At 69.2% G+C, this 57,671-nt stretch carries 45 protein-coding genes and 3 tRNA genes (2 of these 48 cut by a window edge); 37 read left to right on the top strand and 11 right to left on the bottom strand.

Translation table 11 applies throughout. The features are described 5' to 3' along the window. The 16 genes from ACT3SQ_RS09400 to ACT3SQ_RS09325 all read left to right on the top strand — a co-directional run. Positions 1 to 4,394, top strand: partial view of an Ig-like domain-containing protein gene (locus ACT3SQ_RS09400; RefSeq protein WP_444502649.1) — the 3' portion only. Its footprint begins 1,870 nt before the window's first position; the window shows 4,394 of its 6,264 coding nt (coding positions 1,871-6,264); its start codon lies off the left edge, out of view; its stop codon occupies positions 4,392 to 4,394. Positions 4,395 to 4,445: 51 nt separating this feature from the next. Beyond that, complete coding sequence (locus ACT3SQ_RS09395) at positions 4,446 to 5,420, top strand: AAA family ATPase (RefSeq protein WP_441445617.1); 975 nt, start codon at positions 4,446 to 4,448, stop codon at positions 5,418 to 5,420. 102 nt (positions 5,421 to 5,522) lie between these two features. Continuing rightward, positions 5,523 to 6,989, top strand: a complete 1,467-nt coding sequence (locus ACT3SQ_RS09390) for a DUF58 domain-containing protein (protein WP_441445616.1) — start codon at positions 5,523 to 5,525, stop codon at positions 6,987 to 6,989. Next, positions 6,986 to 9,496, top strand: a complete 2,511-nt coding sequence (locus tag ACT3SQ_RS09385) for a transglutaminase domain-containing protein (protein ID WP_441445615.1) — start codon at positions 6,986 to 6,988, stop codon at positions 9,494 to 9,496. Before ACT3SQ_RS09390 ends, ACT3SQ_RS09385 begins: the two co-directional genes overlap by 4 nt. Further along, positions 9,496 to 11,571, top strand: coding sequence for an RDD family protein (locus tag ACT3SQ_RS09380; protein WP_441445614.1), 2,076 nt, complete (start codon positions 9,496 to 9,498; stop codon positions 11,569 to 11,571). Before ACT3SQ_RS09385 ends, ACT3SQ_RS09380 begins: the two co-directional genes overlap by 1 nt. Further along, positions 11,568 to 12,449: a PP2C family protein-serine/threonine phosphatase gene (locus ACT3SQ_RS09375; RefSeq protein WP_441445613.1), complete on the top strand. Its 882-nt coding sequence runs from the start codon at positions 11,568 to 11,570 to the stop codon at positions 12,447 to 12,449. The genes ACT3SQ_RS09380 and ACT3SQ_RS09375 overlap by 4 nt, the downstream gene beginning before the upstream one ends. Next, positions 12,449 to 15,394, top strand: a complete 2,946-nt coding sequence (locus ACT3SQ_RS09370) for an FHA domain-containing protein (protein WP_444601073.1) — start codon at positions 12,449 to 12,451, stop codon at positions 15,392 to 15,394. The genes ACT3SQ_RS09375 and ACT3SQ_RS09370 overlap by 1 nt, the downstream gene beginning before the upstream one ends. Continuing rightward, positions 15,391 to 17,034, top strand: a complete 1,644-nt coding sequence (locus ACT3SQ_RS09365) for a protein kinase domain-containing protein (protein ID WP_441445611.1) — start codon at positions 15,391 to 15,393, stop codon at positions 17,032 to 17,034. The genes ACT3SQ_RS09370 and ACT3SQ_RS09365 overlap by 4 nt, the downstream gene beginning before the upstream one ends. Before the next feature lie 60 nt (positions 17,035 to 17,094). Further along, positions 17,095 to 17,805 carry a hypothetical protein gene (locus tag ACT3SQ_RS09360; protein WP_441445610.1) on the top strand — a complete coding sequence of 237 codons (711 nt, stop codon included), beginning with the start codon at positions 17,095 to 17,097 and terminating at the stop codon, positions 17,803 to 17,805. A 97-nt stretch (positions 17,806 to 17,902) separates the two neighbouring features. Next, positions 17,903 to 22,369, top strand: a complete 4,467-nt coding sequence (locus tag ACT3SQ_RS09355) for an FtsK/SpoIIIE domain-containing protein (protein ID WP_441445609.1) — start codon at positions 17,903 to 17,905, stop codon at positions 22,367 to 22,369. Between the two features lie 205 nt (positions 22,370 to 22,574). Beyond that, positions 22,575 to 22,844, top strand: coding sequence for a WXG100 family type VII secretion target (locus ACT3SQ_RS09350; RefSeq protein ID WP_441445608.1), 270 nt, complete (start codon positions 22,575 to 22,577; stop codon positions 22,842 to 22,844). 118 nt (positions 22,845 to 22,962) lie between these two features. Then, positions 22,963 to 23,445 carry a hypothetical protein gene (locus ACT3SQ_RS09345; protein WP_441445607.1) on the top strand — a complete coding sequence of 161 codons (483 nt, stop codon included), beginning with the start codon at positions 22,963 to 22,965 and terminating at the stop codon, positions 23,443 to 23,445. A gap of 271 nt (positions 23,446 to 23,716) precedes the next feature. After that, on the top strand, positions 23,717 to 23,977 hold the full coding sequence (locus ACT3SQ_RS09340) for a hypothetical protein (RefSeq protein WP_441445606.1): 261 nt from the start codon (positions 23,717 to 23,719) through the stop codon (positions 23,975 to 23,977). 68 nt (positions 23,978 to 24,045) lie between these two features. Then, the gene (locus tag ACT3SQ_RS09335; RefSeq protein WP_441445605.1) at positions 24,046 to 24,315 is read left to right on the top strand and encodes a WXG100 family type VII secretion target; all 270 of its coding nucleotides are present in this window, start codon (positions 24,046 to 24,048) and stop codon (positions 24,313 to 24,315) included. A gap of 463 nt (positions 24,316 to 24,778) precedes the next feature. Then, entirely contained in the window at positions 24,779 to 25,039 is a 261-nt protein-coding gene (locus tag ACT3SQ_RS09330) for a hypothetical protein (protein ID WP_441445606.1), read from the top strand. Positions 25,040 to 25,107: 68 nt separating this feature from the next. Continuing rightward, positions 25,108 to 25,377 carry a WXG100 family type VII secretion target gene (locus tag ACT3SQ_RS09325; protein ID WP_441445605.1) on the top strand — a complete coding sequence of 90 codons (270 nt, stop codon included), beginning with the start codon at positions 25,108 to 25,110 and terminating at the stop codon, positions 25,375 to 25,377. A gap of 147 nt (positions 25,378 to 25,524) precedes the next feature. Here ACT3SQ_RS09325 and ACT3SQ_RS09320 read toward each other — a convergent pair whose 3' ends face one another. Beyond that, positions 25,525 to 26,013 (bottom strand): YajQ family cyclic di-GMP-binding protein, encoded by a 489-nt coding sequence (locus tag ACT3SQ_RS09320; protein ID WP_442332215.1) that lies wholly within the window; start codon positions 26,011 to 26,013, stop codon positions 25,525 to 25,527. Positions 26,014 to 26,210: 197 nt separating this feature from the next. Between ACT3SQ_RS09320 and ACT3SQ_RS09315 the strand changes: the two genes are divergently transcribed. The 10 genes from ACT3SQ_RS09315 to ACT3SQ_RS09270 all read left to right on the top strand — a co-directional run bounded on the left by ACT3SQ_RS09315 (position 26,211) and on the right by ACT3SQ_RS09270 (position 32,389). Continuing rightward, positions 26,211 to 26,292, top strand: a tRNA-Tyr gene (locus ACT3SQ_RS09315). Between the two features lie 85 nt (positions 26,293 to 26,377). Next, positions 26,378 to 26,450, top strand: a tRNA-Thr gene (locus tag ACT3SQ_RS09310). A gap of 53 nt (positions 26,451 to 26,503) precedes the next feature. Then, positions 26,504 to 26,580, top strand: a tRNA-Met gene (locus ACT3SQ_RS09305). 97 nt (positions 26,581 to 26,677) lie between these two features. Continuing rightward, on the top strand, positions 26,678 to 26,848 hold the full coding sequence (gene rpmG / locus ACT3SQ_RS09300; RefSeq protein ID WP_029360274.1) for a 50S ribosomal protein L33: 171 nt from the start codon (positions 26,678 to 26,680) through the stop codon (positions 26,846 to 26,848). Positions 26,849 to 27,066: 218 nt separating this feature from the next. Then, on the top strand, positions 27,067 to 27,516 hold the full coding sequence (locus ACT3SQ_RS09295) for an FAS1-like dehydratase domain-containing protein (protein ID WP_441445603.1): 450 nt from the start codon (positions 27,067 to 27,069) through the stop codon (positions 27,514 to 27,516). Between the two features lie 82 nt (positions 27,517 to 27,598). Further along, the gene (locus ACT3SQ_RS09290) at positions 27,599 to 28,081 is read left to right on the top strand and encodes a MaoC/PaaZ C-terminal domain-containing protein (protein ID WP_441445602.1); all 483 of its coding nucleotides are present in this window, start codon (positions 27,599 to 27,601) and stop codon (positions 28,079 to 28,081) included. Further along, positions 28,078 to 29,205 carry a UDP-N-acetylmuramate dehydrogenase gene (locus tag ACT3SQ_RS09285; RefSeq protein ID WP_441445601.1) on the top strand — a complete coding sequence of 376 codons (1,128 nt, stop codon included), beginning with the start codon at positions 28,078 to 28,080 and terminating at the stop codon, positions 29,203 to 29,205. Before ACT3SQ_RS09290 ends, ACT3SQ_RS09285 begins: the two co-directional genes overlap by 4 nt. Before the next feature lie 85 nt (positions 29,206 to 29,290). Beyond that, positions 29,291 to 30,559 carry a serine hydroxymethyltransferase gene (glyA, locus tag ACT3SQ_RS09280; protein ID WP_441445600.1) on the top strand — a complete coding sequence of 423 codons (1,269 nt, stop codon included), beginning with the start codon at positions 29,291 to 29,293 and terminating at the stop codon, positions 30,557 to 30,559. Positions 30,560 to 30,671: 112 nt separating this feature from the next. Continuing rightward, positions 30,672 to 31,571 (top strand): bifunctional methylenetetrahydrofolate dehydrogenase/methenyltetrahydrofolate cyclohydrolase, encoded by a 900-nt coding sequence (locus tag ACT3SQ_RS09275; protein WP_441445599.1) that lies wholly within the window; start codon positions 30,672 to 30,674, stop codon positions 31,569 to 31,571. Beyond that, on the top strand, positions 31,568 to 32,389 hold the full coding sequence (locus ACT3SQ_RS09270) for an exodeoxyribonuclease III (RefSeq protein WP_442332214.1): 822 nt from the start codon (positions 31,568 to 31,570) through the stop codon (positions 32,387 to 32,389). The genes ACT3SQ_RS09275 and ACT3SQ_RS09270 overlap by 4 nt, the downstream gene beginning before the upstream one ends. 118 nt (positions 32,390 to 32,507) lie before the next feature. Here the strand turns inward: ACT3SQ_RS09270 and ACT3SQ_RS09265 are convergent, their stop codons facing one another. From ACT3SQ_RS09265 to sdhC, 4 genes are all read right to left on the bottom strand, one after another. Next, on the bottom strand, positions 32,508 to 33,269 hold the full coding sequence (locus ACT3SQ_RS09265; RefSeq protein WP_444592108.1) for a succinate dehydrogenase iron-sulfur subunit: 762 nt from the start codon (positions 33,267 to 33,269) through the stop codon (positions 32,508 to 32,510). Further along, positions 33,269 to 35,044 (bottom strand): succinate dehydrogenase flavoprotein subunit, encoded by a 1,776-nt coding sequence (gene sdhA / locus ACT3SQ_RS09260; RefSeq protein WP_444601072.1) that lies wholly within the window; start codon positions 35,042 to 35,044, stop codon positions 33,269 to 33,271. Before sdhA ends, ACT3SQ_RS09265 begins: the two co-directional genes overlap by 1 nt. A gap of 76 nt (positions 35,045 to 35,120) precedes the next feature. Continuing rightward, entirely contained in the window at positions 35,121 to 35,579 is a 459-nt protein-coding gene (gene sdhD / locus ACT3SQ_RS09255; RefSeq protein WP_442332212.1) for a succinate dehydrogenase, hydrophobic membrane anchor protein, read from the bottom strand. A 2-nt stretch (positions 35,580 to 35,581) separates the two neighbouring features. Then, positions 35,582 to 35,959: a succinate dehydrogenase, cytochrome b556 subunit gene (gene sdhC, locus ACT3SQ_RS09250; RefSeq protein WP_441443343.1), complete on the bottom strand. Its 378-nt coding sequence runs from the start codon at positions 35,957 to 35,959 to the stop codon at positions 35,582 to 35,584. A gap of 274 nt (positions 35,960 to 36,233) precedes the next feature. On the opposite strand from sdhC, the gene ACT3SQ_RS09245 reads away from it, so the two are divergent. The 8 genes from ACT3SQ_RS09245 to ACT3SQ_RS09210 all read left to right on the top strand — a co-directional run bounded on the left by ACT3SQ_RS09245 (position 36,234) and on the right by ACT3SQ_RS09210 (position 46,796). Next, positions 36,234 to 37,421, top strand: a complete 1,188-nt coding sequence (locus tag ACT3SQ_RS09245; RefSeq protein ID WP_442332211.1) for a mannose-1-phosphate guanylyltransferase — start codon at positions 36,234 to 36,236, stop codon at positions 37,419 to 37,421. Positions 37,422 to 37,512: 91 nt separating this feature from the next. Next, complete coding sequence (locus ACT3SQ_RS09240) at positions 37,513 to 38,754, top strand: M20 family metallopeptidase (protein WP_441443341.1); 1,242 nt, start codon at positions 37,513 to 37,515, stop codon at positions 38,752 to 38,754. 341 nt (positions 38,755 to 39,095) lie between these two features. Beyond that, positions 39,096 to 40,214 (top strand): BMP family lipoprotein, encoded by a 1,119-nt coding sequence (locus ACT3SQ_RS09235; protein WP_441443340.1) that lies wholly within the window; start codon positions 39,096 to 39,098, stop codon positions 40,212 to 40,214. A gap of 104 nt (positions 40,215 to 40,318) precedes the next feature. Next, positions 40,319 to 41,890 carry an ABC transporter ATP-binding protein gene (locus ACT3SQ_RS09230; protein ID WP_442332218.1) on the top strand — a complete coding sequence of 524 codons (1,572 nt, stop codon included), beginning with the start codon at positions 40,319 to 40,321 and terminating at the stop codon, positions 41,888 to 41,890. A 52-nt stretch (positions 41,891 to 41,942) separates the two neighbouring features. Next, positions 41,943 to 43,574: an ABC transporter permease gene (locus ACT3SQ_RS09225; protein WP_442332210.1), complete on the top strand. Its 1,632-nt coding sequence runs from the start codon at positions 41,943 to 41,945 to the stop codon at positions 43,572 to 43,574. Continuing rightward, positions 43,571 to 44,908 (top strand): ABC transporter permease, encoded by a 1,338-nt coding sequence (locus tag ACT3SQ_RS09220; protein ID WP_444601071.1) that lies wholly within the window; start codon positions 43,571 to 43,573, stop codon positions 44,906 to 44,908. The genes ACT3SQ_RS09225 and ACT3SQ_RS09220 overlap by 4 nt, the downstream gene beginning before the upstream one ends. Positions 44,909 to 44,921: 13 nt before the next feature. After that, a complete protein-coding gene (locus tag ACT3SQ_RS09215) occupies positions 44,922 to 45,389 on the top strand; it encodes a cytidine deaminase (RefSeq protein ID WP_444502283.1) in 468 nt (155 codons plus the stop codon). Positions 45,390 to 45,470: 81 nt separating this feature from the next. Next, complete coding sequence (locus ACT3SQ_RS09210; protein ID WP_444598967.1) at positions 45,471 to 46,796, top strand: thymidine phosphorylase; 1,326 nt, start codon at positions 45,471 to 45,473, stop codon at positions 46,794 to 46,796. An 81-nt stretch (positions 46,797 to 46,877) separates the two neighbouring features. Here the strand turns inward: ACT3SQ_RS09210 and ACT3SQ_RS09205 are convergent, their stop codons facing one another. Further along, positions 46,878 to 47,939, bottom strand: a complete 1,062-nt coding sequence (locus ACT3SQ_RS09205; RefSeq protein WP_442332143.1) for an NUDIX domain-containing protein — start codon at positions 47,937 to 47,939, stop codon at positions 46,878 to 46,880. Between the two features lie 194 nt (positions 47,940 to 48,133). Between ACT3SQ_RS09205 and deoC the strand changes: the two genes are divergently transcribed. Beyond that, the gene (gene deoC / locus ACT3SQ_RS09200; protein WP_441443334.1) at positions 48,134 to 48,799 is read left to right on the top strand and encodes a deoxyribose-phosphate aldolase; all 666 of its coding nucleotides are present in this window, start codon (positions 48,134 to 48,136) and stop codon (positions 48,797 to 48,799) included. A 3-nt stretch (positions 48,800 to 48,802) separates the two neighbouring features. Further along, complete coding sequence (locus tag ACT3SQ_RS09195) at positions 48,803 to 49,969, top strand: DUF2330 domain-containing protein (RefSeq protein ID WP_441443333.1); 1,167 nt, start codon at positions 48,803 to 48,805, stop codon at positions 49,967 to 49,969. 139 nt (positions 49,970 to 50,108) lie between these two features. Here the strand turns inward: ACT3SQ_RS09195 and ACT3SQ_RS09190 are convergent, their stop codons facing one another. After that, positions 50,109 to 51,824 (bottom strand): phospho-sugar mutase, encoded by a 1,716-nt coding sequence (locus ACT3SQ_RS09190; RefSeq protein ID WP_441443332.1) that lies wholly within the window; start codon positions 51,822 to 51,824, stop codon positions 50,109 to 50,111. Next, complete coding sequence (locus ACT3SQ_RS09185; protein ID WP_441443331.1) at positions 51,821 to 52,684, bottom strand: purine-nucleoside phosphorylase; 864 nt, start codon at positions 52,682 to 52,684, stop codon at positions 51,821 to 51,823. Before ACT3SQ_RS09185 ends, ACT3SQ_RS09190 begins: the two co-directional genes overlap by 4 nt. A gap of 152 nt (positions 52,685 to 52,836) precedes the next feature. Between ACT3SQ_RS09185 and ACT3SQ_RS09180 the strand changes: the two genes are divergently transcribed. Next, positions 52,837 to 54,303, top strand: coding sequence for an NAD(P)H-quinone dehydrogenase (locus ACT3SQ_RS09180; protein ID WP_441443330.1), 1,467 nt, complete (start codon positions 52,837 to 52,839; stop codon positions 54,301 to 54,303). Between the two features lie 119 nt (positions 54,304 to 54,422). Here ACT3SQ_RS09180 and ACT3SQ_RS09175 read toward each other — a convergent pair whose 3' ends face one another. The 3 genes in view from ACT3SQ_RS09175 to ACT3SQ_RS09165 are tightly spaced (at most 54 nt apart) and all read right to left on the bottom strand, a layout consistent with a single transcriptional unit that may run on beyond the window. Continuing rightward, entirely contained in the window at positions 54,423 to 56,204 is a 1,782-nt protein-coding gene (locus tag ACT3SQ_RS09175) for an acetyl/propionyl/methylcrotonyl-CoA carboxylase subunit alpha (RefSeq protein ID WP_441443329.1), read from the bottom strand. 54 nt (positions 56,205 to 56,258) lie between these two features. Further along, on the bottom strand, positions 56,259 to 57,005 hold the full coding sequence (locus ACT3SQ_RS09170; protein ID WP_442332141.1) for a Maf family protein: 747 nt from the start codon (positions 57,003 to 57,005) through the stop codon (positions 56,259 to 56,261). After that, on the bottom strand, positions 57,002 to 57,671 hold the 3' portion of the coding sequence (locus tag ACT3SQ_RS09165) for a DUF885 domain-containing protein (protein ID WP_441443327.1). 1,010 nt of this gene lie beyond the right edge of the window; only the last 670 of its 1,680 coding nucleotides appear in the window; its start codon lies beyond the right edge, outside the window — the gene reads right to left on this strand; it ends in the stop codon at positions 57,002 to 57,004. The genes ACT3SQ_RS09170 and ACT3SQ_RS09165 overlap by 4 nt, the downstream gene beginning before the upstream one ends.

Here is a 57,671-nt window from a genome sequence, read left to right as displayed (position 1 = left end):
TGAGCGAAGTCGACGGGCTCGAGATCGACCCGGTCCTCGAGGCGGGGACCATCAACGTCCAGGCGAGCGTGCCGGGCGCCTACTACCTCGAGTACACGGTGGCGGCGAGCGGCGCGAGCACCGTCTCGCTGGGACTCGTGAGGGTCGATGTCATCGAGCCCGAGGCGGAGAATCTCGCCCCGGTCGCGGTCGATGACATGGGCACGGTGACCACTGGGACGGACACCCTGCTGGACCCGTTGGAGAATGACGTGGACCCCACCGGCGGGGTGCTGGTCGTCAACTCGATCGACGTGCCTGAGGGCAGTGGCCTGAAGGCCACCATCGTGAACCACCACCTGATCCGAGTCGAGGCGGCGCCGGGTGCGATGGTCTCGGCGGAGCCGGTCCCTGTGACCTACGAGGTGGCGAACTCGGCCGGCGTCACCACCGGCACCGCCCGGGTGATGGTCGCCAGCACCGATACCCAGTTCGCGAACCCCGTGGCCGTCCCGGACCGGGCCGTGGTCCGTGCCGGCGACATGGTCAACATCAACGTGACCGGCAACGACATCTCGCCGACCGGCGCTGATCTCCATCTCGCGCAGGAGATGGACACCTCTCGCGCCGATGAGCTGGGGCACACCGAACCCCACCAGGACCAGGTTCGCTTCCGGGCGAACGATGACGCCACCGGTGAGGCCGTGGTCCAGTACCAGGTGATCGACGAGACCGGCCGCACCGGCTCAGCGCTCGCCTACATCACGATCGTCCCGCGCGATGCCGACAACACCGCGCCGAAGCCGGACAACCTCACGGCGCGCACCGTCGCGGGTACGCCGGTGCGGATCCCCGTTCAGACCACCGGAATCGATCCCGAGGGCGACTCCGTGATGCTCACCGGCGTCACCAGCCCGATGCCCACGCTGGGAGAGATCGTCAGCGCGAACGGCGAGTGGATCGAATACCTTCCCCACGACGGCTCCGTCGGCACCGATCGCTTCCGCTACCAGGTGATGGACCGCCACGGCGCGATCGGCACCGCCGAGGTGCTGGTCGGGGTGGCCGCACCGAACGATCGCAACCAGGCACCCTATGCGGTCGACGACACCGTGGAGGTCCGGCCGGATCGCGAAGTCCAGATCCCGGTGCTCGCCAACGACACCGACCCTGAAGGCGACCTGTTGGCCGTAGTGCGCGGTGACGTCGAGGCGATGACCGAGATCCAGCAGCACGCTCCGCCTGAGGATGCCGACGACGGCTACCTCACCGTCACCACCCCTTCCGAGCCCGGCACCCACACCGTGCTCTACTCCGCGACGGATGGACAGCTGAAGAGTTCGGCGACCGCGACCATCAAGGTGGCGAGCAATGCGCCGCAGCTTTCGCCGGTGGCGCGGGATGACTTCGTCCCGGTCGAGGACGTCATGGACCCCGAGATGGACTTCGTGGACGTCGAGGTGCTCGCCAACGACTCCGATCCCGATGGCAGCACCAAGGACCTCACCGTCGAGCTCGACGAACCGACCGGCGGTGTCGAGCTGCTCGATGAGGAGGGCACCGTCCGGATCCTCCCGCAGGAAGAGCAGCAGCGCATCCGGTACACCATCACCGATGTCGACGAGCTCGCCTCTGCCGGATACATCTGGGTGCCCGGCACCGCGAAGCAGGCTCCCGTCTGGGTGGGGCAGCCCCTCCAGGTGCAGGTCGGCTCCGAGGTGAGCGTCGATCTCGCGGATCCGAGCAACGTCCGGGTGCGCCCCGGCGCCGAGCCAGCACGCATCACCGATCTGAGCCTGGTCTCCGCACAGCACAGCGACGGTGGAGAGCTCGTCTCGGGCGAATCCACTCTCGTGTACCGGCCGGCCGCGGACTTCTCGGGCAACGACACCATCACGGTCGAGGTCACCGACGGTGCGGTGGGCGACCCCACGGCTGCCGTCGCGACCCTCGCGATCCCGGTCCAGGTCGCTCCCGAGGAGACCAACCTTCCACCGACCCTGCAGGGCGCGGTGCTCGAGATCGAACAGGGAGGTGCGCAGTCGTCCATCGATCTGGCCGCTGGCGCTGAGGATCCCGAGAACGAGGAGCTGACCTACGCCCTGGGTGATCTCACGCCGACCCCCGAGATCACGGTAGGGCTCGAGGGCTCGACTCTGACCGCCTCCGCGACCACGAAGTCGCCCAAGGGCGAGATCCTGGAAGTGCCGGTCACCGTCACCGACGGGACCAACCCGCCGGTCTCAGCGACCGTGCAGATCACCGTCGGCGGCTCACAGCGACCGCTGATCTCGGCGACCCTCGACGAGGCCACCATCGATGCCGGGCGCTCGGAGTCGATCCCCGTGCTCGAGAACGACTCGAACCCCTTCCCCGGCGGTGAACGGGAGATCGTCAGTGCGGCACTGGTCTCCGGTGACGGCGAGGTCTCGCTCGATGGCGACGACGTCGTGATCACGCCGGATCCGGACTTCCATGGATTCCTCAATGCCAGCTATACGGTCATGGACGACACCGGTGACCCTGATCGACAGGTCAGTGGCGAGATCCGGGTCACCGTGCTGGGCAAGCCTGAGGCCCCCTCCGCGCCTCGCATCGGCGAGGTCGGGGACGGGTTCGTCGAGCTGAACTTCACCGCTGGCGCTGACAACGGCTCGCCGATCACCGGGTACAAGGTCTCCACGGCAAGCGGTCCCGCGGTGACCAAGGACTGCCCGTCCACCTCGTGCACCATCACCGGTCTGGCCAATGACACCGAGTACTCCTTCCAGGTCGTCGCGGTGAACGACGTCGGGGATTCCGACCCCTCGGCCGCCTCGCCCATCGCGCGGCCCGATGTCCGCCCCGAGAAGCCCGCCGCCCCCTCGGTCGAACGCGGCGACGAGCAGCTGACCCTGTCCTGGACCGCACCGGTCAACCGGGGCTCCGCGATCCAGAGATACAAGGTGCAGATCCACAACACCTCGACGAACGAGATCGCGCCTCGGGACATCGAGGCGGGGAGCACCCAGAGCGTCTTCACCGACCTGGACAACGGGGTGAAGTATCGCTTCCGCATCCAAGCCTTCAACCTGGCCGAAGAGCCTTCGGACTGGTCCGGCTGGTCGAAGCCCGAACACCCTGCTGGCAAGCCCGCCACCCCGAGCGGTACCCCGGTGGCTGAGCGCGTGAGCGATGCGCGGCAGCAGGGCGGCGGGGGCGGGATCACCGTCACCTGGCCGAAGATGACCAAGAAGGAGTCCAACGGCGAGCCGATCACGCAGTACATCGTCACCGCCTCCTCAGGGGAGAGCCAGACGGTGGACCACACCAAGACCTCCGCAACTTTCCTCCAGCTGGATGCGGACACTGCACATTCCTTCACCTACACCGGTGTGAACTCGGTGGGCAAGGGAGTGGGTGCGTCGAAGCCCTCGAACTCCGTCACCCCATGGTCGAAGCCCGCCGCCCCGACCGGGGTCAGAGCGACGATGCCCAGTGAGGGCACCGGCGCCGGACCCAACGGCCGGGCGACGGTTCACTGGCAGGCGGCGGACGGCAACGGCACCACCGTCACCAAATACGTGGTGCGCTGGAACGGTGGCTCGAAGACGGTCAACGCACCGGCCACCAGTGCGGACATCTCCGGACTCGGGACCAGCGGAACCACGTACAGGTTCAGCGTCGAGGCGCGCAACGGCTTCGAGGCCAACGGCGGTGTCAGCGATCCTTCCGGGGAGTCAAACGCGGTGCGGCCGTACACGACACCGGACAAACCGAGCGCAGCCACTATCTCGACCGCCAAGTGCACCGGCGCGAACAACTGCCCCGTGACGTACAAGGCCTCCGCCGGCGGCGATGACGGCGGGGCCGGGAACAAGACGCTCCAGGTCCGTATCGACGGTGGTGGCTGGCAGGACTCGGGCACCTCCTACTCCAAGACGATCCAGGCCAAGTCCGCCTCCTCGCATTCGATCGAGGCACGTGTGGTGACGAAGCCGAAGAACGCCGACGGCTCCACGGCCACCATGACCTCCGGCACCGTGAAGGACTCGAAGAAGGCCCAGACCTACACCCCGCCCCCCGCGCCGAAGATCAGCGGTGAGAACGGGTACGGCGATGCGACCGGGGAGGATGGGTGCAACAACGGATGGTGCTACTACCTCGACTTCACAGTGTCGGGTCTCGCCCCGAACACGACCTACGAGTACTGCATCAAGGCCGATGGCGTCATCGGTGGGAACTGCTGGTACCCAACCACGGACGGCGCCACCCCGACGATCGGGACCTTCACGACGAACTCTTCCGGTGCATGGGACCTCCGCGACAGCGGGCATAAGCCGTACTGGGGTCACCCGTACACCGACCTCTGGGTCTGGGTCAGGATCGACGGTCAGACCGCCGACTCCAATAAGGTCCAGATCCGCTCGAGCTGAGATCCCCGCCTCACGACATCCGCCCTCTTCCCGAAAGCAGAATTTCTCCTCATGAGCATGACCCCCGAACAGGCCCGCTGGTTCGCCGAGACGTTCGACAAACTCGTCCAGAGCATCGGCCAGGCCGTCCTCGGCAAGAACGAAGTGGTCCGACTGGTGCTCACCGCGATGATGGCCCCTGGGCATGTGCTGCTCGAGGACGCGCCGGGCACCGGGAAGACCTCGCTGGCCCGCTCGATCGCCGCGACCGTGCAGGGCACCAGCACCCGCATCCAGTTCACCCCTGACCTGCTGCCCTCCGACGTCACCGGTGTGACGATCTACGACCAGAACACCAAGGCCTTCGAGTTCCACAAAGGACCGGTGTTCGCGAACATCGTCCTCGCCGACGAGATCAACCGCGCCTCGCCGAAGACCCAGTCGGCGATGCTCGAGGTGATGGAGGAGGCCCGGGTCACAGTCGACGGTGTCACCCACGAGGTCGGCAACCCGTTCATGGTGATCGCCACCCAGAACCCCATCGAGCAGGCCGGCACCTACCGCCTCCCCGAGGCGCAGCTGGACCGGTTCCTGATGAAGACCTCCATCGGCTACCCCGACCACGCCTCCAGCGTGCAGATCCTGCAGGGCTCCGCGCTGCGCGACCGCAGCAGCCAGCTCAGCCCGCGCATCTCCCTCCAGGCCGTCAACGACATGACCCAGCTGGCCTCCACCGTGCATGTGGACCCGGCGGTCCTCGAGTACGTCTCCCGACTGATGGAGGAGACCCGCCTCGCGCCGGAGGTGCGCGTCGGCGTCTCCATCCGTGGCGCCCTGGCGCTGATGCGCGCGGTGAAGGTGTGGGCTGCGGTCAATGGCCGCCACTATGTGATCCCGGATGACGTCAAGCACCTGGTCGAGCACGTCTGGCTGCACCGCTTCGTGCTCGACCCCGAGGCAGAGTTCTCGGGCACCACCGCCAAGAGCGTCATGACCAAGATCCTCAGCGAGGTGGCGCCGCCGCAGGCGCGACAGCAGTCGGCATGAGTACCGATCGTCGACGAACTGCGAGGGACGAGCGGGAGGAGATGAGCGCATGAGTGCTGTTCGTCGACGAACTGCGAGGGACGAGCGGGAGGAGATGAACACATGAGTTCAGAGACCTCACTTCCCACCGACGCCGCAGACGCAAAAGCCGCCAAGGCCCAGGCGAAGAAGCGGCGCAGCGCCGTTAAGTCGGAGGCCAGGGCGAAGGCCCGCTCCACCCGGAAGCAGACGCGCGCCGCGAAGCGTACGCAGAATGCTCCCGGGTCGGTGTCCGAAGCTCCTGGGTCGGTGTCCGGCGGGCCGGGTGCCGCACAGCCGGGCCGATCAGCCGGGCAGCCAGGCTCAGAGGCCGAGCAGAGCACCGGGCTGGCCGGTCTCCGCGACCGCGCGGTGGAACTCTGGATTCGACGGATCCACCCCGTGCTCGATGTCATCTCCCCGATCGGGTGGGCCGTGTTCGGTGCCGCCGCGGCCTGCTGGTTCATCGGCCTGACCCTCCACATCACCGAGCTGAACGTGATCGCGTTCGCGCTCACCGTGCCGCTGGTGATCGCGGCGCTGTTCGTGCTGGGCCGTGCCTCGTACAAGGTCACCCTCGATCTGCAGACCCACCGCGTGGTGGTCGGTACCCGCGCCGTCGGCAGGGTGGAGGTCGCCAACCCGACCCAGCGGGTGATCCTGCCCTCGCGCATCGAGCTGGCGGTCGGCTCCGCCACCGCGCAGTTCATGGTGCCGAAACTCGACGCAGGTGCCGAGCACGAGGAGCTGTTCGCCGTGCCCACCAAGCGTCGCGCCGTCCTGGTCGTCGGCCCGGTGCGCTCGGTGCGCGATGACCCGCTCTCGCTGATGCGCCGCCAGGTCACCTGGGCGAAGGAGCAGGAGCTGTTCGTCCACCCGCGCACCGTGCGCCTCGACGAGGCGGCCAGCGGGTTCCTGCGCGACCTCGAGGGCACCCCCTCCTCGGACCTCTCCAGCTCCGACATCGCCTTCCATGCGCTGCGCGACTACGCTCCGGGCGATGACCGGCGGCACGTCCACTGGCGCACCACTGCCCGCACCGGGAAGCTCATGGTCCGTCAGTTCGAGGAAACCCGGCGCTCGCATGTGGTGGTCGCGCTGGACAATCTCGCCGAGCACTACGCGAGCGACGACGAGTTCGAACTGGCAGTCTCCGTAGCGGCCTCGATCTCGGGCCAGACCTTCCGGGAGGAGAAGGAGCTGACTCCCTTCACCTTCGACGAGCGTCAGAACACGGGGACCCTCCGGCAGATGATGGACGACTACACCGTCATCGAGCAGTTCAAGGAGCGGGCCTCGTTCCATGAGCTTGGCCAGAAGGCCGCCGATCTCGCCCCTAACGCCTCCGCGGTGATGATGGTCGTCGGCTCCCACACCACGGCGCGCGAGCTGAACTCCGCCGCCAACCAGCTTCCGATCGGAGTGATGGCAGTGGCGATCCGCTGCGTGGATGATGCCGACGTGAAACGCTCGGCGATCGGCAGCCTGGACGTGGTCACGCTGGGATCGCTGGACACCCTCGCGCGAGCCTTGCGGGCGGTGGGTCGATGAGCACGACCACCACCGCGCCCAGGCGGGCGCCGAGCTACTTCTCGAGCATCCCGCACCGCCGTCGGGCACTGGACCTCGCAGCCCTGGGCGCGCTGTTCATCCTCGCGATCCTCGGCTTCCACCACGTCTACGGCGGCATCCAGTACCTGCTCACCGGGATCATGGCGCTGGTGTTCGGCACCCTGATCGCGCTGATCGGAGCGCGGTGGCGCTGGGGACCGCTGCGGATCACCCCTCTCGTGCTGGTGACGTACTTCCTGTTCGGGCCGATGTTCGCCGCCCCGACCCGTGCGCTCTGGGGTGTCCTGCCCAGCCCCGGTGCTCTGTGGGAGCTGATCAAGGCTCCGGTGACCAGCTGGAAGTCGGTGCTGACGGTGGCACCTCCGGTGGGCGTCGCCCAGGGAGTGCTGGGTGTGGTGTGGATCAGCACTCTGCTGCTGTCGCTGCTGGCCATGTCGATCGTGATGAGGTCTCGGCTGTACGTGCTGGCCTGGCTGTTCCCCTTACTGCTGGTGGGCGTGACGATCATCTTCGGCACCGACCAGTCATTCGCGGCGGTCCTCCGAGGGGTGCTCTACGCGACCATCTCCATCGCCTGGCTGACCTGGCGGTTCGAGGCCGCGAGGCTTTCCAACGCCCAGTCCACGATCATCTCGGACACGGTGAGGCCGGGCTCGTGGAAGAACCCGGTGCTGCGGCGCCGTGTGATCGGCGGCGCACTGATCATGGCGCTCGCCGGCGGTGGCGCGGTCGCCGCGCACTCCCTGCTGGATCCGCCTCCGGGCACCATCCGCTATGCGGCGCGAGACAAGATCAGCCCGCCCTTCGACCCGCAGCAGTATGTCTCTCCGCTCACGGAGTTCCGCGGCTACCTCAAGCATCAGCGCAAGGAGGAGCTGTTCACGATCTCCGGTGTCAGCAGCGGTGAGCAGATCCGGCTGGCCACCATGGACTACTACGACCTGCAGGTCTACAACGTCGCCAGCAGCGAGGCCAAGGATGGCCCCTCCGGGGCGTTCTTGCGCACCGCGCCGGGGGTCGACCTCCGCGCCGGCACCGGGCAGGAGCGGGTGTCGTCGGTGACCATCGGCGCCTATTCCGGCGTGTGGCTGCCCACCGCCGGCGCGCAGACCAACCGCATCGACCTCGCAGAGATGACCTCCGAGCGGTCGAGCGTGACCTCCGAGAACCTCTTCCTCAACCAGCAGTCCCAGACGGCGGTGAACGCACGTGGGGTGAGGCCCGGTGACACCTATGAGCTCTCCTACGAGCCCTATGCGGAGCCCACGGCCGAGCAGCAGCGCACCGCCAAGTTCGCACAGATCGAACTGCCCGAGAACGCGCCGATGGATGTGCTGCGGCCGCTGGCCGAGGAAGCGGCGGGGTCGTCGGACTCCGACTTCGAACGGTTCCAGAACCTGACCAGGACGGTGAAGAAGGACGCCTTCTACTCGCATGGTCTCGATGAGGATGCGGCGTCCCTCTCCGGCCATGGCGCGAGCCGCCTGCTGGCGATGCTCGAGGAGGTCGGCTTCGATGAGAACACCCCGGATGCGCAGCCGGAGGGTCGCATCGGCGACGAGGAGCAGTTCGCGGCGCTGACCGCGGTGATGGCCCGCTCGATCGATATCCCCGCCCGCGTGGTGATGGGATTCGAGGTCCCTCCCGGCCAGGAGGGAACCGTCGCGATCACCGGCGACAACGTCACAGCCTGGGTCGAGGTCGCCTTCGAAGACATCGGATGGGTGCGCTTCGATCCCGCCCCGGACGAGGAGGACGACCCCACCGAACCTGAGCCCAAGGAGGTGGAGGAGCCTCTGCCCCAGGTGGCGCAGCCGCCGCCGCCTCCGGCTGAGCCGCCCAGCCCGCCGCCGGGCGCGATGAGCGACGACAGCGAGAAGGATGAAGAGCCGCCGGAGCCGACCACCTCGTGGGTCGTCTACCTCGGCCTGGGTCTGATCCCCGTGGCGCTGCTGCTGATCGCTGTGCTCGCCGTGATCATCGCCAAGACGGTGCGGCGAGGACGCCGCCGCACCCGGGGCCCGTTGCCGACGCGCATCGATGGGGGCTGGCAGGAGATCCTCGACCTGTTGACCGACCTCGGCCAGAAGCCGGACCCCCTGATGACCCGTGCCGAGACCGCGGCGCGGCTCCAGGCAGACATCCCGGCGATGGGAGCGCTGACTCTCGCCGGCCGTGCAGACCGCGCAGTCTTCGGACCTGACGATCTCCCCGAAGCTGCGGCCGAGGAGTACTGGAGTGATGTCATGACGGCGCGGCGTAGCATGTCCGCTGCGGTGCCGTGGCACAAGAGGCTGCGGGCAGCGCTCTCACTGCGCTCCTTCCGCCGGCGGTCCGCGGACCGCCGCACCGAGAACAAGCGCCTCCGAGTGAATGCTCGGGCCCGGGACAAAGCGCTGCGCCGCTCCGAAGCGATGCGCCGACGCCGGTCTTCGCTCCGCGAAGGCACCAGGAGGACGAGATCGTCGAAGAAGGGCAGAGCGTGATGAACCAGACGCGATACTGCAGCACCTGCGGGACTCTGCTGTCCGAGGGCGCGGTGATCTGCGGAGAGTGCGGTGCGCGCTATCAGGCCTCGCCCTATGAGCGCCGGGCGACCGATACTCCCGGGGCCTGGGCGCAGGCGCCACGGTCACGGGCGCGGGACCTCGGTGCGGACGCCGCCCAGGCTCCGGAGGAGGAGGGGATCGAGCTGGTCTCCAGGGAGTCTCTCCTGCCGAAGAACCCGGGTGCGACGGCACTGCGCACTCAGGAACAGTACGATCAGATGATGGTGACCCAGCCCGCGATGAATCAGACCGGACCGGGCCCCGCGCCCGGCATGCTGAACGGACCGGGGTCTCCGGCTCCGGCGCCGAGTGCACCCGGGGGAGAGCCGATGGAGCCGCCGCTGGACGGATGTGTCCCCGGCTCGCTGCTGCGACGATTCCTGGCCGCGCTGGTGGACTCGGTGATCGGCACCCTGGTGGCGGTGCCGCTCACCCTCGGCATGATCCTCATCCTGACCTCCGACACCATCGGCCTGCTCCCGCAGATCCTGGTCGGGGTGGGCGTGGCGCTTCCCGTCGCGTACACGGTGCTGATGATCTGGCTGGCCGGGTCGAAGGGATTCACCCTCGGCAAGCTGATCCTCGGACTGAGGATCACGAAGGACGGCGCAGGCGGGCCGATCGGCTTCGTGCGTGCACTGGGCCGCTGGGCGCTGTACGGGATCATCCCGCTGATCATGGCGCTGTCGATCTTCATCGACCCGAAGAAGCATCTGCGCGGCTTCCACGATCGGGTGATCGGCTCCGTCGTCGTGGACATCAAGGCAGGTCGCAACCCGCTGCAGCCTCGTCCCGACGATTTCGAGCGCGAGAGCGCGGCTCACTACCTCGGCGCCCCCTCGGTCGCGGTCTCCACGCACCCGAACCTGCTCTCCGAGCCGGGGACGGCGTGGAGCGGTCCCTCTGACTCGGCACCGGCTCAGCCCGTCACCGGCGGCTGGGACGGGAGCCAGCAGATGGCACCGAGCCCGTATGCGCCGCCCGCGTCGAGCAGCTCCGCACCGGAGGCACCGATGTCGACGGGTTGGGCCGCTCCGCCGCCCACGCGGGAACCTGTCGCGCAGCAGCCGGGCGGCGAAGGTGGCTGGGCACCGCCTCCGGTCGACCCTGTGCCGCAGCAGAGCTGGGACCAGAACGCTTCTGCACCGCGGCAGCAGAGCGCGGAGCAGGTCGCCCCGGCGCCGCAGCAGGCACCGTGGGACCAGCCGGCGCCGCAGCAGGCGCCGCGGGACCAGCCTGCCGTGCAGCAGGACTGGAGCCGGCAGGACGGGACTTCACAGCCCCAGCAGCAGCCACAGCACTGGGGCCAGCCCGCCCCGCAGCAGTCGGCGGCGCCGGCCCCGTACCAGGACCCGAATGCCGCCGGAACTGCAGGATGGGCTCCGCCCGCCCCTCAGGGCCAGCCCTCCGCACCTGGGGCGAACTCCGCCCTGGACTCCGGAGCGCAGCCCTCCTACGGTGCTCCGACGCCTTACGCGGCACAGGAGCAGGAGAACTCCGCGCCGCAGGCTGGCGCCGCAGGCTGGGGACCCGCCAGCACGAATCAGGAACCTGTCGGGACGCCCGGCGAACTCACCGGAGACGCGTGGGACGCAGGGATCGACGAGCAGACCCGCCTGTCCGAACCGGACGACTCGCTCGGCGATCTCGAACAGACCCGTCTCTCCGCAGTGAAGCTGCCGGCGGTGAAGAAGCTGCGGCTGACGGCCGACGACGGCACCGACCGCCTTGTCGAGAAGGCCGTGGTGATCGGACGCAACCCCTCCGCTTCGGGGGAGGAGGTGCTGTTCGTGCTGAAGGACGACACGCGCTCCGTCTCCAAGACGCATCTGCGGATCGACGGGACCGGGGAGGAGATCACGGTCACCGATCTGGGCTCGACCAACGGCTCCACCATCCTGCGTGAGGACGGCTCCCGGGAGAACCTGGTCCCGAACGCGCCCACGGTCCTTCCCACCGGTGCACAGCTGACCCTCGGGGACCGGACCCTGTCCGTGGAGAGGGAGCAGTGATCGACCGCTCCCTCTCGGACCCGGATCTCACAGGAACGATCCGGGTCATCTCCGCCGCCGCCACCCACGTCGGCCATGTGCGGGCCACCAATGAGGACAGCATCCTCAACGTGTCACCGATCTACCTGGTCGCTGACGGCATGGGCGGGCACAATGCCGGTGAGGTCGCCAGCGCGATCGCGGTCGAGGAGTTCGAGAAGCTCACGATTCAGGAGAACGTCACCGTCGAGCAGCTGGGGGAAGCGCTGCGCTCCGCAGCCACGCGGATCGGCGAGCTCGGCGGCGAGTCCACCCTGGGCGCCGGGACCACAGTCGCAGGGGTCGCGACGATGGTGCTGGACGGAGTCGGCTACTGGGTCGTGCTCAATCTCGGGGACTCCCGCGTGTACCGCCTCTCAGGAGACGTCTTCGAGCAGGTCAGCGTGGACCATTCGGTGGTCCAGGAGCTGATGGACCGGGGCGAGCTCACCCCTGCCCAGGCGAAGGTCCACCCCTACCGTCACATGGTCACCCGGGCCCTCGGCGCCGGGCCCGAGTCCGATCCGGACTACTGGCTGATCCCCGCAGAGGTGGGGGATCGGATGCTGATCTGCTCCGATGGGCTGACCGGCGAGATCGACGACGCCGCCATCGAGCAGCTGCTGCGCCGTCCGACGGACGTGCGCACCCTCAGCCATGAGCTGGTGGGCCGTGCGCTCGATGCCGGTGGTCACGACAACGTCAGCGTGGTCCTGGTCGAAGCCGTCGAGGTGGTGGGCCAGCCCCTGATCACCGAGAGCACAGCCGGCAGCTCGAGCTCCGCAGATCGGGAGGACGAGTTCGAGATCGATGAGGACACGCTCCCGCGAGCGCTCCGCGATGGTGGCGGAGAGGTCTGATGAACGAGGAGAAGGGTGTAGGAGCCGAGGACCTGCTCGGGAGAGGGACCTGGGTGCGGCAGGGCCCGGCCACGCTGGTGATCCGGAACAACGCCTGGGTGGTGCTGGTCCCCGGGCTGCGCAAGCAGGTCACGGAAGCGGCATGGGAGCTGCTCGACGGCTCTCCCGACCCGGAAGGGTTCCTCGATGCTCTGGTGGAGACCGGGGGGATCGAGAGCGCGGAGAAGCTCTCCGCGCTGCTGTTCGGCTTCCATGACGGCACCACCGGCACGTTCGGAGTGAAGGGCACGACGCCGATCGCCGTCTACACCCCCGAAGGATCCCAACAGATCGCGGGCTCGGACGAGGAGCCCTTCGTCCTGAGGACCGTCGAGGGCGTGCGTCGCACCGCGTTCGGAGATCTCCCTGCCGAGCAATCCCTCGGGGCACCTCGGCTGAGTTCGGGGGTGATCCCGGTGCGGGGATTCGTGCACGTGACGGAAGACCCTGCAGAGCTGGGAGATGCCGAGCGGGCCGAACTCGCCGAGCAGGTGGAGAAGGACGGCCGGTCGATCGAGAGCCCGGAGGCGAAGAAGCGCCGCGCCGCACGCCCGACTCCTGCCCCGAAGCCTGCCGGGAGCAGCGCTGCCGCCCCTCTGGTGAGGCCCGCGACAGCCACCCGCAAGCCGGGGGAGATGCCGCCCACCATCTCCCGAGGGGGAACACGCGGAGGCTCGACCCGGCCCGCCGCCTCCGAGACCGCGTCCGCCGGACCGAATATGTTCGCGGGCCTCTTCGGGAACAGCTCTGCGACCCCGAAGCCGGCGGCTCAGGCTGAAGCACCAGCACCAGCACCAGCACCAGCACCAGCACCAGCACCAGCACCAGCACCAGCACCAGCACCTACACCAGCACCAGCACCCGCACCGGCGGCGGTGCCTGCTGCGGAACCGGCAGCACCCGTACCCGCTGGGCAGCAGACTTCGGCTCCCTCTCCTGCCGTCGACGGCGCGCCGTCCTCGGAGCCCGCCCCGGCTGCGGCAGAACCCAAGCCTGCAACGCCTGTGAAGCGGCGATTGGTCAGCACCTCTCTGTTCGACCGCGGCCGTCGATCCTCCACCGCGGCACCTTCCGCTCAGGCGACCACGGCACCCGCACCGAATGGTGAGAGCACACCCGCTGGTGGGACCCCCTCTTCCTTGCAGCCCGCGGCAGCCGCGGCGGAAACGCCCGGGCCGGCAGGCGCGAGCTCCGCTGCCTCGACGCCCCCGGTCGAGCAGTCGGTGAGCACGGCAGCGCCGGCCGCGCCTGCCACCGCGACACGTCACTCGCCCGCGACCGCAGCACCCGTCACGTCGGCCTCCGTACCGACCCCTGACCCTCCGCCCGAGGATGAGTTCGAGTCACCTCCGACTCAGATCGCGCCGATCGATGACGACGACCTGGGCGACCAGGGCGATCAGGGCGACGAGAATGCTCCGACGCCTCCGCCGAGGCGGGCATCACGGCACGCTGCCGCTCCAGGGCCCGTCGCGAGCGAGCTCGAGAACACCGGGGCCTACGACGATCTCTTCGGCAAGACCGTGTTCCGGCGCATCGAGGACGCCGCCGTCCGGCGCAGCGAGGACGAGGACGACGCAGAGGATTCAGAAGAGCAGCCGGCCGCGGAGCGGACAGCCGCATCGGCATCGGCAACGGGATCAGTGCCGGCCGCTCCACCTGCCGAGACCACGTCAGCTGCCCCGGTCTCCCCGGCCTCGGCGCCTGAGCCGCTGCCGGCGGAACCCGCCACCGGCGGAGAGTTCATCGACTGGGTGCCGGGGGTCGGGCGCACGGCTCCGGAGATCGCACAGACCGCAGCGCGGCGCGCCTCAGAGGTTCCACCTCCGCAGCCGGCCTATCCGCAGGTCCAGATGGCGGAACGGCCATCCCCTCCGAACTCCGCTCCCCGCTCGGCAGCCGTCGGGCCGCCCATGGCGCCGGGCATGCCGTACGGACGCCCGATGAGCACCGGGGACGCCGGCCAGCACGTCGGATACCCGACGCCTGCCGGGCAGCCGCAGCCCTATGCGAACGGCCCTGCGAACCCGGGAGCTGCGGGACACCAGGTCGGGTTCCTCGGACCTGTGATGAGCGGCTCTGCGAACCCCGGCCATCCCGCACCGCCTGCACAGCAACACCGCGGCGCCTCCCCGGCACCGCAGCGACCCGCGCCGCCCCAGGGTGCCCATCCCGGTGCCGCCGGGTCTGCCGGAGGTGCCGTGCCGAACCGCTATCCACCGCAGGCCTCCTCTGCGAGCAGCGGGTATCCGCAGGCCGGGAGCTCGGCTCAGGCGCCGGGCGCTCCCTACCCTGGCGGGCCGATGCCGGGTCGGCATGCCAGCGCGCCCCACCCTGTAGCGCCCGCCGGCACTCCGGTGACTCCCACACCGCGTCCAGGGCCGGCTCCGCAGCCCGGATCCGGAACAGCGGCCCCTGCGGGCGTGCCGGGGCACGTCGTGGGCGGCGGTGTGACCCTGACCGGGATGGTGTGTCCGAACGGCCACGCGAACTCCCCGGAGCGCGCTGCGTGCCGGGCCTGCGGTGCACCGCTGCAGGGGCAGCCTCGCACCGTCGTGCGCCCGCCGTTGGGAGCCGTCGCCGTCTCCGGCGGCGGTCGTTTCGTGCTCGACCGCACGGCGATCATCGGTCGGCGTCCTCGCGCTTCTCGCGTCAGCGGTCATGAAGTGCCGCAGCTGATCACCGTGCCCAGCCCGCAGCAGGACATCTCCCGGTCGCACCTCGAGCTGCGGCTCGAGGGCTGGCATGTGGTGGCGCTCGATCTGGGCACCACCAACGGCACCACGCTGTATCGAGAGGGTTACGAGCCGGTCCGGCTGCGTTCACGGGAGGGTGTGGTCCTCCATGATGGAGACCATCTGGATCTGGGGGATGACGTGCATCTGAAGTTCGGGGAACGGCTATGAGCTCCAGGCCCCCCTCTGCGCCGCCCCGGCTGCCCGGTTACGAGTACGAGCAGCTGCTGGGCTCCGGCGGCTTCGCCGATGTCTTCCTGTACCGCCAGTTCCGCCCCCAGCGGCGGGTGGCGATCAAGGTGCTCCTCTCGAACGTGCTCGACGAATCGGTACGGCGGCAGTTCGACGGCGAGGCCAATGTGATGGCCCAGATGTCGACGCATCCGTCGATCGTCACGATCCACCAGGCGGAGGTCTCCGAGGACCACCGCCCGTACATCGTCATGGAGTACTGCCCGCGGTCCAACTACGGCGTGCGTTTCCGCAAGGAGCGGATCACCGTCGCCGAGGCACTGCGGGTGGGCGTTCAGATTGCGGGGGCAGTGGAGACGGCGCATCGCGCCGGAATCCTCCACCGCGACATCAAGCCCGCGAACATCCTGGTCACCGACTACAACCGCCCGGCGCTGACGGACTTCGGGATCTCGATCGCCGCAGGCCAGGGCGATGACGTCGAAGACTCCCAGGGAATGTCGATCCCGTGGTCCCCGCCGGAGTTCTTCGCCGACCCGCCCCGCGCCGACGTGCGCTCGGACGTGTTCTCCCTGGCTGCGACCGTGTACTCGCTGCTGGCCGGGCAGACTCCCTTCGAGCACCGCGGGCGGCGCAACACCGCCTCGGATCTCATCCATCGCATCTCGAGCGAGCCGCTGCAGCCACTGACCCGCCCTGATGTGCCGGCAGAACTGAACCGGGTCCTCTCGATCGCGATGGCCAAGGAGCAGGCGGGCCGGTATGACACGGCTCTCGCCTTCGGCCGTGGGCTGCAGCAGGTGGAGCTCTCCCTCTCCCTGCCGGTCACCCAGATGGACGTGCTCGACGACCGGAGCACCGCGGCCGCGCACAGTGCCGAGGACGACGAGCTCGACATGCACACTCGGATCCGCAAGGTTGCCACCGTGGACCCGGAGTCGGTCAGCACCACCGGCCCTGGGAGCCGGCGCAGGCTCGATCCCTACGCCGGCATCGCCCCCGCGATCGGCGCCCCGGCCGCGCCCGGATTCGGTGCCCCGGCAACCTCTGCGACGGATGATTCCGTCGAGTCGACCCTGCTGCGCCCGATCGGTGCGCGTCCCGCGGGTGCCTCTGCGCACTCGCCGCTGCCCGCGCCCGGCTACGCCGAGCACGAGGAGGAGCCCGCGAAGGCGCCGGCCTGGCCTTTCGTGGTGTTGGCGGCGGTGCTGATCGTGGTGCTCGGCGTGGGTGCCACCCTCGGAGTGCGCTACTTCCTGATCCCCGAGCCGGAACCCATTCCCAGTACGGACATCAACGTCGCGGCTCCGCCGCAGGATCCGCTGGAGCCGCCGACGGACATCAAGTTCACGCCCATCGCAGCGGGGAGCACTGGTGCGCCCGGTCTGGTACAGGTCAGCTGGGAACCGCCGGCCGGGGTCACGAAGGATGAGCACTACGTGGTCCAGTGGAAGGACATGCCGGACAACTACGAGCGCTACCAGCAGCAGCACGAGGTCCACGGCCTGAACTCGGTCGTCCTGGAGATCCCACCACAGCAGCCTGCCCCCTGTGTCCAGGTGCAGACGGTCAATCCCAACGGCAATTCGAGCCCCCCGGGAGAGAGCTGTTATGAGTAGGCGAGACAGGTACGGTGCAACCATGACGAACAGTCGTGATGACAGAGGGGACGGCTGACGATGGCGTCGACGATTTCGGTCGAGTTCTGCGGGGAGTGGTACCGCGTCGAGGACGGTGAGGAGCTCACGATCGGCCGCGAGGCAGATCTTGCGATCGATGAGGACAATCCTTTCCTCCATCGACGCTTCCTCACGATCGTCCAGGTGGAGTCGATGTGGTGGCTGGTGAACATCGGTTCGCGGCTGTCCGCGACGATCACCGACGGCACCGGTTCGATGCAGGCCTGGCTCGCCCCCGGCGCGCGCATCCCGCTGGTCTTCGACATCACCAAGGTGGTGTTCACGGCCGGGCCCACCACCTATGACCTGTCGGTGCATGCGGAGTCCCCGGAGTTCGCACGGATCGCCGGTCCGGAGGATCCGGCAGGGGAGACCACCGTCGGCTCGGTGCAGCTCACCCCGAGCCAGAAGCTCCTGATCCTCGGGCTCGCCGAACCGATGCTGACCCGAGAAGGATCCGGGATGAGCTCGGTGCCCACTTCTGCCCAGGCCGCAGCACGATTGGGATGGCCGCTCACGAAGTTCAACCGCAAGCTCGACAACGTCTGCGACAAGCTCGACCGGCTCGGGGTGCGGGGACTGCGTGGCGGACCGGGCAAGCTGGCCAGCAACCGGCGGGCCCGCCTGGTGGAGCACGCCGTCTTCTCTCGGCTGGTGAGCAGTGAAGACCTCCACCTGCTGGACCAGTCGCAGGATATCGACGAGGACTGAACGACCGCCGACGCCAGCACACACATTCTTGGAACGGGTTGCCCCCAGGGGCGCTGCAGCAGGCGGACGAGGGGTCCGCTGAGGGGGAGGAACACCAGTGCGTATCAAGCTCACGCTGCGCAGGCCCGAGGACCGGCTGACCGATCTCGAGGTCACCGCCGATGCGACCGCGACGGTGGCTGATGTGGCGGGTGCCCTGTACTCCGCGGATCCGCTGCGCAGCGACGCGGTGGCACCGGAAGGCCTGACCCTGCAGGTCCAGGACCCCGGCGCGGGCACAGGCGCGAAGGGGGTGCGCTCGCTGGACCGCGAGATCGACCTCATCCAGGCCGGGCTGCGCTCCGGCAGCGTGGTCTCGATCGCCCGTTCCTCCACCGAGTACGCCACCCGTTCCGAGTCGCGCGGCGCAGCGGTCGCACTGATGCGGGTGCTGTCGGGGCCCGAGACAGGCCGCGAATTCCCACTGCCCACGGGGTCCAGCGTGATCGGCCGGGAGGGGGATCTCGACATCCGCATCGGGGATCCGATGCTCTCCAAGCGGCATGCCCGCATCAACGTCGGAGACTCGATCGAGATCGTCGACCTGCATTCCTCCAACGGAGTGGTGATCGGCGGCGAGCAGGTCCAGCGAGCCGTGATCGGACCCGCGGACACGGTGCTGATCGGCCAGACCACCTTCTCGGTGATCGCCCTGCATCGCCTCGGCGGCACCGCGCCGAGCTCTCCGGTGGTGGAGTTCAACCGCTCACCCCGGGTGGTGCCGCGGTTCCCCTACCGCCCCCTCAAGGCGCCGACCCCGCCGAAGGAGCCCAACCCGCAGTTCTTCCCCATCTTCATGATGTTCGCCCCGATCCTCATGGGCGGCCTCATGTTCTCGATGACCCGCAGCCCGTTCTCGCTCATGTTCGTGTTCATGATGCCGATGATGGCCACCGCGGGATATCTGAACCGCAAGTTCCAGCAGAAGAAGATGCTCGAGCGCCAGATCAAGAACTTCGAGGAAGGATTGGCCTCCCTCAAGCGCCGGGTCACCGCCGCCCAGGACCTCGAACGTGCGGTCCGGCTGGTCGAGGCCCCGTCGGCCGCCGATACCGTGGATGCCGCCTTCCGCCTGGGGCGCCTGCTGTGGACCCACCGGCCCGAGCACAACGCCTTCGGCACCGTGCGGCTGGGACTGGGTGTCGCCGATTCTCGCGTGGGCATCGAGATGCCGGGGGAGAACGACGCGATCCCCAAGTACTACGACATGCTCGATGACATGAACGAGGAGTACAAGCTGATCGCCGGAGTGCCGGTGGTCGCGGAGCTCCGCAACGCCGGGAACCTCGGCGTCGCCGGAGGTGGGGAGGAGGCCGATGGGGTCGCCCGCGGCATCGTCACCCAGCTCTTCTCCCTCCACTCACCGGCGGAGGTCGCGATCGCCGCGATCACCTCGCGCGCGAGCCGCGAGATGTGGCAGTGGCTGAAATGGCTCCCGCACACTTCGAGCCCGCACTCGCCGCTGCCGGGGGACCACTTGGCGGACACCCCCGGGCGGGGCAACTCACTGGTCGCACGGATCGAGGAGCTCATCGAGCAGCGGGCCGGCGACGCCCCGCCCCAGCTGCGCACCCCGATGACCTCCGACGTCAAGCAGGAGACGCCGATCCCGCCCGAGCCGGTCACCCCGAGCCTGGTGGTCATCATCGAGGACGACGCGCCCGTGGATCGGGCTCGCCTGGTGCGCATCGCCGAGCGCGGACCGGATGTCGGCGTGCACGTCATCTGGAGCGCCTCCAACGTCGCCGCACTCCCGGCGGCCTGCCGCACCTACGTGTCCGTCGAGGAGTCAGTCGACGGCGCGAGCGCCGGCCACGTGCGGCTGGGGGAGCGGTTCTACCCGGTCACCGTCGAGACCGTCTCGATCGAGGTGGCCTCGGGTGTGGCCCGCCACCTCTCCCCGGTGGTCGATGCGGGAGTCCCGATCGACGACGACTCCGACCTCCCGCGGGCGATCTCCTACCTCAAGCTCGCCGGCATGCAGACGGCCGAGGACCCGAACTACATCATCGAGCGGTGGAAGGAGAACAACTCCCTCACCCCGCGCGACGGCTCGGAGCCTCAGCGCCGCAAGCACGATGCAAACCTCCGCGGACTGATCGGCCACAACGGCCAGGACGCCTACCACCTGGACCTGCGCACCAACGGCCCGCACGCTCTGGTCGGCGGCACCACCGGCGCTGGCAAGTCGGAGTTCCTCCAGGCCTGGGTGCTGGGCATGGCCACCGCCCACAGCCCCGACCGGGTGACCTTCCTGTTCGTGGACTACAAGGGCGGCGCTGCGTTCGCCGACGCCGTCGAGCTGCCCCACACCGTGGGCCTGGTCACCGACCTCTCCCAGCACCTGGTGCGACGAGCCCTGACCTCGCTGCGCGCCGAGCTGCACTACCGCGAGCACCTGCTGAACCGCAAGAAGGCGAAGGACCTGGTCTCGCTCGAGCGGACCGGCGATCCCGAGGCACCCCCCAGCCTCATCATCATCGTCGACGAGTTCGCGGCACTGGCCAAGGAGATCCCCGAATTCGTGGACGGCGTCGTGGACGTCGCCGCCCGGGGCCGCTCCCTCGGCCTGCACCTGATCCTCGCCACCCAGCGCCCGGCCGGCGTCATCAAGGACAACCTGCGCGCCAACACGAACCTCCGCATCGCCCTGCGCATGGCGGACGAGGCCGACTCCAAGGACATCCTCGGAGACAAGATGTCCGCGCACTTCGACCCCAGCATCCCGGGACGTGGCGCAGCCAAGACCGGGCCCGGCCGCATCGCCACCTTCCAGACCGGGTACGCCGGTGGGTGGACCACGGATGAGCCCGAGCGGGCCCGGATCGACATCGTCGAGAAGGACTTCGGCACCGGCGAGCAATGGGACATCCCCTCCCCACCGACCAAGGAGGTCAAGGACCCCGGTCCCAACGACATCTCCCGCGTGGTGGCCACGGTCAAAGCCGCAGCGGAGAACGCCGGGGTGCCCGCGCCCCGCAAGCCGTGGCTGTCCGAGCTCGCCGACGCCTACGACCTCTCCCGGCTTCCCAGCCGACGCACCGACGAGGAGCTCCTGCTCGGCGTCATGGATGTTCCCGAGGACCAGGCGCAGCCGACCACCTCCTACTACCCCGACCGTGACGGCAATATGGCCATCTACGGCACGGGCGGCTCCGGAAAGTCCACCACCCTGCGCACCTTCGCGATCTCGGCCGCCTCGACCGTGCGCGGCGGGCCGGTGCACGTCTACGGGCTCGACTTCGGTGCCTCCGGTCTGACGATGCTGGAGGAGCTGCCGCACGTGGGCTCGATCATCCCCGGCGATGACGAGGAGAGGGTGATCCGCCTTCTGCGGACCCTGCGGGAGCTGATCGACGAGCGGGCCAAGGAGTTCGCGAGGATCCGTGCCGGCTCCGTGGCGGAGTACCGCGAGCTGGCCGGCAAGCCCGACACCCCGCGCATCCTGCTGCTGGTGGACGGCATGGCGGCCTTCCGCGAAGCGTATGACTACTCGAATCTGTCCAAGTGGTTCACGGCCTTCGTCCAGATCGCCACCGACGGCCGCCAGGTGGGGGTGCACGTCATCGTCACCGGCGACCGCCCCAACGCGATTCCCACCTCGCTCGGATCATCCATCCAGAGACGACTGATCCACCGCATGGCCAGCATCGATGACTACGCCGGATTCGGCGAGCCTAAGGACGTGCTGGACGCCAACTCTCCGCCTGGACGTGCGATCCAGGACGGCCACGAGGTGCAGGTCGCGGTGCATGGCGGAGACTCCAACGTCGCGCTGCAGTCCCGCGAGGTCGCCAAGCTCGCCCAGGCGATGCGGCGGGCCGGGGTGCCCGAGGCGCCGGCGATCGAACGACTTCCCGAACGGGTGGAGTTCTCCTCGCTGCGACCGACCCGCGGCGGTCTCCCGGTGCTGGGCCTGGCCGACGAGACGCTCGCCGAGATCACCTACGAGCCGCGCGGCGCCTTCATGGTCACCGGGCCGATGGGATCCGGGCGCACCACCGCGATGCTGACGATCGCCACCGGGCTGAAGGCGATGGACGAGCCGATGCGCCTGGTGCGCTTCTCCTCGCGTCGCACCCCGCTGACCGGCCTGCCGATCTGGGATGTGGAGGCCTCGGACCCGGACACCGTCAGGGAGCTCGCCGCCCAGCTGCGCGAGACCATCGAATCCGGCAGCGTCGGTGAGGGAAAGCTGGCCCTGTTCATCGACGGGGTCGCGGACTTCACCGGCAGCGGCGTCGAGAATGATCTGGACAAGCTGATCCGTGCCAGCACTCGCGAGGGCCAGTTCGTGGTCGGTGAGAACGAATCCGCGTCGTGGTCGCAGGCCTACGTGCTCGCCCAGCCCTTCAAGGCCGGTCGCCGCGGCCTGCTCCTGCAGCCCAGCGACATGGACGGGGACTCCCTGCTCGGCACCGGATTGGGGAGGATCCGTCGAGCGGACTTCCCCGCCGGCCGTGGCTTCCTCGTCTACAGCGGACGCGCGCTGAAGCTGCAGGTCGCACAGATCACCACTGGCTGAACGGTGCGGGCGGGCAGGACGGTGCGGGTGTGCCCGGGCTGCCGCGCTGCCACGGGAAGATGCGGGCAGTGCTCGGTTGTCCCCATGGGGACTCCTCCCCATGGTCCCGGCTCCCAGATCGCTCTAGAGTGATTTCCGTACGACAGCAGGCCCGTGCACCGGATCAGGGCGCAGGCGCGAGACACCAGGAAGGGGAACCCGAACCGTGAACGCCACGAAGGGTATGAACGTCGAAGAGGTCCGGCGGATGTCGGCCCAGCTCCGCGATGCGGCCGAGGAGATCACGAGGATCGAGCAGGAGCTCACCTCCGGTCTCGAAGAGGTGGACTGGACCGGTCCCGATGCTGATCGCTTCCGCAGCCAGTGGTCGGGAGAGATGGTTCCGGCGCTGCAGCAGATCATGAATTCCGTCAACGATCTCGGCGATACGGCGGATCGCAATGCGGCCGAGCAGGACGCGACCTCCTCGAACTGACAACGCATCACCCGGTACTCGCGACCGATGCCCGAGGCCCGAACCCATGGCGTGTTCGGGCCTCGTTCATGCCTGATATGTTTGGCGCCGTCAGAGGTGGGACGAACGGAGCTAATCCATGGCCAAGAACATCGAATATCCGAGCGCGGATTTTCCGGGTCCGCCGCGCATCACCATAGAGGTGCCGGACGATTGGGAGTCCTTGACCGTTCCCGGAGTCCAGGTCGCTGTGGCACAGCCCCGGGTGGAGGGGCAGTTCCGGGCGAACGTCGTGGTGACTGTGCAGCGCTTCGGACCGGACTTCACCCTCGACGCGGCCAAGGCCGGCCTCGAGCAGCGCAAGGCTGCTCTTCCCGAGCTCGAGGAGCTCGGCACGGGGGAGATCCAGGTGGAGGGGATGACCTGGATCGCCAGCGAGTACGGATACACGCAGCCCGGGCGACCGACCGTCGTCCAGGCGGCGCGCTATGCGGTCGTCGACCGCGGCGGCGTGGCGAAGGACGTCCTGGAGATCGTGGGGAGCTGCGGCGCTGAGAGCGCAGATGACGAGATCGAGACCGTCCGCGCGATCCAGGACTCCGTGACCCTGGACCTCAGCTGACCCCGCGCCCCTCACCTGGTGACGGCCTCGGACCTTCGGGTCCGAGGCCGTTCGCATGTGACGACGGGGACGAAGTTGCACGGCCGGGTCAGTTCCCGGGGGATGTCGCGTGGGGACCTCTGCCTGGGGAGTTGTCCCCATCGCCAAGTGGGGGTGGGGGTTCTAGAGTTGTGTCATCACCTGGGGGACAGGGTCGAGGAAGCGGTCAGTGGCCGTGGAGGTCTTCTCCGGTGGGTGGGACCGAGTTTTTCACTACGACATGGAGGACACCATGAAGAAGGGTATGACCCCGGAGTCTGTCGAGCAGATGGCGCAGCAGATTCAGCAGGCTGGTGAGGATGTTCAGCAGGCGTTCCAGCAGATCGCGTCGCGTGTGTCGGAGTTCGATTGGACCGGTGAGGACCGGGATCGTTACGTCACCGAGTTCACCGATGGTCTCGGTCAGCTTGCGCAGCAGGTGACTCAGCAGTGTGGCGATTTCTCTGAGCGTGGGACGCAGAATGCTGCGGCGCAGCGTGAGGCGTCTTCCTGATCCTCGGATCTTCAGTTTCTTTTCTTCGTGTGTTTTGAAGCTCCGTGGTGGGGCGAAAGGGGTAGGTCATGGCTTTCAAGGGTATGAATCCGGAAGAGGGTCGCGAGGTTGCGCAGGGCGTGAATGATGCTGGTCAGCAGATTCTTGAGCTGATCAGTGGCGCTACCAACCTGGTGAACTCGGTGGAGTGGGTCGGTCCGGACTACGACGCGTATGTCGAGGAGTGGAACAGCTTCGTGAGCGGTCCTGTGGCCAATCTGGTCAATGGGCTGGCGGACAAGGGCACGCAGCTCAATGAGCACGCTGAGCAGCAGGATTCGACCTCGAACCAGGGCTGATTGTCCGGTTCTTCGTGGGGAAGGCCCCGCACCCTTCGTGGGGTGCGGGGCCTTCCTCCATGCCGTGACGGATGCTCATGCGGTGGCCTCGTGCTGGGCTGCTGGGCTGCTGGGCTGCTGGGCTGCTGGGCGCGCGGGCTCGCTGAGCAGCGGTCTTGTGCGCCGGCGGAGAGCGGGCGGAAGGTCCGATGCGCCGACGAGCCCGGGGCCCGTCAGGGGACCTGGAGCGGGAGACCGGCTCTGTCCACAACGTCGAGAAGCGCATGAAGGGCATTTGACCTGCAGTGATGCGGGGGAATGGGGATGTGGAGGGCCATGGGGAGTTGTCCCCATCGCCAAGTGGGGGTGGGGGTTCTAGAGTTGTGTCATCACCTGGGGGACAGGGTCGAGGAAGCGGTCAGTGGCCGTGGAGGTCTTCTCCGGTGGGTGGGACCGAGTTTTTCACTACGACATGGAGGACACCATGAAGAAGGGTATGACCCCGGAGTCTGTCGAGCAGATGGCGCAGCAGATTCAGCAGGCTGGTGAGGATGTTCAGCAGGCGTTCCAGCAGATCGCGTCGCGTGTGTCGGAGTTCGATTGGACCGGTGAGGACCGGGATCGTTACGTCACCGAGTTCACCGATGGTCTCGGTCAGCTTGCGCAGCAGGTGACTCAGCAGTGTGGCGATTTCTCTGAGCGTGGGACGCAGAATGCTGCGGCGCAGCGTGAGGCGTCTTCCTGATCCTCGGATCTTCAGTTTCTTTTCTTCGTGTGTTTTGAAGCTCCGTGGTGGGGCGAAAGGGGTAGGTCATGGCTTTCAAGGGTATGAATCCGGAAGAGGGTCGCGAGGTTGCGCAGGGCGTGAATGATGCTGGTCAGCAGATTCTTGAGCTGATCAGTGGCGCTACCAACCTGGTGAACTCGGTGGAGTGGGTCGGTCCGGACTACGACGCGTATGTCGAGGAGTGGAACAGCTTCGTGAGCGGTCCTGTGGCCAATCTGGTCAATGGGCTGGCGGACAAGGGCACGCAGCTCAATGAGCACGCTGAGCAGCAGGATTCGACCTCGAACCAGGGCTGATTGTCCGGTTCTTCGTGGGGAAGGCCCCGCACCCTTCGTGGGGTGCGGGGCCTTCCTCCATGCTGTGGGCGTCAGGCGTCAGGCGTCAGGCGTCAGGCGTCAGGCGTCAGGCGTCAGGCGTGGGGTACCGGTGCCGGCGCCTTGGCCTCAGCGGTAGTTGACGAACTGGAGCGCGACATCCAGATCCTTGCCCTTCAGCAGGGCGATGACCTCCTGCAGATCATCCCGGCTCTTGGAGGAGACGCGCAGCTCGTCCCCCTCGATCCGCGCCTTGACCGCCTTCGGGCCCTCTTCGCGGATCAGCTTCGAGATCTTCTTGGCGTCCTCGGTGCTGATGCCCTCCTTGAGCGCAGCGGCCAGGCGAGTCTCCTTGCCGGACTGCTTGGGCTCGTCCACCTCGAGCGCCTTCAGTGAGATCCCGCGACGGATGAGCTTGGACTGGAGCACATCCAGCACGGCGAGCACCCGCTCCTCCGCGTTGGCGGTCATGACGATCTCGTCGCCGCTGAGCGTGATCGACGCCCCGGTGCCCCGGAAGTCGTACCGCTGCCCGACCTCCTTCACTGCCTGGTTGACAGCGTTGTCGATCTCCTGGCGATCGAGCTTGCTGACGATGTCGAACGATAAATCTGCCACGGTGGGTCCTTCCTTCAGGCGGCCGCACGGGTGGGCCGCACCCCCATTGTCCACGAGCCGCGCGGAGAGCTGTGATGCTCTTCATGCGTCCCGATGCCCCTCCGAGTTCGCATCGGCGGCGGGACGCCGCTATGCTGATTCAGGTCCGCTTCCGGCGGCCACGCGATCCAGGTCGGGTGGGCAGCGGGAGCAGTCGCGGCAGATTACCCGAGTGGCCAAAGGGAGCTGACTGTAAATCAGCTGGCATTGCCTACGGGGGTTCGAATCCCTCATCTGCCACTGCGGAGGGTCCATGTGATCCGAAGCACCGGGGTCCGCCCCCGAATTGCCTCCGGGCAAGGAGGCGGGTAAGGTTTACCGGGTTGCCCTGATAGCTCAGTCGGCAGAGCGTCTCCATGGTAAGGAGAAGGTCAAGGGTTCGATTCCCTTTCAGGGCTCTGATGGATGCGGCGGCCCGTTCTCATTCGAGACGGGCCGCTTCATCGGTCACGCCGGGGTAGCTCAGACGGTTAGAGCGCACGACTCATAATCGTGAGGTCGCGGGTTCGATCCCCGCCCTCGGTACCACACCGGTCATCACCGGCGTGCAGAATCCACATCCCCCGAGCACGGGGACCCACGAGGCGCGCTGCGGAGCGCGTCACCCGGACGAAAGAGGCGAACCGTGGCGAGCAAGAGCTCTGACGTGCGTCCCAAGATCACCATGGCCTGTGTTGACTGCAAGGCGCGCAACTACATCACCAAGAAGAACCGTCGCAATACGCCGGACCGGCTGGAGCTCTCGAAGTTCTGCCCGACCTGCGGCAAGCAGACGGCTCACCGCGAGACCCGCTGAGCGAGTCGAACGCACTTCCACGAAGGCCACCCGGATCATCCGGGTGGCCTTCGTCGTTCTCCGGGGCTGTCGACGCCGGACCTGGTCGCGGCGATGGGTTCGGTCACCGTGACAGAAACGGGATCCAGCGTGCCGAGGCACCGCCACCGCACGCCGACGGTGAGATGATCGAGGGGTCCACATTCGTCGGCCCCGCCGACCCGACCTCGGGAGACATCGTGACCACCACCCCCGATCCCGCCTTCGCAGGGCGCACTTACCCGGCCGGACCCGTGCACACGGTCTCCGCTGCGAAGATCATCGAATTCGCCCACGCCACCGGCGCCGGGTCGCCGGTGCACACAGACGCCGAGGCCGCGCGCAGCGCTGGCCACGCCGACGTGGTCGCTCCGCCGACTTTCCTGGTATCCCTCGCACAGGCCACGGAGGCGCAGTACATCGAGGACCCTGCCGCAGGCATCGACTTCCGCCGGGTGGTGCACGGGGAGGAAACCTTCACCCTCCACCGACCCGTTGTGGCCGGGGACCGCCTGGTGCCGACCCTCACCGTCGAAGCGGTCCGAGCCGCCGGTGGACACTCGATGATCACCACCCGCGTGGACCTGACTGATGAGGCCGGCTCCGATGTCGCCAGCGTGCGCAGCATGCTCGTCGTCCGCGGCGCCTGAGCCTGACTCGCGCCCGCCGCGCCCGCCGCACTCTCCGCGCCTTCCCTCGCCACGCCCGCCTCCCCGGAAACCAGGAGCAGACATGACCGCCACCACTCCCACCCCTGTGGACCTCGCCGACCTGGTCATCGGCCAGGAGCTCGCCCGTACCCGGCACGAGATCACCCGCGACACGCTCGTGCGATATGCCGGGGCCTCGGGGGACTTCAACCCCATCCACTACAACGACACCGTCGCCGCCGAGGCCGGGCTCCCGGGCGTGATCGCCCACGGCATGCTCACCATGGGCGTCGCGGTCACCGGGCTGCTCGACGCGATTGCGGATCCCACCGCTGTGCGTGCCTACACGACCCGTTTCACGAATCCGATCCCGGTGCCCGCGACCGGCACCGTGACCCTCGAGGTGAGCGCCGTCGTCGCAGCGATCGATGAGGCCGCACGGACGGCCAGGGTGGACATCACCGCGGAGGTGGATGGCACCAAGGTGCTCGGTCGTGCCCGTGCCACCCTCGCACTCCCGGCCGTCGACTCCTCCGAGACCCGCACCGGGAACGATGCCGCATGAAGCTCTCCGACCTGACCACCCTTCGGATCGGAGGGCAGATCCGCAAGTTGATCGAAGCCCGCACCGCCGATGAGGTGATCGAGGCGGTCGCCGCGGCCGACGCCGCAGGCGAGCCTCTGCTGGTGCTTGGCGGTGGCTCGAACCTGGTCGCCTCCGATGCGCCGTTCGACGGCACGGTCGTGCTCCTGCGGGACCCGGAAGACCCACCGCTGCTGGACGCCACCTGCGAGGTCGGCGCCTTCGGTGAGCCGGACGGCATCCCTGTGGACCCGGCCGAGCTCACACCGCTGGACCCTACCTGCGGCGGCGCCATCGTCGAGTACTTCGCCGGGGTGAACTGGGACCGCGCCGTGCGCTACGCGATCGCTCGCGAGATGGTCGGGGTCGAGGCACTCTCGGGCATCCCCGGCACCGTCGGCGCCACTCCGATCCAGAACGTCGGCGCCTACGGGCAGGAGGTCGCCTCGACCATCTCCCGAGTGCGCACCTGGGACCGGGAGAAGAACGCGGTGCGTACCTTCTTCGCCGCCGACTGCGGATTCGCCTACCGCGACAGCCTCTTCAAGCGCACCCGATACTCGGGCCCGGTGCCGTCGGCCACCGGCCGATACGTCGTGCTCTCGGTGACCTTCCAGCACACCATCGGCTCCCGCTCGGCCCCGATCCGCTACGCCCAGCTCGCCCAGGCGCTCGGCGTCGAGGTCGGGGAGCGGGCCCCGATGAGCGCGGTGCGGGAAGCAGTGCTGCGGATCCGCGGCGACAAAGGAATGGTGCTGGACCCGCTCGACCACGACACCTGGAGCGCCGGGTCGTTCTTCACCAATCCGATCCTCGCGCCGGGGGAGGCGGCACTGCTGCCCGACGGTGCGCCGCGCTACGAGGTCGACGGCGGACGGGTGAAGACCAGCGCCGCCTGGCTCATCAGCCACGCCGGCATCGAACGCGGACATGCGCTCGGCGAACGCGCCGCAGTCTCCACCAAGCATTCCCTCGCCCTGACCAACCGCGGCGGTGCGAGCAGTGATGACCTGGTGGCGCTGGCCCAGGATGTCCAGCAGCGGGTGGAACAGGCTTTCGGCGTGCACCTGGTCCCCGAACCGGTGAGGCTCGGCCTCGAACTCTGAGCCGCCGCGCGGCGATCCGGTCCTGCAACCTAAGATGGCAGGACGGCGTCCACCGCCGATCCGCCCCGACACTGCAGGAGGCCCTGTGAACGTCCTCGACCAGTCCATCTCCGAGCTCGACCCGGACATCGCCCAGGTGCTCGACCGTGAGCTGGCGCGCCAGCAGCGCACGCTCGAGATGATCGCGAGCGAGAACTTCGTTCCCCGTGCAGTGCTGCAGGCACAGGGGTCCGTGCTCACGAACAAGTACGCCGAGGGCTACCCGGGCCGCCGCTACTACGGCGGCTGCGAAGAGGTCGACGTCGCCGAGCAGATCGCGATCGACCGCGCGAAGGAGCTCTTCGGCGCCGAGCACGCCAATGTGCAGCCCCACTCGGGTGCGTCCGCGAACGCCGCGGTGATGCACGCCCTGGCTCGCCCCGGTGACAAGCTCATGGGCCTCTCCCTGGCGCACGGCGGCCATCTCACCCACGGCATGAAGATCAACTTCTCCGGCCGTCTCTACGACATCGTCGCCTATGAGACCGAGCCCGAGACCGGCCAGATCGACATGGCCAAGGTGCGCGAGCTGGCCGTCGCCGAGCAGCCCAAGGTGATCGTGGCAGGCTGGTCCGCCTACACCCGCCAGCTCGACTTCCCCGCCTTCCGTGAGATCGCCGATGAGGTCGGTGCGGTGCTCTGGGTCGATATGGCCCACTTCGCGGGACTGGTCGCCGCGGGACTGCACCCCAGCCCCGTCCCCTACGCGGACGTGGTCTCCACCACCATCCACAAGACCATCGGCGGGCCCCGCTCCGGCATGATCCTCTGCAAGGAGAAGTGGGCCAAGAAGATCGACTCGGCAGTGTTCCCCGGCCAGCAGGGCGGTCCGCTGATGCACGTCATCGCAGCGAAGGCGATCGCGCTCAAGATCGCCGGGACCGAGGACTTTAAGGACCGTCAGGCCCGCACCCTCGAGGGCGCGAAGATCCTCGCAGATCGTCTTCAGGCCGAGGACGCCAAGGCGGCCGGCGTGAAGCTGATCTCCGGTGGCACCGACGTGCACCTGGTGCTGGTGGACCTCGTCGACAGCGAGCTCGACGGCCAGCAGGCCGAGGACCGCCTGCACGAGGCCGGGATCACCGTGAACCGCAACGCCGTCCCCAACGACCCGCGCCCGCCGCGCGTCACCTCGGGCCTGCGCATCGGCACCCCGGCGCTCGCCACCCGCGGCTTCGGCGCCGAGGAGTTCACCGAGGTCGCCGATGTCATCGCCCTGGCCCTGACCGGTGGCGCGGACCTCGAATCGCTGCGCGCACGCACCGCGGCACTCGCCGAGGCGAAGCCGCTGTACGCCGATCTCCAGCAGTACTGAGCAGCCTCGTGGGGCCCGGCACACCGCGCCGGGCCCCACACGTGTCCCTGCATCCAGGGACCCCGCTGCAGCATCTGCACCACCCACCACCCCTGAGAACCCTAGGAGCGCCATGACAGCTCAGATCCTCGACGGCAAGGCCACCGCGAAAGCGATCAAGGAGGAGCTTGCCGAGCGCGTTGCGCGACTCGTCGAGGGCGGGCATCAGCGCCCGGGCCTCGCGACCGTGCTGGTGGGCGAAGATCCGGGCAGCGCCGCCTATGTGCGCGGGAAGCACCGCGACAGCGAGCAGATCGGACTGAACTCGATCCAGAAGCACCTCCCGGCGGATGCCACCCAGGAGGACGTCGAGGCAGTGGTCGATGAGCTGAACGCCGACCCCGCCTGCACCGGATATATCGTGCAGCTCCCGCTGCCGAAGCAGATCGACACCGATGCGATCCTCGAACGGATCGACCCGGCCAAGGACGCCGACGGGCTGCACCCGACGAACCTCGGCCGCCTGATCCTCAACGCCTACACCGAGATCGACACCCCGTTGCCCTGCACCCCGCGCGCCGTGATCGAGCTGGTGCGGCGCCACGGCCAGGACTTCCGCGGCAAGGACGTGGTGGTCGTCGGCCGCGGCATCACCGTCGGCCGCTCCATCGGCGCGCTGCTGACCCGCCGCGAGCACAACGCGACCGTCACACTGTGCCACACCGGGACCACGGATCTTCCGTCCCACCTCCGCCGTGCCGACGTGATCGTCGCCGCCGCCGGCGCCGCCCACCTGGTCCGTGCCGAGGACGTCAAACCCGGCGCGATCGTGCTCGACGTCGGGGTCTCCCGTCAGGAGGATCCCGAGGGTGGCAGGGCGAAGCTCGTGGGTGACGTGGATCCTGCCGCCGCCGAAGTCGCCGGCTGGATCAGCCCCAACCCCGGTGGCGTCGGGCCGATGACCCGTGCGCTGCTGCTGAAGAATGTCGTCGAGGCGGCCGAGCGCGCCGCCGGGATCGAGGTGCCCGCGTGAGCCTGACAGTCGCGACCGTCAACGTCAACGGACTGCGTGCCGCCGCTCGGAAGGGAATGGCCGACTGGCTCGCCTCCACTCCGGCGGACGTCATCACCCTGCAGGAGGTGCGCGCCCCTGAGGAGCTGCTCGCCGGCCTCATGGGGGAGGGCTGGTCCATCGTGGGAGAGGCCTCGCAGCTGAAGGGACGCGCCGGGGTGGCGATCGCCGCCCGCACCTCCCTGGAGCGCATCGACCTGGCCGGTGTGCGCCGTGGCCTGCCGGGTCTCGACGAGGATGCCCACACCGGCCGCTGGCTCGAGGCCGACCTCGAGGACCCGCTGGGAGACGGCACCACGATGACGGTCATCTCCTGCTACATGCACTCGGGCAACACCGAGAAGCCGCAGACGATGATCGACAAATATTCCTTCCTGGACGTGATGATGGAGCGCCTGGAGGCGCTGCGGGGCGACGGCCGCCATGTGGTGCTCACCGGGGACATCAACATCGCCCACACCGAATGGGACATCAAGAACTGGAAGGGCAACCTGAAGTCCGCCGGGTTCCTGCCCGAGGAGCGCGCATACCTCGATCGCCTCACCACCGCCGCCGGGTACGTGGACGTGCACCGCACCCTCCACGGTGACGGCCCTGGCCCTTACACCTGGTGGTCGCAGCGGGGCAAGGCCTTCGACAACGATGCGGGCTGGCGGATCGACTACCAGCTCGCCACCGAGAGCCTGGCCGCGAAGGCGACCTCCGCGCAGGTGGATCGTGCGCCGAGCTACGACACGCGCTGGTCCGATCACGCCCCGCTGGTGGTCAGCTACTCCTGAGCCGCCCTCTGTGCCCATGCATCCCTGAGACGACGAATGTGCGCTGGGGACCGATGATCTCTCGAACATCAGTCCCCAGCGCACATTCATGGGCCCGGCAGGCCCGGGAGCCGGTGGCTCAGACGCGGCCGCGGATCACGGCCTGCTTGACCTCGGCGATCGCCTTGGTGACCTGGATGCCGCGGGGGCACGCCTCGGTGCAGTTGAAGGTGGTGCGGCAGCGCCACACGCCCTCCTTGGAGTTCAGGATCTCCAGTCGCTGCTCACCGGCGTCATCGCGCGAGTCGAAGATGAAGCGGTGCGCGTTGACGATCGCGGCGGGGCCGAAGTACTGCCCGTCGGTCCAGAACACCGGGCACGAGGAGGTGCACGCGGCGCAGAGGATGCACTTGGTGGTGTCGTCGAAGCGCTCGCGCTCCTCGGCGGTCTGCAGCCGTTCGCGGCTGGGCTCCTGACCCTTGGCGACCAGGAAGGGCATGACCTCCCTGTAGGAGTCGAAGAACGGCTCCATGTCGACGATCAGGTCCTTCTCCACCGGGAGGCCCTTGATGGGCTCGATGGTGATGGGCTTGTCGATGTCGAGATCCTTGAGCAGCGTCTTGCAGGCCAGACGGTTGCGACCGTTGATCCGCATCGCGTCCGAACCGCAGATCCCGTGGGCGCACGAGCGACGGAAGGTGAGCGAACCATCCTGGTGCCACTTGACCTCATGCATCGCATCGAGCACCCGGTCGGTGCCGTGCATGGTGACGGTGAAGTCCTCCCAATGGGTGCCCTTGTCATCCTCGGGGTTGAAGCGAGCGATGCGCAGGGTGACCTGGAACGAGGGGACCTCATCGGCCGTGGCGTCGGCCTCCGGCTTCTCAGCGACGGCAGTCATCAGAACGTACGCTCCTTCGGCTCGTAACGGGTGATCACGACGGGCTTGGTGCCCAGACGGATCGAGGTGCCCTCGAGGCCCTCCTCCTCGGGGAGGGTGCGATAGGCCATGGTGTGCTTGAGGAAGTTGACGTCGTCGCGCGCCTCGTAATCCTCACGGAAGTGGCCGCCGCGGGACTCCTTGCGCTCGAGCGCGCCGAGCGCGACGATCTCCGCGAGGTCCAGCAGGAAGCCGATCTCCTCGGCTTCCATCAGGTCGAGGTTGTACCGGCGACCCTTGTCCTGGATGGCGACGGTCTCATAGCGCTTCTTGAGCGCCTTGATGTCGGCGAGGGCCTGGCGGCAGGTCTCGTCGGTGCGGAACACCTGGACGTTCGCGTCCATCGTCTCCTGCAGCGCGCTGCGGATGTCGGCGATGCGGTCCTCGGTCGCCGGGCGGTCGCGCAGCCGCTCGAGCAGCTCGACGGTCGGCGCCTCGAGGCCCTCCGGGATCTCTGCCAGCTCGACCTCCGCGGCGTGCTCCGCGGCGGCGATGCCGGCGCGGCGCCCGAAGACGTTGATGTCCAGCAGCGAGTTGGTGCCCAGGCGGTTGCCGCCGTGGACCGAGACGCAGGCGGTCTCCCCGGCGGCGTACAGGCCGGGGATCACGTCGGTCGCGTTGCGGAGCACCTCACCGCGGATGTTCGTGGGGATGCCACCCATGCCGTAGTGCGCGGTGGGGAACACCGGGATCGGATCCGTGTACGGCTCGACCCCGAGGTAGGTGCGGGCGAACTCGGTGATGTCCGGGAGCTTCGCATCGATGTGCGAGGGCTCGAGGTGAGTGAGGTCGAGGTAGACGTAGTCCTTCTTCGGACCGGCGCCGCGGCCCTGCCGCACCTCGTTCGCCATCGCTCGTGCCACCACGTCACGGGGGGCTAGGTCCTTGAGCGTCGGGGCGTAGCGCTCCATGAAGCGCTCCATCTCGCTGTTGCGCAGGATGCCGCCCTCGCCGCGGGCCGCCTCGGAGAGCAGGATGCCCAGCCCGGCCAGGCCCGTCGGATGGAACTGGAAGAACTCCATGTCCTCCAGCGGAATACCGCGACGGAAGGCCATCGCGGGGCCATCACCGGTGAGGGTGTGAGCGTTCGAGGTGGTCTTGAAGATCTTGCCGAAGCCACCGGAGGCGAAGATGACGGACTTCGCGCGGAAGATGTGAAGCTCGCCGGTGGCGAGCTCGTAGGTGACCACGCCGGAGGCGCGCACACCCTCGTCACTGCGCGGATCACCGGTCATCAGCACATCGAGCACGTAGTACTCGTTGAAGAACTCGACCTCCTGCTTCACGCAGTTCTGGTAGAGCGTCTGCAGGATCATGTGACCGGTGCGGTCCGCGGCGTAGCAGGAGCGGCGCACCGGAGCCTCGCCGTGGTCGCGGGTGTGCCCGCCGAAGCGTCGCTGGTCGATCTTGCCCTCGGGCGTGCGGTTGAACGGCAGGCCCATCTTCTCCAGATCGAGCACCGCATCGATGGCCTCCTTGGCCATCACCTCAGCGGCGTCCTGGTCGACCAGGTAGTCACCGCCCTTGACGGTGTCGTAGGTGTGCCATTCCCAGTTGTCGTCCTCGACGTTGGCGAGGGCGGCGCACATGCCGCCCTGGGCGGCGCCGGTGTGGGAGCGGGTGGGGTAGAGCTTGGTGACGACCGCGGTGCGGGAGTTCTTCGAGGACTCCAGGGCCGCGCGCATGCCGGCACCGCCGGCGCCGACGATCACCACGTCGTAATTATGGGTCTGCATGTCTGGTGACTGCTCCGTTTCGGGTCGACCGGGAAGAGTGGAGGGGCGGCCGATGGGATCGACCGCCCCGGGGGCGTCAGCCCTCGCAGAAGGAGGGCAGCAGGCTCGGCTCGGCGCCGACCGGGCAGGGCTCGAAGGTGAAGATCACCAGGGTGCCCAGGATGATCGTCACGATCACGGCGAAGTACAGCAGGCCCTTCAGGACCATCCGCAGACGATCACCGCGCGCGTAGTCGTTGATGATCGTGCGCACGCCGTTGCCGCCGTGGATCAGGCCCAGCCACAGCATCAGCAGGTCCCAGACCTGCCAGAAGGGGTTGGCCCATTTGCCGCCGACGAAGGCGAAGTCGATGCCCTTGACGCCCTGGCCGAGCCAGAGGTTCACGAACAGGTGGCCGAAGACGAGGATCACCAGCAGCACGCCGGAGGCTCGCATGAACATCCACGAGAGCATCTCGGCGTTGATCCCGCGCTGGCCGGTGCGGCGGTAGCGGGTGGTGGGATCCGGGATAGAGGTTCCGGTCTGTGCACTCATGGTCACGCTCCGAACATGTGCATGAGGTGGCGGGGGAGGAAGCCGGCCATGAGGATGGCCCAGACGATCACCACACCCCAGAACAGGCTGCGCTGGCGCTTGGTCCCCTGGGACCAGAAGTCCACCAGGATGATGCGCAGGCCGTTGAGAGCGTGGAAGAGGATCGCGCCGACGAGGCCGACCTCGCCGAGGCCGAACACCACCGTCTTGTAGTGCCCGATCACCTCGTTGTACGCCTCGGGGGAGACACGGACGAGAGCGGTGTCCAGGACGTGCACCAGCAGGAACAGGAAGATGAGCATTCCTGAGATGCGGTGGGCGACCCAGGACCACATGCCCTCGCGTCCGCGATAGAGCGTCCCGGATTGGGCTGAAGCCACGGAGATCCTCCAGAAGCGTCGGGATGAAGCCGGGAACGTTGACGAGATGCCATGGAGAGAGGCGCGTGGCGCGCCCGGGCAGAGCTCGGGCGACCTTCGCGTCCTGGGCGCCGCGCAGGCGACCATTTCACGACACGGCGACATCATCATCGCCCCCGACAGGGGCCCTGCCAGCGTAGCACCAGGCAGGGCCGCTGCTGTGCGGTGCGGCGGGTCCCGTGATGGTGGTGGGGGCTGCCCTGGTCTGGGATCGCGGGGCGGATACGCTGGCACGATGCCCCAGGCTCCTTTCGTTCCCGTGATCCCCGCCGGTGGTGCCGGCACCCGACTGTGGCCGCTCTCACGCCGCTCCCGCCCCAAGTTCCTGCTGGACCTCACCGGAGAGGGTCGCTCCCTCCTGCAGAGCACCGTGGCGCGGCTGGAGCCGCTCACCGACCAGCCGCCGATCGTGGTCACCGGGAGTGGTCACGAGGCGGCGGTGCGCGAGCAGCTGGACCAGCTCGGCATGCCGGCGGTCGTGCTGGCGGAGCCTTCACCGCGCAACTCGATGCCCGCCATCGCGCTGGCCGCAGCCCTCGTCGAGCGGGAGCAGCCGGAGGCGGTCATCGGCTCCTTCGCCGCTGATCATCTGATCGACGACCAGGAGTCGTTCGGCCGCGCCGTGGCCAGCGCCCGGGAGGCGGCAGAACTCGGATACCTGGTGACCCTCGGGATCCGTCCGACCCACCCGGCCACCGGATTCGGCTACATCGAGCAGTCCACGCCGGGACCTGCCGGTCAGGAAGACCCTGAGCTCGCGACGAGCGGCGCGCTGCCCGTCGCACGCTTCGTGGAGAAGCCGGATCGCGAGCGTGCCGAGCAGTTCCTGGCAACCGGGCGCTTCCTCTGGAACGCCGGCATGTTCGTGGTGCGCGCCTCCGTGCTGCTCGACGAGCTCGCTGCCCAGATCCCGCCGCTCGCGCGCGGGGTCCGCGAGATCGCCGCTGCGCACGGCACCGAACGGTACGACGAGGTGCTCGCACGGAACTGGCCCCGACTCACCTCGATCGCGATCGACCATGCGCTGGCCGAGCCGCTCGCCGCGGAGGGGAAGGTCGTGGTGGTGCCCACCAGCTTCGGCTGGGACGACGTCGGAGACTTCGGGGCGCTCGCCCGGCAGCTGCGCGCCAGGGCCGCGAACGGCTCCCGGGGAGTCGGCGGCGCCGGCCTCCGTACGGAGGACGGGAACGGGCCTCTGGACGCGAGGGATGTCCGGGTGCTGGGAAGCGCCGAGGTCGATGCCGTCTCCTCGCGGGCCACGGTGTACGGTGCCACGGATCGCCACATCGCCCTGGTCGGGCTGGACGGCATCAGCATCGTCGACACCGAGGACGCGCTGCTGGTGCTCGCCGACGCACAGGCGCAGGACCTCACCACGCTCGTCGCCCGTCTCGAAGAGCGGGGGCTGGGCCACCTGCGCTGACGTCGACCGCCCGCAACGGCCACCGCGAACGGCGCTGGACCTCGGTGAGCCTCGCCGATGGCCATCCCGAACAGACGCAGGGAGTGCACAGGTGGAGCAGTCGCAGCAGGTGCTGCTGGGGACCGCGCAGCAGCGGTCGATGCTGGGGCCGGAGGGCCTGATCGCCCGGACGGTGGCCGAGAAGTCCGCCGACCTCCGCGAGGTTCGGCGCCACCTCCACCGGAACCCCGAGCTCTCCCATCAGGAGCACGCGACCACGGACTACATCGTCGAGCAGCTCAGTGTGCTCGGCCTCTCTCCGCGACGTATGGCGCACACCGGCCTGCTCTGCGACATCCCGGGCAACGATCCCTCCCTCGGTCTGATGGCCCTGCGCGCCGACATGGATGCGCTCGGCATCCCGGAGCTGAGCACCGTCGCGTTCCGCTCCTCCGTCGACGGGGTGTCCCACGCCTGCGGGCACGACGTCCATATGAGCGCGGTGCTCGGCGCTGCGACCGCCCTGGTGCGGGTGGCAGAGGCCGGCGGCCTGCAGCGAGGGGTCAGGCTCGTCTTCCAGCCCGCCGAGGAGATGCACCCCTGCGGCGCCCTCGAGCTGATCGGCCAGAACGTGCTGGACGGCGTGGACTCGATCCTCGCCCTGCACTGCGACCCGGGCGTCGACGTCGGCCACATCGGGCTGAAGTCCGGCCCGATCACCTCCGCCACCGATCCGGTGAAGATCATGGTGCGCGGTGCCGGCGGTCATACTTCCCGGCCCCACCTCACCCAGGACCTGGTCTACGCGCTCAGCTCCATCGCCACCCAGCTGCCAGCCGCGCTCACCCGTCGCATGGATCCGCGTTCCGGCGTCAACCTCACCTGGGGCAGCATCCACGCCGGCTCCGCCTTCAATGCGATCCCCAGCAGCGGCACCCTCGAGGGGACCCTGCGCTGCCTGGACCACGACGCCTGGGACCAGGCTGAGGAGCTGCTGGAATCCGTGCTCGCGGACCTCGTGCGTCCCTGGGGCGTCGACGCCAGGGTCATGCATGATCGCGGCGTGCCGCCGGTCTCCAACAGTCCCTCCAGCGTCGAGGTGCTGGCCGCCGCGGTGCGCGGCGTGCTCGGCAGTGAGAACCTCGATCCGACCGCGCAGTCGCTGGGCGGCGAGGACTTCGCCTGGTACCTCGAGAAGGTGCCCGGCGCGCTGGCCCGGCTCGGCACCCGCACCCCGGGCGGCCGCACCTTCGACCTCCATATGGGGGACCTGATGATCGACGAGCGTGCGATCGGTATCGGTGCCTCGGTGCTCGCGGCGGCCTGCGTGCAGCGGGACCTGCTCCCCTCCTGAGGCTGACACGTTCCTGCTCTGACCTCTTTTCTGGCCTGGCCCCGGGCCTGGCATGCCCCACTCCTGGCTTGACCTCCCTCCTGGCTTGGCCCGGCCTGGCCCGGCCCGGCCTGGGCTGGGCCGGGCTGGGCTTGTCCTGATTCCGAGCCGGACCTCGAGGGTTCGCTCTGTGTTCGCATATACGTCACATCCGCGTCGATTTCATAACGGTTCACGGACTGGGACCGAAGCGGCCTCACACGGGTGCTCCGCGCGGATATGGTCCAGATCGCACGGCGACAGCGTTGTCGCCACGGACCCCAGGGGGCGATCCGGCCCCTCATTAGACCGAAGGAACCTTCATGAAGAGCATCACGCGTGCCCTCGCCCTGGTCGGCGCCGGCGCCCTGACCCTCGCCGCCTGCGGCACCGCCCCCGAGGAGACCGCAGGGAGCGGCGGCGGCAGCGATGCCGGCGGCGCCTCGAGCGACTACAAGGCCTGCATGGTCTCCGACGCCGGCGGCTGGGACGACAAGTCCTTCAACGAGTCCAGCTACAACGGCCTTCTCGCAGCCGAGAAGAGCCTCGGCATCGAGACGAACACCGCGGAGTCGACCACGGTCTCTGACTTCGAGCCGAACATCAACAACATGGTCACCGAGGGCTGCGACCTGATCATCACGGTCGGATTCCTGCTGGCGCCCGCCACCGGCAAGGCCGCTCAGGCGAATCCCGACACCGACTTCGCGATCGTCGACTCCACCGCGCAGGACGCGGACGGTGCGCCGATCGAGCTCGAGAACGTCAAGCCGATCGAGTTCAACACCGCTGAGGCCGCGTTCCTCGCCGGTTACCTCGCCGCAGGCACCAGCGAGACCGGCAAGGTCGCGACCTACGGCGGCGTCAACATCCCCACCGTCACCATCTTCATGGATGGCTTCGTCGACGGCGTCGCGCACTACAACGAGACCCACGGCACCGACGTCCAGGCACTCGGCTGGGACAAGGAGTCCCAGCAGGGCTCCTTCACCGGTGACTTCGACGACCAGTCCAAGGGCAAGGCCGTCTCCGACGAGTTCTACAACGCAGGCGCGGACATCGTGATGCCCGTGGCCGGCCCCGTGGGCGCCGGCACCCTCGCCGCTGCCAAGGAGAGCGAGGGCCGCATGGTGATCTGGGTCGACGCCGACGGGTACGAGACCAACTCCTCCGACCCCGATGCCCAGTCGGTCATCCTCACCTCTGTCATGAAGGAGATGACCACCGCAGCTGAGGACGTCATCACCGGTGCTGCGGGTGGCGAGTTCGACGCCACTGCGTACGTGGGCACCCTCGAGAACGGCGGCGTGGGCCTGGCACCGTTCCACGATCACGAGGACACGGTCTCCGATGAGCTCAGCGGCGAGCTGGACTCCCTGAAGCAGGAGATCATCGACGGCAACGTGGTCGTCGAGTCCAAGGCCACTCCCGCGGCGGCCTGATCCGCTGAACGCTGCGCGGTCCCCGTCCATGAGGGCGGGGACCGCGTATCGTGTCCCACCCCGCTCGGCCGGAGGACCGGTCGGCACCGATGGAAGCGAGTGCTGTGAAACTCGAACTGCGCGGGATCACGAAGACCTTCGGGACCTTCGTGGCCAATGACGCCATCGACCTCGTCGTCGAACCCGGGGAGATCCATTCCCTGCTGGGGGAGAACGGGGCCGGCAAGTCGACCCTGATGAACGTGCTCTACGGGCTCTACCGGCCCGACGGCGGCCAGATAGTGATCGACGGGAAGCCCGTCTCCTTCTCCGACCCCGGGGACGCGATGGACGCCGGCATCGGGATGGTCCACCAGCACTTCATGCTGGTGCCGGTCTTCACCGTCGCCGAGAACATGGTGCTGGGCCACGAGCCGACCAAGGGCGGTCTGCTCGACCTCGCCGCCGCGAGGAAGCTGGTACGGGATATCTCCGCCCGCTTCGGCTTCGATCTCGATCCCGACGCGCTGGTCGAGGACCTCCCCGTCGGCGCCCAGCAGCGGGTCGAGATCATCAAGGCGCTCAGCCGCCGCGCCGAGGTGCTGGTGCTGGACGAGCCCACCGCCGTGCTCACCCCGCACGAGACCGACGAGCTGATGGCGATCATGCGTCAGCTGCGCGACGAGGGCACCTCGATCGTCTTCATCACCCACAAGCTCCGTGAGGTCAAGGCGGTCTCCGACCGCATCACTGTGATCCGTCGCGGCAAGGTGGTCGGCCAGGCGGACCCCAGCGCGGATCAGGCCGAGCTCGCCTCGCTGATGGTGGGCCGCCAGGTCTCCCTGGCACAGGAAAAGAACGAAGCCGCACCGGGAGAGGTCGCCCTCGAGGTCACCGATCTGCGGGTCACCGACGCGGCGGGGACCCGGACCCTGGACGGCGTCTCCTTCGAGGTGCGCCACGGGGAGGTGCTCGCGATCGCCGGCGTGCAGGGCAACGGCCAGACCGAGCTCACCGAGGCGCTGCTGGGGCTGCAGGACACCGTGTACGGCTCCGTGAAGCTCGAGGGCCGGGAACTGGTCGGTCGCAGCACCAAGCAGGTGCTCGACGCGGGCGTCGGCTTCGTGCCCGAGGACCGCACCCACGACGCGCTGGTCCCCGACTTCTCCGTCGCCGAGAATCTCGTGCTGGACCAGCACGACCGCCCGCCCTTCGGCAGCGCCCTCGCGATGAAGCTGCGTGCCATCAGGGACAACGCCCAACGGCTGATTCCGGAGTTCGACATCCGCACCGAGTCTCCCGTCTCCGCCGTCTCCACCCTGTCCGGCGGCAACCAGCAGAAGGTGGTCATGGCGAGGGCGCTGAATCGTGAGCTCTCCCTGCTCATCGCATCCCAGCCGACCCGCGGCGTGGATGTCGGCTCGATCGAGTTCCTGCACCGTCGCATCCTCGACGAACGAGACAAGGGGACCCCGGTGGTGATCGTCTCCACCGAGCTCGACGAGGTCACCCAGCTCGCGGACCGCATCGCCGTGATGTACCGCGGAGCCATCCTCGGGATCGTCCCCGGGGACGAGGACCGTGATGTCCTCGGACTGATGATGGCTGGCTACACCGCTGAGGCTGCCCGGGAGGCCGTCGCCTCGGGCGCCCGCACCACTGATTCCCAGCTCGCCGACGAAGGAGACATCGCGTGATGAGCGCCGTTCATCGACGTACTGCGAGGGACGAGCGCAAGGGGAGGAACCGATGAGCGCTGTGGACGCCGCCGTGACCGGTTCTGCTCCCGGCATCGGAGCCGGCAGCACCGACACCCCGCCGCCGCCGGAGCCGACCGCCGAGACCGCCCTGGCGAGAACCCTGCAGAAGATCGCCCGTGGCGACCTGCTGGTGGTCGTGATGAGCTTCGTCTTCGCCTTCCTCATCGGCTCCGTGCTGATCATCATCGCCGATCAGGAGGTCCGGCAGACCCTCGGCTACTTCTTCGCCCGGCCCGGCGACGCCCTGAGCGCGATCTGGCAGTCCGTCACCCACGCCTATGGTGCGATGTTCCGCGGAGCGATCTTCGACGCTCCCGGCTACACCAAGGCCGCAGAGCGGGTCCGTGAGGCGGGTGGTTCGGGCACCTATGTGCTGGTGCCTGCGCTCTCGGCCGGGCTGCGCCCGCTCACGGAGACTCTCACCGTCGCGACCCCGCTGATCATCGCCTCGGCGGGCATGGCCGTCAGCTTCCGTGCCGGCCTGTTCAACATCGGTGGCACCGGTCAGCTGATCGTCGGCGCCATGGCCGCCGGCTACGTGGGCTTCTCCTTCCAACTCCCCATCGGCGTGCACCTGCTGGTGTGCCTGGTGGTCGGCGCTCTCGCCGGCGGCGTATGGGGCGGGATCGCAGGTTTCCTCAAGGCCCGTTTCGGCGCGAACGAGGTCATCAGCACCATCATGCTGAACTGGATTGCGACCTATCTGCTCTTCTTCGCGCTGAAGACGGCAGCGTTCACCGGCGCGAACCAGTCCCAGCCCACGTCCCCCTCGATCGGTGAGAATGCGGTGCTGCCGCAGCTGCTGGGCTCCGGCTTCCGCCTCCACGCGGGTCTGTTCATCGCCGCCGGTGCCGCCGTGGTGCTGTGGTGGCTGATGAGCCGTTCCACGATCGGATTCCACTTCCGGGCCGTCGGCTCGAACCCACGGGCGGCGCAGGTCGCCGGCATCTCCCCGGCTCGCACTGCCTTCCTGGTGCTCGCGGTCGCCGGCGCTCTGGTGGGCCTTGCGGGGGCCGTGCACGTGCTCGGCACTGAGCAGCGGCTCACCGAGGGCGTCGCCGGCAACATCGGCTTCGATGCGATCACCGTCGCGCTGCTGGGCCGCTCGGGCCCGGTCGGTATCGTGCTGGCGGGCCTGCTCTTCGCCGCGCTGTCCACCGGAGGGCGCTTCATGGAATCCAATCAGGGTGTCCCGCTGGACCTGGTCCAGGTGATCCAGGTGCTGGTGGTGCTGTTCATCGCCGCACCGCCCCTCGTGCGCACGCTCATCGGTCTGCGCCGCATCGACCATCCCGGCGCCGGTGCACGAGTTCGCAACGCGCGTCGGGCCCGGACAGGTGCGGAGATGGCCGCAGTCGCGTCCGGTGCCGCCGCTGCAGCCTCCGACGCCGCAGACTTCGCGTCCAGCACGGTCGAGACATCGACCGATCGCAGCTCCGGGGCCAGCACAGCTGATCATCCCGCCACCGCCGCCGAGACGGCATCCCCGCCCCCCGGGGACAGCGGAGGGCCACCAGGCCGGGATCTGGCCAAGGGGACCGGCACATCCTCCGAAGGCGGGTCGTCCCCACTGGAGGAACAGTCCGAGGACGCCACCGACGCACAGGAGGAGGAACGATGAGCACCGCACCCGTGGTCATCACCGATGATTCCGCCGTTCAGCGGACCTTCGAAGACATCCGCCCCACCAGTTGGTGGCATCTGCCCGCGACCACCACGGTGATGGGCCTGATCGCACTGTTCTTCTTCGGCCTCCGGGGGATCCCCGCCGTCGAATCCGTCTACGTCCTCGCCCGTGAGAGCGACCTCAACCCGCTCGGCATCGTTCCGGATGAGGTGACCGTGCCCTCGATGGGAGCTGCGGTCGCGCTGTCCGTCATCGCGCTGCTCGCCTCCGCCGGGCTGTGGGCGCTGCAGGCCCGCAGTGCCCGGCCTTCGGCCAAGGCGCGGATCGGTCTGCTCGCCGTATTCGCCGTGGCGTGGACCCTCGCGTTCATGACCTGGGTGATCTCGGAGCGCACCCTCGATGTGACCACCCTGCTGCAGGGCACCATCGTGCTCGCCGTCCCACTCGCGTTCGGTGCGCTCTCAGGAGTGCTCTCCGAACGCGCGGGAGTCATCAACATCGCGATCGAGGGGCAGCTGCTGTTTGGCGCCTTCGGCGCAACGCTGGTCGGCTCGCTCACCGGGAACGTCTGGATCGGGCTGCTCGCGGCACCGATCGTGGCCCTGCTCATGGGCGCGATGCTCGCCCTGTTCGCGGTCGGCTATCACGTCCAGCAGATCATCGTCGGCGTGGTGCTGAACGTGCTCGCGATCGGGATCACCTCGTTCTTCTTCGGCACCGTGATGCGCGACAACCCCGGCACGTTCAACGCCCCGATGCGGCTGCCCACGCTGCGGATCCCACTGCTGGCGGACCTCCCGGTGATCGGTCGAGCGCTGTTCGAGCAGAACATCCTGGTCTACCTCATGTGGATCATCGTCGCAGGACTCACGGTCGCACTCTTCCGCACCCGCTGGGGGCTGCGCGTGCGCGCCGTCGGCGAGCATCCGAAGGCTGCAGACACCGTCGGCATCGCCGTGAACCTCACCCGCTGGAAGAACGTGCTGCTGGGCTCCGCGGTCGCGGGCCTCGGCGGGGCGACCCTCACCATCGGCACCGGGGTCGCGTTCGGCGAGGAGATGTCCGCCGGCAAGGGCTATATCGCGCTCGCCGCGATGATCCTGGGCCGCTACCATCCCATCGGGGCGCTGCTCGCGGCGCTCACATTCGCCTTCGCGGATTCGCTCCAGCTGCGCCTGGGGACGATGTCCGCCGGAGCGGGCGGAGTCTCCATCCCGGGCGACTTCCTGCTGATGCTCCCGTACATCGTCGCGCTGTTCGCCGTGGCCGGTGTCGTGGGCAGGGTGCGGGTGCCGGCGGCCGATGGCCAGCCGTACATCAAGCAGTGAGAGCATCGGCAGCATGAGCAACAGCGAACCCGCCCAGCGCGGGATCCCCGAGCGCGACCATGCCAGCGCGGACGACGCCGAGTTCGACGAGCTGCTCGCCGTGGCCCGGGAGATCGCCGAGCGCGCCTACACCCCGTACTCCCACTTCCGGGTGGGAGCGGCCGGCCTCACCGAGGACGGCCGCCTGGTGCGCGGCTGCAACGTCGAGAACGCCGGCTACGGCGTCACCCTGTGCGCGGAATGCGGGATGATCAGCGAGCTGATCGCGGGCGGCGGCGGACGGCTGCGCCGCTTCGTCTGCGTCGGCGGCGACGAGCAGCTCACCCGCGAGGAGCGCCAGGTGGTCATGCCCTGCGGCCGCTGCCGACAGCTGCTCTCGGAGCACGCCGCCCCCGACCTCGTGATCCTCACCCCGGAGGGACCACGCGGGATGGACGCCGTGCTGCCCCAGGCCTTCGGCCCCGCCGACCTCCTGTCCTGACCCGATCCGACCCACCGCCGGGCGCCCCAGCACGGCTGCAGGCGCAGCGCCGCGGCCCCCGACCCGACCCGAGGAGCACCCATGACCGAGAACCCCGTGAAGAACCCTGCACAGACCGCCGTCGAGCCCTTCGACGTGGTTGATGTGATCCACACCAAGCGAGACGGGGGCCGCCTCGACGACGGCCAGATCGACTGGGTGGTCGACGCCTACACCCGCGGTGTGGTCGCCGAGGAGCAGATGGCGGCGCTCGCGATGGCGATCTTCCTGCGCGGCATGGAGCGCGCCGAGATCGCCCGCTGGACGCACGCGATGATCGCCAGCGGCGAGCGGATGGACTTCGCCGCGCTCTCGAAGCCCACCACCGACAAGCACTCCACCGGCGGAGTGGGGGACAAGATCACCCTGCCGCTGGCGCCCCTGGTCGCCTCCTACGGCGTCGCAGTGCCGCAGCTGTCCGGCCGCGGCCTCGGCCACACCGGCGGCACCCTCGACAAGCTCGAGGCGATCCCGGGCTGGCGCGCGGACCTCAGCAACGAGCAGATGATGCGCCAGCTCGAGAGCGTGGGCGCCGTGATCTGCGCGGCCGGCTCCGGCCTCGCCCCGGCGGATAAGAAGCTCTACGCCCTGCGCGACATCACCGGCACCGTCGAGGCGATCCCGCTGATCGCCTCCTCGATCATGTCCAAGAAGATCGCCGAAGGCACCGCCGCGCTCACCCTGGATGTGAAGACCGGCGCCGGCGCGTTCATGAAGGACGAGGCCGACGCCCGTGAGCTCGCCAGCACCATGGTCGCTCTCGGCACCGACGCGGGAGTGCGCACGGTCGCCCTGCTGACGGACATGTCGGCGCCGCTGGGCCGCACCGCCGGCAACGGCCTCGAGGTGCGCGAGTCGCTCGAGGTGCTCGCCGGCGGCGGACCCGCCGACGTGGTCGAGCTGACCTGCGCCCTGGCCCGCGAGATGCTCGAGGCCGCCGGGGTGCGCGATCCGGATGTCGAGGCCGCGCTCGCCGACGGCCGCGCCATGGACTCCTGGCGCGCGATGATCTCCGCCCAGGGCGGTGACGTCGACGCCCCGCTGCCGGTCGCGAAGCACGTCGAGGAGTTCCGGGCCACCGAGGACGGCGTGGTCACCGGGCTCGATGCGATGGGCGTGGGTGTTGCGGCCTGGCGGCTCGGCGCCGGCCGTTCCCGCCCGGGCGAGGCCGTGCAGGCCGCAGCCGGGGTCGAGATCGCCGCGCACATCGGTGACGAGGTGAAGGCGGGGGACGTCCTCGCCCGTCTGCACACCGACACCGCTGAGCGGATGCCCCGCGCCGTCGAGTCGATCACCGGGTCCTGGACGCTCGCCGCTCCCGGGACGTCGGTTCCGGCGCGCAGGATTGTGAAGGACCGCATCGCCTGAGGTGACGCGGCGAGGCGTGACCGGCGCCGGTGCTCCCCAAGAGCGCCGGCGTTGGCGCATGTCCGAGCCGCGAAGCGCGCGTCAGAGAGCGCGCAGGGCGGGCAGGATGTGCTGGACCATCAGCGGGGCCAGGCGCGCCCCGGTCCCCGGCTCCTCGACATCCACCCACCGGTGGTCGGCGAGTTCGGCGCGCACCGCGAGCGGCCCCGGGAGGGGCACGCGGGTGGTCCAGACGGTGGCGTGCACCATCGTGTTCGGCTCATTGGCCGCGACCGCCTCGAAATCGCCCAGCAGTGCCAGATCGGTCTCCGCGAGCTGCACGCCCAGCTCCTCATCGACCTCCCTCACCGCCGCCTCGAGTGCGGACTCTCCGACCTCGAGCTTGCCGCCGACCTGCATGTACGAGCCGGTGCCTCGTTTGCGCACCGCCAGCACCTGTGGGCCCTCCGCCCCCTCGCGCAGGAAGCAGACCGCGGTGATCCTCAGCAGATCGTGGCGCGGGGTGCTCGGATGCTGATGCTGCTCCGCCTCCGCGCAGGCGGTGAGGTGATGGAGCCAGCGGGTGCCGCGGTGGAGCCCCTCGGGGCGCATCCCCGCCGCTCTCCAGCGCGCGATGTCGGTGCTCTGCTCGCGAGCCAGCGACCAGCCGCGCCGCAGCAGTGTGTGCGGCGGCTTGCGCCGCTCCTTCAGATCCCGTGCCAGGCGCAGCGCGAACACCACCGGGGTGGGACGCTCGAGCACCAGCGCGTCGGCCAGCAGCCCCGCCGCGGACAGCGGCCCGATGAGCTCCGCGGCGAAGATGCCCTCGGCGATGATCAGCGGGGCGTCCCCGGCATCGAGCCGGCGGGTGTCCAGGCGACGCGACGCGGCGATCGAGTAGACGGGCACCTCGGTGCTCCCGTCGTGGGCGAGGGCGGTGAGCGCCTCGAGCGCGGCCCCGCCGTTCCACGACGCCGGATCATCCCAGTCCACGATCCCGTAGCGGCGCGGCAGACCAGGCTCGTCGAGGTCGTGGTAGAACTCGTCCAGCGCGAGCACCGGCAGTCCCGAGCGGCGCGAGAGCTCGCCCTTCCCGCTGCCCGAGGGGCCGGCGAGCAGGACGATGCGCCGGGGCGGGCGGGGACGAGATCCAGGAGCAGTCACAGCGCGCCAGTCTAAAGGCCGGGCCGCGCGCGCACCTCACGGGCGGTGCCCCATCGTGACCAGATCCCGGTGCGTCGGGACGCCTTGCGAAGCCGGGACCGACCAGGGCGGCGGAGAACGGGCGGGGGCCCATCGTGACCGGATCGTCGCCGTCCCGGATGCGGCGGGCAGGGGTGGTCTGCCAAGATCAGCGCATGACCAACATCGACAACCAGACCCTCGCCGGTCTCATCGACCACACTCTGCTCAAGCCCGAGGCCACGACGGAGGATGTCGCCGCGCTGCTGCGCGAGGCGGAGGAGCTGGGCACCTACTCCATCTGCGTCTCACCCTCGATGCTCCCGCTCGAGACCACCGTCAAGGTCGCCACCGTGTGCGGCTTCCCGTCGGGGCAGCACGCCCCTTCCGTGAAGGCCGCTGAGGCCGCCGACTCCGCGGCGAAGGGCGCCGACGAGGTCGACATGGTGATCAACGTCGGGCTCGCCCGGGCGGGCGAGTTCGCTGCCGTCGAGCAGGAGATCCGTGCCGTGCGCGAAGCCGCCCCGGCTCCGGTGGTGCTCAAGGTGATCATCGAGTCCGCCGCGCTCACCGATGAGCAGATCGTCGCCGTCTGCGGGGCCGCCGAGAGCGCCGGTGCCGACTTCGTGAAGACCTCCACCGGCTTCCATCCCGCCGGGGGCGCGACCGAGCACGCCGTGCAGCTCATGCGCAGCACCGTCGGCGAGAGGCTGGGGGTCAAGGCCTCCGGCGGGATCCGCACCCGTGAGGCCGCTGAGACGATGGTCGCCGCCGGCGCCAGCCGGCTGGGGCTGTCCTCCTCGAGGGCGATCCTCGAGGGCGGCGCCGGATCGGGGTACTGAGGGATGAGCGCGGCGCTCGCGACCGGCCGGAACTCGCGCCGCTGGTTCTGCGGTCTGCTCGCGGGCGCCCTGCTCCTGGCGCAGCTGGTCCTCGGGGCTGCGTCCCCGGCCGCGGCCTGCGCCTGCGGCGGCTTCGTCGACCCGGCGGACAGGCCCGACGGCGCCAACGTCATGAAGGAGACCGCGGTGCTCTCCTTGCGTGATGGCGTGGAGACGATCGTGATGGGCCTCGCGCTCGACGCCGAACGCGTCGGCTCGACATTGTTGATGCCCACTCCGTCGGTGCCCGAGGTCAGCGCCGCCCAGTCCGGGACCCTGCGGGAGATGGCGGTCGCGACCGCGCCCCGTGAGGTGATCGAGTACGACTTCTGGGGCGGGAACCCGTTCGGTGCGGGAGCGGGCGGGGGTGCGCCAGGCGAAGGCATGACCCAAGGGGTGCAGCCCACCGTCCACTCCCAGGAGCGGATCGGCAACTACGAGGTGGCGGTGCTCGGCGGGGAAGCCGACGGGGTGCGCAGCTGGCTCACGGACAACGGCTACGCCCTGTCCGAGGAGCTCTCGGCCCTGATCCACCCCTATGCTGCGGACGGATGGACCTTCACCGCCGTCCGCTACGCGGCCGACGCCGTGCTCAGCGGCGATGTGGAACCGCTGCGCTTCGACTTCGAGGCAGAGCAGCTGGTCTACCCGATGCGCTTCTCCCAAGCGGCGGAGACCTCCCAGACGGTGCACCTCTTCGTGCTCGGGGAGATGGCCATGCGCCGTGCCGACTCCTCCGCATCGCAGCAGGAGGTGAACCTGCCGTGGATCGGATCACCCACGAGCAACGGCTGGACCTGGTCCGATGCGACCCTGCGGGAACTGGTGGGGGAGGACCTCGGCGAGGTGGACCAGAACGACGAGCGGGCGGTGGAGTACCGCATGGTGACCGAGTTCGAGGTGCACGGAGAACCGGACTCCTTCACCACCGACTTCACCTTCACCGCCGATCCCGAGGCGGAGGACGTGATCCCCACCTACACCACCACGGAGGTCGTCGCTGTGATGGGCATCCCCGTCGGGTGGCTGCTGGTGCACGCCGGCGTGATCACCGCGGTCGCGCTGTTTATCGCAGTCCTCGTCGCCGTCCTCGCCGCCAGGTCTGGCCATCGCCGCCAGGTCACGCCGTAGGTCACGTGCCCGAGGGCGGGACCAGGGGCTCTGAGCCCGGGTCCCGCCCGCGGCGGCGGTCCCGGAGCCTTGAGCCCGGGCCCCGCCATGAACGCGGCGGCGGCCCGGGCTGCGGCCCGAGAGAGTCTGCCGGGTCTGCTCAGACGGCGCCGAGCACCAGGCGCAGCTCGTCCTTCAGCTGCTCCAGCCGCTCCCCGGCCCGGCGTCGGATCTCTCCGATCTCCGCAGCGGTGGCCCCGTCGGGGACGTTCGTGACCAGCTCGAGATAGCACTTGAGCTTCGGCTCGGTCCCGGAGGGTCGCACCACCACCCGGGTGTCGTCCTCGCTGAGCAGCAGCACGCCCTCCGTCGGCGGCAGGCCGGTGGACTCCAGCGACCCCTGGGAGAGGTCCTGGTTCTCGAGCACCGGTGAGCCCAGCAGCGCCGCGGGCGGAGCAGCCCGCAGCCGCTCCATCATCGCGCCGATCAGCGATAGGTCCTCGACCCGGATCGACAGCTGCGCGGTCGAATACAGGCCATGCTCTGCAGCGAGTTGGTCGAGCCGACCGACCAGTGTGGTGCCCTCGGCCTTCGCCAGCGCCGCCATCTCCGCGACCATCAGCGCCGCCGAGAGCCCGTCCTTGTCACGCACCACCTCCGGCAGCACGCAGTAGCCGATCGCCTCCTCATAGCCGTAGGCGATCCCTGGCGCCCGGGTGATCCACTTGAACCCGGTCAGCGTCGCCGCAGCCTCCAGGCCTGCCGCCTCGGCGACCCTGCCCAGCCAACGGCTCGAGACGATCGAGCGCGCCAGCACGCCGCCGTAGCCGTGCCGGCGCACCAGGTGGTCGCCCAGCAGCACCCCCAGCTCATCGCCAGTGAGCATTCGCCAGTCCTCCAGGTGCGGATCGAGCACCGCGGCGGCGCAGCGGTCGGCATCGGGATCATTGGCGATCACCACATCGGCCTCGAGGGTGCGGGCCAGCTCGAGTGCGAGATCGATCGCGCCGGGCTCCTCGGGGTTCGGGAAGGCGACGGTGGGGAAGTCGGGATCGGGATCGGCCTGCTTCGCGACCGGATGCACCTCGGTGAACCCGGTGCGATGCAGCGCCGCCAGCGCGATCTCCGTGCCCACGCCATGCATCGCCGTGTGCACGATCCGCACCTCGCGGGGCCCGCTGGTCGAGGGGAGCGCGCAGATCGCCGCGAGATAGTCCTCGCGCAGCTGCTCGCCCAGCAGCTCCCAGCCGGACTCGGCGACCGGTATCCCGGGCACGGGGCCGACGGCCGCGATGCGCGCGGCGATCTGGGCATCCGACGGCGGCACGATCTGCACGCCACGGCCGTCGGGCTCGGCGGCGCGACCCCCGAGATAGACCTTGTAGCCGTTGTCCGCCGGGGGATTGTGGGAGGCGGTGACCACGATGCCGGCGTCGGCCTCCAGATGCCGCACCGCGAAGGCCACCAGCGGGGTGGGGCCGAAGCGCTCCAGCAGCTGCACCCGGCAGCCGGCGGCGACCATGATCGCGGCGGAACGGCGTGCGAAGTTCTCGGAGTTGTGGCGGGCGTCGTAGCCGATCACCACCAGCGGCTGCGGAAGCTCGAGATCATCGAGCAGGTGGTCGGCGAGCCCGCGGGCGGCACGGGAGACCACCGCGAGGTTCATCCGGTTCGGGCCCGGCGCCATCCGCCCTCGCAGCCCGGCTGTGCCGAACTGGAGATCCCCGGCGAAGGCGTCGGCGAGCTCGTCCTGCGCCATCTCGCTGCCGGCTCCCGCCTGCTCCAGCAGGCTCGAGAGCGCTGCGCGTGTCGCGGGATCAGGATCGTCCTGGATCCACGCCTTGACCCGCAGGCGCAGGTCGGCGTCGAAGCTCATGCCGCGCCGCCGGACCCGCTCGTCGCGCCGGTCTCGCCCGCAGCGCCGGTGATGCGGCGCACCGTCTCTGCCAGCAGCTGCGAGATGCGCGGGCCGGCGTCACGGCCCGCCTCGAGCACCTCCTGGTGGCTCAGGGCCTCGCCGCTGATCCCGGCGGCGAGGTTGGTGACCAGGGAGATCCCGAGCAGATCCATCCCTGCCTCGCGCACGGCGATCGCCTCGAGCGCGGTGGACATGCCCACCAGGTTCGCGCCGATGGCCTTGGCCATCTGCACCTCCGCCGGAGTCTCGTAGCTCGGGCCGGAGAACTGCATGTACACGCCCTCAGCGAGGCTCTCGTCGACCTCGCGGGCGATCTCGCGCAGCGCCGGCGTGTAGAGGTCAGTGAGATCCACGAAGTTCGCGCCCACCAGGGGAGTGGACCCGGTGAAGTTGATCTGGTCCCGGATCAGCACCGGGGTGCCGGGAGTCCAGGAGGGATCGATGCCGCCGCAGCCGTTGGTCAGCACCATGGTGCGGGCGCCGGTCGCGGCTGCGGTGCGGACACCGTGGACCACGGCGTCCACGCCTGCGCCCTCGTAGAAGTGCGTGCGCGCTCCGAGCACCAGAGCACGGGCCCCGGTGCCCTCGACGCGCACCGAACGCAGCGTGCCGACGTGACCGGCGACCGCGGGCGGCCGGAACCCGGGAATGGTGGTGGCGTCGCCCTGCCAGACGGTCTCGCCGAGCAGATCGGCGGCCTCGGCCCAGCCGGACCCGAGCACCAGCGCGAGATCGTGGGCGGGGACCCCGCTGGCCTCGGCGATGGCAGCGGCGGCGTCGCGGGCGAGCAGATACGGATCGGATGCAGAAGCAGTCATGGACAGAAGGTAGCGCAGAGAAGCGGGTCGCGGGGCACCGCAGCCGGTCCCGGAGGCGAGACACGGTTGCGCACTGCCGTGTTCCGGTGTTCTCATGCTCGGTTGAGCTCGAACCGGCCCCTGACCGGCCCCGGCTTTGCCACAATGGCGGGGTGAGCGACCCCAGCACAGCCCTGCCTTCCGACCCTCGACGTCTTCCCCACACCGGGGGGCGGCCCCGGGTGGTGATCATCGGCGGCGGCCCCGGTGGCTACGAAGCCGCCCTCACCGCCGCCCGGCACGGGGCCGAGACCCTCCTGGTGGAGGAGCGAGGCATCGGCGGTGCCGCAGTCCTCACCGATGTGGTGCCGTCCAAGACGCTCATCGCTACCGCCGACGTCCTCGACCAGGTCGCCGGCTCCCAGCAGCTGGGCATCCGCGATGCCGACACCGGTGCCGCACCCACAGCCCACACCCTGAACGTCGACCTCGCGGCCGTCAACCGGCGCGTCCGCGATCTCGCCGCGGCCCAGTCCGCCGACATCCGCGCGAGCCTGCAGGAGGCCGGGGTGACGATCGTCGAGGGGCGCGGCCGCCTGGACGGCCCGGACCGGATCGAGGTCCTCGACCCCGCCGGGAAGCGGATCGCGCAGCACGAGGCCGAGGTGATCCTGCTGGCCGTCGGCGCCCGGCCACGAGAGCTCGACAGCGCCCCGTGCGACGGCGAACGGATCCTGAACTGGACCCAGCTGTACGAGCTGGACTGCCTGCCCGAGCACCTGATCGTGGTCGGCTCAGGGGTCACCGGCGCCGAGTTCGCCAGCGCCTATCGGGCGCTGGGCACCAAGGTCACCCTGGTCTCCTCCCGAGAGAAGGTGCTGCCCGGCAGCGACGCGGACGCCGCCGACGTGCTGGAGGGAGCCTTCGCACGTCGCGGCGTCACCGTTCGTTCCCGCTCGCGAGCCGCCACCGCGCGGCGCACGGATGACGGGGTCCTCGTCACCCTCACCTCCGGCGAGGAGATCTCTGGCAGCCATGTGCTGATGGCCCTCGGAGGGATCCCCTGGACCGCAGACCTGGGACTGTGGACGGCTGGGGTGCGGGTGAAGGACTCCGGCCACATCGAGACCGACCGCGTCTCCCGCACCTCGGTGCGGGGGATCTACGCCGCCGGGGACTGCACCGGCGTGTACCCGCTCGCCTCCGTCGCCGCGATGCAGGGCCGGATCGCGATGCATCACGCCCTGGGAGACGCGGTCTCCCCGCTGATCGCGGCCCAGGTCTCCTCGGCCATCTTCACGAGCCCCGAGATCGCGGTGGTCGGGGTCAGCGAGCAGGAGGTGCTCAGCGGAGAGACGGCCGGGGAAGTGCTGGTGCTGGGTCTGGACACCAACCCACGGGCGAAGATGCAGGGGATCACGGAGGGGTTCGTGAAGCTGATCGTGCGTCCCGGCTCCCACACCGTGGTCGGCGCGGTCGTCGTCGCGCCGCGGGCCAGCGAGCTGATCCTGCCCTACACCCTCGCCGTCGCCCACCGGCTCACCGCCGAACAGGTCGCCGGCACGTTCACCGTCTATCCCTCGCTCACCGGCTCCCTGGCCGAGGTGGCCCGGCAGCGGCTGCTCGACGCCGAGGGCTGAACTGCCCCCGAGTCAGCCGGGGCCTGAGCTGCCCCAGAGTCACGAGCGCCCTGCTTCCACCGACGGAAGCAGGGCGCTCATGACTCGCGGGCAGCGGTGGACTGCGCGGGGTGGGGGTGTCAGTCGTCGATCTGGCAGAGCACGGCGCCTGCCGAGACCGTGGCGCCGATCTCCGCATTCAGACCCTTGACGACGCCGGAGCGGTGCGCGGAGATGGGCTGCTCCATCTTCATGGCCTCGAGCACCACGAGCAGATCGCCGTCGGAGACCGTCTGCCCCTCCTCGGCGACGACCTTCACGATCGTCCCCTGCATCGGCGCGGAGACGCTGTTGCCGCTGGCAGCGGTGCCGTCACCGGAAGCCCGGTGCTGACGCTTGCGACGCTGGCGCACCGCTGCCTGCGGTGCACGCAGCGAAGCGGGAAGGCTGATTTCGACCCGGCGCCCGTCGACCTCGACCACCACGGCCTCGCGATCCTCCGCCTCCTCAGGCTGAGTGGGCAGCGGTGCGGCCGGCAGATCGTTGTCGAAGGCGGACTCGATCCAGGTGGTGTGCACGGTGAAGGCCTGCTCGGGATCCTCGGGAGCGAAGGCCGGGTCCTCGACCACCTTGCGGTGGAAGGGGAGGACCGTCGGAATCCCTTCGATCGTGAACTCCGCGAGCGCGCGGCGGGAGCGCTCGAGCGCCTCCTGGCGGGTGGCTCCGGTGACGATGAGCTTGGCCAGCATCGAGTCGAAGGCACCGGAGACCTCGTCCCCGGTACGGACCCCCGTCTCGACCCGGACGCCCGGGCCCGAGGGCGCGTCGAAGCGCTGGATCCTGCCGGGAGCCGGCATGAAGCCGCGGCCCGGGTCCTCGCCGTTGATCCGGAACTCGAAGGAGTGCCCGCGCACCACAGGATCCTGGTCGCTGATGCGCTCGCCCGCGGCGATGCGCAGCTGCTCGCGCACCAGATCCACGCCTGCGATCTCCTCGGTCACCGGATGCTCGACCTGGAGCCGGGTGTTGACCTCGAGGAAGGAGATGGTGCCGTCCTTGCCGACCAGGAACTCGCAGGTGCCGGCACCGACATAGCCCGCCTCCCGCATGATCGCCTTCGAGGAGGAGATCAGCTGGGCATTCTGCTGGTCGCTGAGGAACGGCGCAGGTGCTTCCTCGACCAGCTTCTGGTGGCGGCGCTGCAGCGAGCAGTCACGGGTGGAGACCACCTGGACGTTGCCGTGCATGTCCGCCAGGCACTGGGTCTCGACGTGGCGGGGGGAGTCCAGGAAGCGCTCGACGAAGCACTCCCCGCGGCCGAAGGCGGAGACGGCCTCACGCACTGCCGAGTCGAACAGCTCGCGCACCTCGGACTCCTCGCGCGCCACCTTCAGCCCGCGCCCGCCGCCGCCGAATGCTGCTTTGATCGCGATCGGCAGGCCGTGCTCGCGGGCGAAGTCGACGACTTCGTCGGAGTTCTGCACCGGGTCCTTGGTACCGGCGACCAGCGGAGCCCCGGCCTTCTGCGCGATGTGCCGGGCGGAGACCTTGTCGCCGAGCTTCTCGATGGCGGAGGGGGGCGGGCCGATCCAGGTCAGCCCGGCGTCGATCACCGCCTGCGCGAAATCGGCGCGCTCGGAGAGGAAGCCGTAGCCGGGATGGACCGCGTCGGCGCCGGAGCGCTTCGCGATGTCCAGGATCTTGTCGACGACCAGGTAGGAGCTGGCGGCGGTGCTGCCGCCCAGCGCGTAGGCCTCGTCAGCGATCTGCGTGTGCAGAGCGTCACGGTCGGGATCGGCGTAGACGGCGACGGAGCGGAGCCCGGCGTCCCGGCAGGCCCGTGCGACCCGCACCGCGATCTCTCCACGGTTGGCGATGAGCACCGTGGACAGGGGGCGGGGCTTGGAGGAGCGTGCGGGCATTGGGGAGGGTTCCTTCCGGGAGTCAGCAGTGGCCGAGTCTAGTACCGCGGGCGTTCAGACGGCGCCAGGGCCCGCAGGGCCGCCGACGGGGATCTCGCCCCACAGCTGGTGCACGCCCAGGCCGATCTCGTCCAGCATCCTGCGCAGCAGCGGCAGGGAGAGGCCGACGACGGCGTGCGGGTCGCCGTCGACGCGCTCGATGAAGGGGCCTCCCACACCGTCGAGGGTGAAGCCGCCGGCCACCCCGAGCGGCTCACCGGTGGCGATGTAGGCGTCGATCTCCTCGTCGCTGAGCGCGGCGAAGCTGATCTGGCAGCTCGCCGTCGCGCCGAAGGTCGCGCCGGTGCCGCCGTCCTCCTCGTCGCGGTCGTCGACCATCCAATGCCCGGAGTGGAGCACCGCGGAGCGCCCGCGCATGGCCTGCCAGCGCTCCCGCGCGCGCTCCGCGGTCAACGGCTTGCCGATCACCTCGCCGTCCAGCTCGAGCATCGAGTCGCAGCCCAGCACCACATAGCCGCCCTCGCTGCGGGCGGTTGCCGCGAGGGCCTTCTCCCGAGCCAGCAGCAGCACCTCCTCCTCCGCGGTGAGCTGATCCTCCGGATCGCCGGATGCGGCAGCCCGTTCGCGAGCGCCGGCGAGGATCGCCTCCTCATCGAGGTCGACCGGCATCGCAGTGTGCTCGATGCGGGCGGCGCGGAGGGTGGCGCGCCGTCCCGCCGAGGCGGAGGCGAGCAGCAGCAGCGGATCGTGATCGGACGGCGAGAGCACGTCGTTCTCGGGCTGGGGATCGGAGTGGGTCATCGCAGGGCCTCCTCGAGGACGGACAGGGGCAGGCTGCCCAGCTGCAGGGCACGTCGGTGGAAATCTCGGGCGGGCTCGCTCGTCGCGGCCCGCAGCTGCTCCCAGACCCGTTGCCCGATCTTGTAGGAGGGGGCCTGACCGGGCCATCCCAGGTAGCGGTTGAGCTCGAAGCGCTGCTCGGCCTCGGTCACGCCCCAGTGGGCGCTTATGAAGTCCCAGGCCTTCTCGAAGCTCCAGGCACCTCCCGCGGAGCCGGCGAGCCCGTCCGGCATCGACAGCCCGCAGTGCAGGCCGATGTCCAGCACCACCCGGCCTGCGCGCAGGCGCTGTGCATCGAGCATCCCCAGCCGGTCGCCGTCATCGGAGAGATGGCCGAGCTGGTCCATCAGCCGCTCCGCATAGAGGGCCCAGCCCTCGCCGTGGCCGGAGACCCAGCACATCATCGCGCGCCAGCGGTTCAGCGTGCTCGCCTGGAGGGTCTGTGTGCCGACCTGCAGGTGATGCCCGGGGACCCCCTCGTGGTAGACGGTCGTGGTCTCCAGCCAGGTGTGGAACTCGGTGGTTCCGGTCGGGACGTCCCACCACATTCGGCCGGGGCGGGTGAGGTCCTCGCTGGGGCCGGTGTAGTAGATGCCGCCGGAGCCGGTGCGGGCGATTCTGCATTCG

This window comes from Brachybacterium sp. AOP42-C2-15, assembly GCF_052377065.1.
In the GTDB taxonomy this organism is placed as follows: Bacteria; Actinomycetota; Actinomycetes; order Actinomycetales; family Dermabacteraceae; genus Brachybacterium.
Note: the sequence above shows the minus strand (reverse complement) of the source record. Positions and strands in the feature narration are given on the sequence as shown.

Excerpts from the sequence above, each read along its gene's own strand:
- ACT3SQ_RS09395 (WP_441445617.1), top strand. The coding sequence starts at position 4,446 with ATGAGCATGACCCCCGAACAGGCCCGCTGGTTCGCCGAGACGTTCGAC.
- ACT3SQ_RS09390 (WP_441445616.1), top strand. The coding sequence starts at position 5,523 with ATGAGTTCAGAGACCTCACTTCCCACCGACGCCGCAGACGCAAAAGCC.
- ACT3SQ_RS09385 (WP_441445615.1), top strand. The coding sequence starts at position 6,986 with ATGAGCACGACCACCACCGCGCCCAGGCGGGCGCCGAGCTACTTCTCG.
- ACT3SQ_RS09380 (WP_441445614.1), top strand. The coding sequence starts at position 9,496 with ATGAACCAGACGCGATACTGCAGCACCTGCGGGACTCTGCTGTCCGAG.
- ACT3SQ_RS09370 (WP_444601073.1), top strand. The coding sequence starts at position 12,449 with ATGAACGAGGAGAAGGGTGTAGGAGCCGAGGACCTGCTCGGGAGAGGG.
- ACT3SQ_RS09365 (WP_441445611.1), top strand. The coding sequence starts at position 15,391 with ATGAGCTCCAGGCCCCCCTCTGCGCCGCCCCGGCTGCCCGGTTACGAG.
- ACT3SQ_RS09360 (WP_441445610.1), top strand. The coding sequence starts at position 17,095 with ATGGCGTCGACGATTTCGGTCGAGTTCTGCGGGGAGTGGTACCGCGTC.
- ACT3SQ_RS09345 (WP_441445607.1), top strand. The coding sequence starts at position 22,963 with ATGGCCAAGAACATCGAATATCCGAGCGCGGATTTTCCGGGTCCGCCG.
- ACT3SQ_RS09340 (WP_441445606.1), top strand. The coding sequence starts at position 23,717 with ATGAAGAAGGGTATGACCCCGGAGTCTGTCGAGCAGATGGCGCAGCAG.
- ACT3SQ_RS09335 (WP_441445605.1), top strand. The coding sequence starts at position 24,046 with ATGGCTTTCAAGGGTATGAATCCGGAAGAGGGTCGCGAGGTTGCGCAG.
- ACT3SQ_RS09330 (WP_441445606.1), top strand. The coding sequence starts at position 24,779 with ATGAAGAAGGGTATGACCCCGGAGTCTGTCGAGCAGATGGCGCAGCAG.
- ACT3SQ_RS09325 (WP_441445605.1), top strand. The coding sequence starts at position 25,108 with ATGGCTTTCAAGGGTATGAATCCGGAAGAGGGTCGCGAGGTTGCGCAG.
- ACT3SQ_RS09290 (WP_441445602.1), top strand. The coding sequence starts at position 27,599 with ATGACCGCCACCACTCCCACCCCTGTGGACCTCGCCGACCTGGTCATC.
- ACT3SQ_RS09285 (WP_441445601.1), top strand. The coding sequence starts at position 28,078 with ATGAAGCTCTCCGACCTGACCACCCTTCGGATCGGAGGGCAGATCCGC.
- ACT3SQ_RS09275 (WP_441445599.1), top strand. The coding sequence starts at position 30,672 with ATGACAGCTCAGATCCTCGACGGCAAGGCCACCGCGAAAGCGATCAAG.
- ACT3SQ_RS09265 (WP_444592108.1), bottom strand. The coding sequence starts at position 33,269 with ATGACTGCCGTCGCTGAGAAGCCGGAGGCCGACGCCACGGCCGATGAG.
- sdhA (WP_444601072.1), bottom strand. The coding sequence starts at position 35,044 with ATGCAGACCCATAATTACGACGTGGTGATCGTCGGCGCCGGCGGTGCC.
- sdhD (WP_442332212.1), bottom strand. The coding sequence starts at position 35,579 with ATGAGTGCACAGACCGGAACCTCTATCCCGGATCCCACCACCCGCTAC.
- ACT3SQ_RS09245 (WP_442332211.1), top strand. The coding sequence starts at position 36,234 with ATGCCCCAGGCTCCTTTCGTTCCCGTGATCCCCGCCGGTGGTGCCGGC.
- ACT3SQ_RS09235 (WP_441443340.1), top strand. The coding sequence starts at position 39,096 with ATGAAGAGCATCACGCGTGCCCTCGCCCTGGTCGGCGCCGGCGCCCTG.
- ACT3SQ_RS09225 (WP_442332210.1), top strand. The coding sequence starts at position 41,943 with ATGAGCGCTGTGGACGCCGCCGTGACCGGTTCTGCTCCCGGCATCGGA.
- ACT3SQ_RS09220 (WP_444601071.1), top strand. The coding sequence starts at position 43,571 with ATGAGCACCGCACCCGTGGTCATCACCGATGATTCCGCCGTTCAGCGG.
- ACT3SQ_RS09215 (WP_444502283.1), top strand. The coding sequence starts at position 44,922 with ATGAGCAACAGCGAACCCGCCCAGCGCGGGATCCCCGAGCGCGACCAT.
- ACT3SQ_RS09210 (WP_444598967.1), top strand. The coding sequence starts at position 45,471 with ATGACCGAGAACCCCGTGAAGAACCCTGCACAGACCGCCGTCGAGCCC.
- deoC (WP_441443334.1), top strand. The coding sequence starts at position 48,134 with ATGACCAACATCGACAACCAGACCCTCGCCGGTCTCATCGACCACACT.
- ACT3SQ_RS09195 (WP_441443333.1), top strand. The coding sequence starts at position 48,803 with ATGAGCGCGGCGCTCGCGACCGGCCGGAACTCGCGCCGCTGGTTCTGC.
- ACT3SQ_RS09190 (WP_441443332.1), bottom strand. The coding sequence starts at position 51,824 with ATGAGCTTCGACGCCGACCTGCGCCTGCGGGTCAAGGCGTGGATCCAG.
- ACT3SQ_RS09185 (WP_441443331.1), bottom strand. The coding sequence starts at position 52,684 with ATGACTGCTTCTGCATCCGATCCGTATCTGCTCGCCCGCGACGCCGCC.
- ACT3SQ_RS09175 (WP_441443329.1), bottom strand. The coding sequence starts at position 56,204 with ATGCCCGCACGCTCCTCCAAGCCCCGCCCCCTGTCCACGGTGCTCATC.
- ACT3SQ_RS09170 (WP_442332141.1), bottom strand. The coding sequence starts at position 57,005 with ATGACCCACTCCGATCCCCAGCCCGAGAACGACGTGCTCTCGCCGTCC.